Below are 57671 nucleotides of genomic sequence, written 5' to 3'. Positions count from 1 at the left end.
TGGTTTAACAACGAGTTTAACTAGAATTGATAGAAAATGGATGATTGTAGAATCAAACGAAGATGTAAATGGAGATGTGGAAACAGTTTATGTATCTATTCCATCAGCAGCGTTTAGTGGTTTTTCGAAAACAGCGACTGAAGAATATGCATTGATTGTTGCTGATAATCCTAATTTTGCAGATGGAGATATCATTGATGTAATTCCGCTAAGATCTGAGGATGGAGGTGTAAATCTTCAAACATGGTACGATTTTGATGGGACCAAATATTTTACTTTCGGAAAAACTTCAAAATTAACAGATGACCATTCAATCAATATAGCTTCAGGTGATTACCTTGTTGGTGAGTCTAGTTTAAACCTTAATACCGATAATTTTACAATTTCGGCTTGGGTTAAGTGTCCAACTTTAGCTGCCAATAGAACAGTTATGGCCAAAGGTGAAAAACTACAGATAAGATTAAATACTTCTGGAAATATTGAAGTTTTTATTGATGATAGTGTTACACCAAAATATACTTCAAATATGGATATTGATGATGGTAAATGGCATCATACCGCATTTGTATTTGATAGTGGTACTATTTTAATGTATATCGACGGGGTTTTAGATAAATCTGTGCTAGATATAGTTCATCCTACACCAAATTTCAATAACTATGCTATTGGTGCATTGTATATTGATAAAAATAATGTAATAAATCCGCTTTTAGGAGAAATAGACGAAGTTTATGTATGGGATTTAGAGCTAACACAAGAGCAAATAAGATTCTTGATGAATCAAGAAATTGAACGATTTGATGTTAGTGGAACCGATTATACTACTGGAAAAATAATACCGCAAGCGTCGGCTAGTAATGTGGTTGCTTCTATACCATGGAGTAGTTTAAGAGTATATTACGATTTTAACTCAATTTATGGCTCAACCATTGAAGGGTTAACCGACGATCGTTTCTTCTTAAGACTAAAGTATTTAGATAAAGATAAATCGCTACTTGATGACCAAACTGCACCTGTGCCTTATATTTCGGCAAATAATGGCGATTGGGATACTGCAGCAACTTGGACCAATAATGCAGATCAAGTCATTCCAAATACACTAAGTTTAGATGGAAGTACTATGGTAGATTGGAATATTGTACAAATAGGTCATGATATTGATTCAGGTGATAGAGATATATCAGTTTTAGGTTTAATTCAAACCGATGGAACTCTAAAAATCGCAGACCCAATAGATCCGCAAAACGAAACAAACTCGGGTCAGGGTTTAACTATCTCACACTATTTAGAGTTAGACGGTATAATCGATTTAGTTGGAGAATCGCAATTAGTTCAATCTGAAGGTAGTGTTATAGATATTGACAGTGGAGGGTTTATTGAAAGAGATCAACAAGGAACTGCAAATGGTTTTAATTACAACTACTGGTCTTCTTCTGTGGGCCCAATTGCAGGAAATACAGCAACAAGAGGAACAGGTATTTCAACCACAAATGCAAACCATACAATTGCTAGTGTTTTAAAAGATGGAACAATATCTGGTTTATATCAAGATATGTTATTTAATAGTTCACCAGATGGTAGTACATCCATACCTCCTCCAGGTTTCGCAAGAACTATAAGTACTTACTGGCTTTATAAATTTTATGGTGCTGCAGATGACTATAACGCATGGGAGAAAATTAATGAGTCTACCTCATTAATGGCAGGCGAAGGATTTACAATGAAAGGAACTGCTGGAACTGCTTCTGTTCCAATATCAACAACACAAAATTATGTTTTTAAAGGATTGCCTAATAATGGTGATATTTCGTTAGCTTTAGATAATTCATCAGGTGAAGTAGACCGTTTAGTTGGAAATCCATACCCATCTGCGATTGATGCAACCGATTTTATTTTGGATAATTTGAGTATAGCTGATGGTGGTAACAATACCAACGGAACAGTAATTAATGGCGCACTTTATTTTTGGGATCATTTTGGTCAGGCAGACTCTCATGTTTTAAAAGATTATGTAGGTGGTTATGCTACACGAAATTTAACAGGTGGTGCAGCAGCAATTTCAAATGATGTTAGGGTTAATGATAATATGGCAACAGGAACAAAAGTTCCAGGGCCTTATATTCCTGTAAACCAAGGATTTTTTGTATCGACATTAATAGACGGATTTAATAATGATAATGGAACTCCAATAGCAACAGTTGATGGCGGTACTATAGTATTTAAAAACAGCCAACGTGTATTTGTTACCGAACTAGAAGAATCTTCACCAGGGGTGTTAGAATCTGTTTTTATGAAAACTTCTAAAAAGAAAAATTCAAATACTTTAGGTGAAAAAACAACTTATAATGATAATCCTATTATTCGATTAACCTATGATTCGCCATTAGGATATCATAGACAAATTGTTTTAGGAACGAATAGTAAAGCTTCTGAAGGATTTGATTTAGGATTTGATGCCTTTATGGTTGATGTTAACAAGGAGGACATGTATTGGAATTTAAATAATAATAAATTCGTAATTCAAGGTGTTGGAGGATTCAATTCTACTCAAGAATTTGACTTAGGATTAGTTGTGAATATCGCAGGCACTGCTAGAATTAATCTAACGTCTTTAGAAAATATGTCTGCTTCAATAGATGTATACATAAAAGATTTAGTGACTGAAGAAGTATTCAAAATTAACGAAACACCATTTGAAATTTATTTAGATGCTGGAACATATGATGATCGATTTAAATTGGTATTTCAATCGGATGAAGATTCTGTAATAACTGATGATGCGACTGAGGAAGTTGATAGTGTTACAAGAGGTATTTTTATCTCAGATACTTCTATATTTAAAATAATAAATACTGAAGAAATAGATCTTTTGGACCTTTCGGTTTACAATCTTTATGGTCAGAAAATCGAATTTGTAGAATTGAATACAAACACAGATACATCGGTACCATTATCTCTCTTAGAAGGTATTTATATTGTAAAATTAAAAACGGCTAAAGGCATAGTAACAAGAAAAATTATCAAGCAAATAAATTGAGAACGAGTGTTGAATAAAAAAAACCCATCAATTTTGATGGGTTTTTTTTATGTGTTTTTTTAAATTGTTTATTCTCCTAAAAACGGATATCTATAATCTGTAGGTGTTACAAAAGTTTCTTTAATCATTCTTGGTGATACCCAACGTAACAAGTTTTGTGCACTTCCGGCTTTATCGTTAGTTCCAGAAGCTCTTGCACCGCCAAATGGTTGTTGTCCTACAACAGCGCCAGTTGGCTTATCATTAATATAAAAGTTTCCGGCTGCGTTTTGTAAAGCTTCTGTGGCTTGTGTAATGGCGAATCTATCGGTTGATAAAATCGCACCTGTTAATGCGTACTCACTGGTGCCATCAACAAGTTTTAAAGTTTCAGCGTAAGCGTCATCTTCATAAACATAAATGGTAATGACTGGTCCAAAAAGTTCGGTACACATGGTTGTGTATTTTGGATCTGTAGTAACAATTACAGTAGGTTCAATAAAATACCCTTTGCTCTTATCATGACCACCACCAACTATAATATCAGCATTTGTATCCGCTTTAGCTTGGTCAATGTATTTGGCTAATTTATCAAAAGAGCCTTCATGAATAACCGCAGTAATAAAATTGCTCATATCTTCTGGAGAGCCCATTTTAAATGAGTTTACATCTTCAATAACAAATTTCTTAACGTCACTCCACAAACTTTTTGGAATGTATGCTCTAGAAGCTGCGCTACATTTTTGCCCTTGAAACTCAAAAGCACCACGTACAATAGCTGTTGCTACTTGTTTGGCGTTAGCTGTTTTATGAGCAACAATAAAATCTTTACCGCCAGTTTCTCCAACTATTCTCGGGTATGTTTTGTAATTATGAATGTTGTTCCCTATTTGTTTCCATAGTTCTTTAAAAATATAAGTAGAACCTGTGAAATGTAATCCTGAGAAATCAGGACTCGCCATAACGGTGTTGGTAATCATTACAGGGTCTCCAAAAACAACGTTTATAACTCCCGCAGGAACACCGGCTTCTTTAAACACATCCATAATTACTTTAGCAGAATAAATTTGGCTATCACTTGGTTTCCAAACTACAACATTCCCCATTAATGCCATACAAGCAGGCAAGTTTCCGGCAATGGCTGTAAAGTTAAATGGTGTAACCGCATAAGTAAAGCCTTCTAAGGGTCTATACTCAACTCTATTCCATGCATCACTTGTGCTTTCTGGTTGCTCCATGTAAATGTCGGTCATAAACTGAACGTTGAAACGCAAGAAATCTATCAACTCACAAGCAGCATCAATTTCTGCTTGATGGATGGTCTTAGACTGCGCAATCATGGTTGCAGCATTAATTTTTGCTCTATATGGTCCAGCAATTAATTCAGCAGCTTTTAAAAAGATACCGGCGCGTTGTTCCCAAGGCATTAAACTCCAAGTTTTACGCGCTTCTAAAGCTGTTGCAATAGCTTCTTCAACATGACTTTGTTCTGCAAGGTGATACGTGCCCACAACATGTTTATGGTCGTGTGGCGGGGACATTGTTCTGGTATTACCCGTTGTTACATCTTTGCCATTTATGTATAAAGGAATGTCAATTTTACTATTAAACATGTTTTTGTAAGTCTTTAGGACTGCATCACGTTCTGGTGATCCAGGTGCATAAGATTTTACAGGTTCGTTAACAGCAATTGGTACATTAAAAAAGCCTTTTCCCATGATTTTCTATTTTTTGTTATTGAATTTTCAGTAAATCTGGCACAAATTTACGAATATTTAAATGATTTAATTGAAAGTTGACTTCTTAAAACCACGTTAATTTTTATTTATTTTTTGTAAGTTGCTATCCTGTTTTAAGACTACAGATTTTATGTGCACCGTAACCATTTATCCAAAAAATAATTATGATTTTGTATTAACGACAAATCGTGATGAAGCACCTGATAGGGAGTCTTTAGAACCTGATTTTTACACTATAGATAACACTAAATTGTTGTTTCCGAAGGATGTAAAAGGGGGGACATGGATTGGTGTTAGTGAAAAAAATCGTGTAGTTTGCGTGCTTAATGGTGGTTTTAAACATCATGAGCGTTTACCAGAGTATAGAAAGAGTAGAGGTGTTGTTGCCAACGATTTTATGCTTGCTGATGATATTGTTACATGCATAGAGGCTTATAATCTTGTTGGTATTGAACCCTTCACTATGGTTATTCCAGATTGGAACCAAACACTTAAAATCTTCGAATTGGTGTGGGATGGTAATTTCAAACACTTGGTTGAATTGCCTCCTGAACCTAGAGTATGGTCTTCTTCGACTTTATATACCGATGGTATGCAAAAAGAGCGCCAGCTATGGTTTGAAAATTTTATTGCTTTTAATGTTTTGAGTGGAGAAACATTACTTGAGTTTCATAAAACTGAAGATGTAGATAATTTAGATTATGGCCTTATTATGGACCGTGGTTTTGTAAAAACAACAAGTATTACCCAAGTTGAAAAAACAGGTGGCCAATTGCAAATGCGCTATGAAAACTTAGAGCAAAATATAGTGACTACTAAAACTTTTAATGTTCCTCAAATTGTTAATGGATAATACGGGTATTATTTTAACATTAGCGTATCCTGATACCATTGTAATGGTTTCTGAAGAGTGGTTTTCACCATATTTAAGATATTTAGGTGTTGGTAAAAAGAATTATTTACGCGCAGGACATGCCGCATTGGTTTTAATTGAAAAATCAACGGGTGTTTTAGAATATCATGATTTTGGAAGGTATATCACGCCAGAACCCACAGGACGAGTTCGAGGTAGAGATACCGATAATGAATTACATTTCCCGCTAAAAGCTGAAATAGAACATAACGAGATTAAAAACTTAGATGTTATTTTAGAGTATTTAGGAACGCACCCCAAAATTACGCATGGTGATGGTAAATTAGTAGCTTCGGTTTGTAATGCGGTAAACTATAAAAAAGCGAGAGCCCATATAACCAGCATGCAAGAAAAGCATTTTATAAGGTATGCTGCTTTTGTAAAAGATGCTTGTAATTGCGCGCGTTTTGTAACCGATACTTTGATTGCTTCGGTAACTGATGCTAAGATTAAAAAAAGACTGAAAAACTCAAAATGGTTTACACCGAGTACCGTTGGAAATGTGTTACTTGCTGATACTGAAAATCACCCTTATGAGGTTTCAGAAATGGGCGAAATAACAAAATTTACAGGGTCGCAACGAAGTGAAAACATACGTTGTTTTTTAGATAAGTTGAAAGATCATGAAGTGAATTTGGTTGGAACTCAACATCCAAAACCGGTTAATGACTTACATGAAAAGGCACAGTGGCTCTCTGGAATAGCTGCTGGTGCTTGGTTTGAATTACACAAAAAAGGGCATGATGTAGAATATCATTTTAGACGGGTTTCGCCATACGGAAATATTGATATTCATGATGTATTTACTGTTGAAGATAACTCGTTTGATTACGATTTAGAGTTTGAATTTATTCATTATTCTAATTGTAAATTTTTCCATGTCAAACAAAATGAACGTATTTATAGGTTTGAAAGAAAATCTTAATCTTAATAAATACTTGAAGTTGATTTGCGTTAGGGATTGCAATGAAAATCCTTTTTGTGAGGCACGATCAAAAAGATTGTAATGAAAAGCCCGACCCGATAGGGTAACGCCCAATTTATCTTCTAATTTATTGCAAAGGGTGCACTTAATTTAAATGTTGGGATGGTAACCTGAAATTTTTTGGTGGTTGTGAAGTTAACCATACTGTAATGACCTTGCATAGCACCAAAAGGAGAGGTGAGTAAACAACCCGATGTATAGGTGTGCGAATCGCCCGGTTTTAGTACTGGTTTTTTGCCAATAACACCTTCGCCAGAGACTGTTTCAATGTTATTTAGCGCGTCTAATATTTCCCAATGGCGCGCATTTAATTGCACAGAATCTTTACTCTGGTTTTCGATTGTAATAGTATATCCAAAGGCGTATTGTATTTTATAATTTTTATAAAACGAGCCCTCGAAGGTGGTTTCTACCGAAATTTTTATGCCTTTTGTTACTTGTTGAACCATTGTTGTGCAAAGTATTAGCGCGTGCTAAAATAATAAATATTAAGTGGTTAACGTAATTTTTAACGTCTTTGATGGAAAAATTAGATGAAATGCATTTTTAGCCTGCAATAATTGTTAAAATTCTATTTTAACTAAGTGTTAATGCGGTATTTATTATGTATTAGTCGGCTTAGTTAGTGATGTTTGTAGACGATACTTGGTTAAAACCTATGATTCGGTCGTATCGAGCACCTAAATTTCTGTAATATACCAATACTTTATAATTGTTTTCGGTTTGCCAAAAATTGCCACTTATAGCGCCTTCATCTAAGATACCATTTTTATCTACTACCACATATTTGTAGTTATAAAACCCTTGCTTGAGCTTTAATTTTGTTTTGTAAACTCTGCCTTCGGGGTAAAAGTCCATTCGGTTCTCGTCATTAAGAGCAAAGTTATTATAATTGCCATATACATATATGTTTTTACCATCGAGTAATTCTGGATATTGTAAAGAGAAATGTACTTGAACATAATCTGCTTCTACACTTACATCGTCTCTGTCTATAGCCACAATTTTAAATTGCCCGTTAATATCTGGATTATACGTATATGGTACGTTTTTTCGCGATCCATCCATAAATAAATAGGCTTGATAAATGTCTTCAAGTGCAATAGCTTGTACCCGCATCGTTGCAGCCCTTACATCTTTAGTCTCGAAAAATAAATATTCGTTTCCACCTGGGAACGCGGTTTCTTTTATATATCTATAAATAAGTTTATTGCCCACAGTATATTGTGGTTTTAGGTTGCCAATGGCGGTGTTTAAATTATTATTTTGAATGATTAATGTCTTTACGGTTTGCTGCGGGTTGTTAACCGATCTGCCTGCTGCAATTTCGATATCTACGGTTTGTGTGGTTTCAATATTGCTAACATCTCTTGAGCGTTTTATGGCGATACCAGGGGTAACGATGTCTTCATAAATCATAAATTTTCTTGAAAACACTAAGTCTCGAGAGTTGTTGTAAATGGAAATAATATAATTACCTGAAACTTTTAACTGTTTGGTTTGTGAATTAGGGAGTGATAATTTATAATGCGAATACAGTTGAAACGTATTAAAGGAGTTTTGATAGTCCTGAATACGAAAATTATCGATTCCTAAAAGGTATTCTGATTTTACGAGAACAGATGGTTTCCAGTTATAATCACAATGCTGAATTTTATAATAAAAATCCGGTTCGTTACTCACTAAAGCATCAAATTCTAAGTAAAAAGGTTCACCTAGTTTCATAATAGGAAGTTCTCCTAAATTGCTACTTGAGCTTTTAAAAGTAATTGATTTGATGTATTCAGGTGGGTTAACTTCTTGTTCTTGGCTGTTAAGCACAAAACTGGTAGTGATTAAAAGAGATAACCATATAAGTTTAAACGACATTCTAGACTTTTTTTTGTAAATATAAGCAAATTCTGTGCCTAAGCTAAATCGTATTATTTAGAATAAATATAAATAACAAGTAGAGATTAAATTGAGTATCAAATTAGCTATTTATTCGTATTTTTGCAGCGATTTTTAGACAACTAATTTCAATAAAATAAATATGTCAAACGACATTCGTATTAAAAAAGGTCTGGACATTAAACTTATAGGTGAAGCTGAAAAAGCCGTAGAACGTGCGATTATTAGCAACTACTGCACTATAAGACCAGAAGATTTTCATAGCGTTATACCAAAACTTGTTGCAAAAGAAGGCACTACAGTAAAAGCTGGAGGTGTATTGTTTTTCGACAAATCCAAAGAAGTAGTGAAATTTGTATCTCCTGTTTCTGGGAAAGTAGTTGAGGTGGTTAGAGGACCAAAAAGACGCATTGATGCTATAAAAATTGAAGCAGATAAAACACAAGTTTTTGAAGATTACGGTAAATGTGATATTGAGGGGTTAAGCCCTGAAGAAATTAAGGCACATTTATTAGCTTCAGGTTGCTGGCCGTTTGTAAAACAACGTCCGTATGATGTGATTGCAAATCCAGAAAAATCACCTAAAGCGATTTTTATTTCTGGTTATGCAAGCGCGCCATTAGCAGCCGATTTAGATTTTACACTTCAAGGAAAAGAAGCAGAGTTACAAGCTGCAATTACGGCTTTAGGTAAGTTAACCGAAGGTAAAGTGCATGTTTCTGTAGGGAAAGATGCTAATTCACCTTTATCGAATTTAAAAGGGATAACGTTACATAAAGTTTCAGGACCACATCCTTCTGGAAATGTGGGGACTCAAATAAATAGAATTGATCCTGTAAATAAAGGTGAAGTTGTATGGACGGTTGCACCTCAAGATTTAGTTATTATAGGTGAATTACTTTTAACAGGTAAGTTTAATGCTGAGCGTATTGTTGCTTTAGTAGGTTCTGCCGTTGAAAAACCTAGATACTTTAAAACACTTGCTGGAAGTGAAGTTTCTACTATTATTTATGATAAAGGTTTAAGCAAAAAATCAAATGCTCGTATTATTTCTGGAAATGTGCTATCAGGAAAAGAAATTAGGCCAGATGGAGTATTAGATTATTACAGTAATGTCATCTCTATAATCCCAGAAGGTGATGATTATGAGTTGTTTGGATGGAATAAGCCTGTGTTTAATAAAATTTCAACATCTCGAGCATTAACATTTTCGTGGTTAACGCCCAATAAGAAATATGATTTAAATACAAATACTAATGGTGAGCATCGCGCATTTGTTACTACAGGAACTTACGAAGAGGTGTTTCCATTAGATATTTATCCAATGCAAATTTTAAAAGCTTGTATGTATAAAGATTTAGATGAAATGGAAGCTTTAGGGATGTACGAAGTTGCTCCTGAAGATTTTGCATTAACAGAATTTGTATGTGTATCTAAACAACCACATCAAAAAATTATAAGAGAAGGTTTAGACTTAATGCTTAAAGAAATTGGTTAATTATTCATTTTAAACAGTAAAATGAAAAATGTTTAAGATTATTCATTGAGGAACGAAATGAAAAATATTGCAAGATGGATTTAAAAAAGAGATTACATATTTTAAAGAGAAAGTATAAGTACAAAAAAATGGCTCCTGCCTTTAATGCACTTCATACGTTTTTATACTTACCAGATGAAACTACTCATAATGGTACCCATATAAAAGCAGCAGACGATTTAAAGCGTACCATGAATATTGTAATTATGGCTATGGTGCCATGTTTATTGTTTGGTATGTTTAATGCTGGTTACCAGCATTATATTGCTTTAGGAGAAATTGAAGCCGTTTCAGGTGGGTTTTTTAGTTCTGAATTCTGGACACTAGATAATTTTCTGGTTGGTTTAGTGAAAATTTTACCGCTTGTAATTGTATCATACGGTGTTGGTTTAGCAATCGAATTTTTATTCGCAGTAATTAAAAAGCACGAAGTAGAAGAAGGTTATTTAGTAACTGGTATGCTAGTGCCATTAATTGTACCTGTTGATATTCCGTTATGGATGTTAGCTGTTGCAGTCGCTTTTGGTGTTGTTATAGGAAAAGAAGTTTTTGGTGGTACAGGGATGAATATCTTAAATCCAGCATTAACTATTAGAGCGTTTTTATTCTTCGCATATCCAACTTGGATGTCTGGAGATAAAGTTTGGGTTCATGGCGCGGTTGAAAGAGATCAAGCTATTGCAGCAGGACAAAACTTAGATGCTATTTCTGGAGAAACGATTTTAGGGAGTTTAGCACAAGGCAAAGAAGCAGGTTATGAAGTCATGGATATGTTCTTAGGATTTATTCCGGGTTCTGTTGGAGAAACTTCTACGTTATTAATAATTTTAGGTGGATTGTTTTTAATATTCACAAAAATAGGAAGCTGGAGAATTATGCTATCGTCAGTTGTTGGTGCCATTATTATGGGATTAATTTTTAATCAAGTTACGGCATCAGGATTGATTACAGAAAGTAGTAAATTTTACGGACTAATGAATGCTCCTTTTTGGGAACATTTAATAATAGGAGGATTTGCTTTTGGTACGGTGTTTATGGCTACCGATCCGGTAACTGCTTCGCAAACCAATAAAGGGAAATGGATTTATGGTTTCTTAGTTGGTTTTATATCAATAATGATTCGTGTGTTTAATCCAGCTTACCCTGAAGGTGTTATGTTAGCAATCTTGTTAATGAATGTGTTCGCACCAACTATTGATCATTATGTGGTTCAAGGTAATGTGAAGAAAAGAATGAAACGTTTAAAAGTAAAAACGGCTTAATCATGAGTAATAAAACAGATTCAAATATATATACAATACTATTCGCTATAGGAATGGTTGTGGTAGTTGGTGCTTTATTAGCTTTTACAGCAGCATCACTAAAGCCAAATATTACAGAAAATAAGCGTATTGAAAAGCAACAGAATATCTTATACGCCATGGGTGTTAATGAGAACGACGAAACAAGTGCTGTTTTCATTTCTGCAACAGAAGCACCTGAAGCTTTCCAATCGTTTATAAAAAAACAATTAGTTATTATTGACGGTGTTGCAAAAGAAGATGACCAAGCATATTTAATTGATATCAAAAAAGAAAAATCGGCTGCTAAAGATCCTGATTACTCTAGAAAATTACCATTATTTGTTGGTGAAAGAGAAGGTAAAACATATTACGTAGCTCCGATATATGGTAAAGGTTTATGGGATGCTATCTGGGGATATGTTGCTTTAGATGAAAATATGGTAGTACAGGGTGCTTATTTTGATCATAAAGGTGAAACACCTGGATTAGGAGCAAACATTAAGCAACGATTCTTTATGGATGATTTTTATGGAGAGCATCTATTAACTGAAAATGGTGCCTTTAAAGGTATTACCGTTGCAAAAGGTAATGCAGATCCTAAAAATCTAGATAAAACTGATAACGAAGTTGATGCCATTGCTGGTGCAACAATTACAGGAGATGGTGTTACAGCCATGATAAAAAGCGATTTAAAGTTATACAAGCCTTATTTCGATAGTTTAAAAACTCAAAAAACAAATTAATCTATGGGACTTTTATCAAAAAAAGACACAAAGTTAATCACAGACCCATTAGCGGATAATAACCCTATTACGATTCAAGTATTAGGTATTTGTTCAGCTTTAGCGATTACTGCAGAATTGAAAGCTTCAATTGTAATGGCTGTTTCGGTATTGTTTGTTTTAGGAATAGGAAACGTGGTTATTTCTTTGATGAGAAATATAATTCCATCTAAAATTAGAATTATAGTTCAGCTTGTAGTTGTAGCAGCTCTTGTAATTATAGTAGATCAAGTTTTAAAAGCTTTTGCTTACGAGTTAAGTAAAACCTTATCAGTATTCGTAGGTCTTATTATTACAAACTGTATTATTATGGGACGTTTTGAAGCTTTTGCTTTAGGTAACGGACCATGGCGTTCATTTCTTGACGGTATAGGAAATGCAGCAGGTTACGGTGTTATTCTTATTATAGTTGGATTTTTTAGAGAGCTTTTAGGTTCTGGTACTTTACTTGGATTTAAGGTTTTAGGAGATCCTATCGAGAAAACAGGATTGTATGCTTTAGGCTATGAAAATAACGGTTTTATGTTATTATCGCCAATGGCATTAATTGTAGTTGGTATTATAATATGGGTACAACGTAGTAGAAATAAAGCATTAATAGAAGATCATTAAATAAGTAAGCAGTTTGCAGAAACAGTAAACAGTAAATAACTGTAAACTGGGACCGTGACTGAAAACTCAAAATATATGGAACATATAGAATTATTTTTCAAATCAATATTTATAGATAACATGGTATTTGCCACGTTCTTAGGGATGTGTTCTTACCTAGCTGTATCTAAAAAAGTAAGTACAGCCGTTGGTCTAGGTGCTGCAGTAATTTTCGTATTGGCTATTACAGTACCATTAAACTGGTTATTGGATCAATATTTATTACAACCGGGAGCATTATCTTGGTTAGGTGCTGAATATGCAGATTATGATTTAAGTTTCTTGTCATTCATCATGTTTATTGCAACCATTGCAACCATGGTACAATTGGTAGAAATTGTAGTGGAAAAATTTTCACCTTCATTGTATAATTCATTAGGGATATTTTTACCGCTTATTGCAGTAAACTGTGCGATTTTGGGAGGGTCATTATTTATGCAATCTCGTGAAATACCAACGTTAGGTTTAGCATTAAACTACGGTATAGGTTCTGGAATCGGATGGTTTTTAGCAATTTTAGCCATTGCAGCTATTCGTGAGAAAATTAGATATTCAAATGTGCCACCAGCTTTAAGAGGGTTAGGAATAACTTTCATTATTACAGGTTTAATGGCTATAGGATTTATGAGTTTTGGAGGTATGTTAACGGGTGGTGACGATGAAGCTCCAAAAGCAGACGAAGCTACCCAAGTAGAAGCTTCAAAAGAAGATTTAAATAAAGAAAAAGTGTTAGCTAACAACATAAAAGTAAATGAGTAATATGATATTAGCCGCAGGAACATTAGGAACCGTAATAGCAACTGTAACAGCGTTTTTAGTAATTACTTTGTTGTTGGTCGCATTGTTATTATTTGTAAAACAAAAACTTTCGCCATCAGGTCCAGTTAAAATCACCATTAATGGTGAAAAAGAAATTGAGGTAGCCTCTGGAGGAAGTTTACTTTCTACATTAGGAGCTCAAAAAATATTCTTACCATCGGCATGTGGTGGTGGTGGAACTTGTATTCAATGTGAATGTCACGTTTTAGAAGGTGGAGGTGAAGCGCTTCCTACTGAAACGCCTCATTTTACAAGAAAAGAATTGCAGCATGGTGCGCGATTAGCGTGTCAAGTTAAAGTAAAGCAAGACATGGATATTACCATACCAGAAGAAGTTTTTGGTATTAAAAAATGGGAAGCAACTGTTGTACGTAATTATAATGTAGCCTCTTTTATTAAGGAATTTGTTGTTGAAATTCCAGAGGATATGGGTTATAAAGCTGGTGGATACATTCAAATTGAAATTCCTCCTTGTCAGATAAAATATGCTGATATTGATATTACAGCACACCCAGAAGAACATGAAACTCCAGATAAGTTTCAAGCTGAGTGGGATAAGTTTGGTCTTTGGCCACTAGTAATGAAGAATGATGAAACTGTTGAAAGAGCTTATTCTATGGCTTCTTACCCAGCAGAAGGTCGAGAAATTATGTTAAATGTTCGTATTGCTACACCGCCTTGGGATCGTGCAAAAAACGGCTGGATGGATGTTAACCCTGGTGTTGCTTCATCTTACATTTTTGCTCAAAAACCAGGTGATAAAGTAACTATTTCAGGTCCTTACGGTGAGTTTTTCATTAATGAATCTGAAAGTGAAATGCTATACGTTGGTGGTGGAGCAGGAATGGCACCAATGCGTTCGCATTTATATCACCTTTTCAAAACATTAAAGACTGGAAGAAAAGTAACTTATTGGTATGGTGGACGATCTAAAAGAGAGTTATTCTATTTAGATCACTTTTATCAGTTAGAAAAAGATTTCCCTAACTTTAATTTCTATTTAGCATTATCTGAACCATTACCAGAAGATAACTGGAAGGTTAAAGAAACTATAGATTCACCAGGTGATGGATTCGTTGGATTTATCCACAATTGTGTAATTGATAATTATTTAAGTTTACATGAATCACCAGAAGATATTGAATTATATTTCTGTGGACCTCCATTAATGAACAAAGCAGTTCAAAAAATGGGTGAAGATTTTGGTATCCCTGATGAGCATATCAGATTTGATGATTTTGGTGGATAAGACTATCACACATTTATAAATAAAAAAACCGCCTTTTCTGGCGGTTTTTTTATGCCCAGTTTTTAAGTAAGATGTTATCCTAACAGAGCCTATAAATGCAAAACTATGTATTTTATCGATAAAAATTTGCATTTCATCGAATAAAAGTTATATTTGTCTTGTTGAACCCCAAAATTACTAAAATGAAAAAGTAACCTATTTATTGATTTTAGTCTACGTTTGTTCTTTTATGGTTGGTGTAAAATTAACTAATAGAATAGCAAAATTACAAGCACATTATTTTTCCCTAAAATGTTCAAACTCATTAATTACTATGAGCGCAAAATGCTTTTAATTGTTTCATTAATTAATGATTTAAATAAGTAAGATACTTTTTCTGTAAAATTTAAACCAGCAAAAATGTTGGTAGTTAATGTTTAATTAAATTTTATGTTATGAGTAAACCACTTACAGAACAGGAATTACACAATCTTGCAATGAATCATGTTGGCAAAGATCTAGAAGACCAAGGCTTTCAATTTATTACGATAAATAATAAATTAGAAAAGCATCCTCAATTTATATGTGTTGACAAAAACAATCAATGTTATTATGTAATTGTAAGAGCAGTAAAATTACCATTTAACCCTTATAAATATAATGTGGTTTGGATGGAATCTTTTAAATACCATGCCTATAGAAAAAATGCTAAAGTACTTTACGCAGGAATTGGTTTAGGTAATGCAGAGGATGAAAATCTTCCGTTATATATTGATCAAGATTATTTGTTTGAATATACAGGAATACAAACATTACAAACAATACTAAATTAAATAAAAGGTAAACATCCATTCTATTTAATAAAATTAAACCAATATTTATACTATGTCGTAAAAAGCCTTTTGATTTTTAACTTCAAACAATTTTGTATAATCCATAACATTGTCAATGCCATCCATTTCGCATAAAATTCGAATAACGTCACTTAATCCTTTAAATAAAATAATTTTGTCCGTTGGATTTTTTGGTTTGGCATTTTTATAATGTAGAGGTAATTGATAACCACATGCTTTTAAAAAAGTTGCTTCAATTTCAAGTAATTCTAGTGGCGAATAGCCATTAAACTTTCGCCCGATTCTTTGATGAACGGTCCCAATATAATTAAGTTTTATAGAACCATGATGGTCTGAGAGATGTTTCCAACTATCAGTATTATCTAAAATATTCCCCACAGCACATTGTTTATTACATTCAGGGTTTAATTTATTGCTATGAAACGCGGTATAGAGCTTTTTCAATGCAGCTTCTAGTCTAGGAGAGGTTTTCATATTCATTTGTTTTGACCTTAAATTAATAAAAAATACACGCTTCTTTATTAAGTTTATCTTAAAATTAAAAAAAAATCAAACTTTTTATTTTATGTAATCAGGATGCTACACGTTGTATGATTAATATATCATATCATCGAAACATTTATAAAATGGCATTATCTCTACAGCATTTGTGCTATTTTTGATATATGAGTAAGCCACTTACAGAACAGGAATTACATAATCTTGCCATGAATCATGTTGGTAAAGATCTAGAAGAACGTGGTTTTGAGTTTATTGCAGTAAATAGTAAGCTTAAAAAGCATCCTCAATTTGTCTGTATTGATAAAAACAAGCAATATTATTTTGTAATTGTTAGAGCAGTGATTTTACCAGAAAATCCAAATAATTACGATGTGTTGTGGATGGAGACTTTTAAAAAGCACGCTAGAGAAAAAGATGCAAAGGTGTTGTATGCAGGTGTTGGAATTGGAAGTATAGAAGGAGAAAAGCAACCTATTTATTTAAACGAAGATTATTTATTAGAGTATAACGGTATTCAGGTTTTAGAAACTAATTTGAATTAGAGAAATTTTATGAAGCAAGTATTAGGCGTATTATTGGTTAGTTTTTTGATATCTTGTAATGGAGAACAAAAAAACACCAAACTTACTGGAGCCGTTTTTGGGACTAGTTATTCTATAATTTATGATTCCGATATTAATTATGAAAAACAATTTGATAGTTTGTTTTATGTGATTAATAAATCGATGTCTACATATCAAATCAATTCCGATATTTCAAAATTAAATAGAAACGAAACTGTTGAAATTGATAATCATTTTATTAATGTTTATGATGCGTCAAAAGAAATTTTTGGATTAACTGAAGGCGCTTTCGACCCAACAATTGGTAACGTGGTTAATGCGTGGCAATTCGGAGCTGAGAACACTATAGAAGTTGTTGATAGTTTAAAAATAGATAGTTTAATGCAATATGTAGGCTATGATAAAACATACAGGTTAAAGCGTTCTATTATTAAATCGAATCCTAATGTGTATTTAGAGTTTAACGCTATTGCAAAAGGTTATGGCGTTGATGTGATTGGAGAGTTTCTTGAATCTCAAAATGTGAAGAATTATTTAGTTGAAATTGGTGGTGAGTTAAGAGCGAAAGGTAGAAATACTGAAAAACATAGTAAATGGAAAGTGGGTGTTGAAGAACCAAACTTTGAAGGCGGACAGTCTATATTAAAAGCTATTTCTTTAAAAAATGAAGCTATGGCAACCTCTGGTACTTATAGAAAATTTAAGGTTGATGAGAACGGCAATCGATATGCCCATATAATTAATACCGAAACAGGTTACCCGAGTAAAACCAATTTACTAAGTGTTTCTGTAATTGCAGAAAATTGTATGACTGCTGACGCTTATGCTACAGCTTTTAAAGTCATGGGAATAGAAAAGGTGAAAACATTTTTAAAGCGACACCCAGAATTGAAAGTCTTTTTAATTTTTGTGAATGATAATCAAGAGCTTGAAACTCTTACATTAAATGGGTTTCCTGAGGAATAATTATTTGTAAACTACTGGAATTATTTCGCCTTTAGCTAAACAATATTCGGTAATTTTTTCAGGGGAAATTGTTTGAGTATAATCTACGGCTTCAACTTTAAAACCAATGGAGCGAAGTTTATCAAAATAATCTCGACCATATACGCGAACATGATCGTATTGTCCAAATATTTTTGCGCGTTCTTTTTTATCTGTGATGGTATTATCTTCAAAAGTAATGGACCTATTTAAATCTTGCGGAATTTGAAAAATACCTATACCACCAGCTTTAAGCACGCGATACAATTCCTGCATGGCTTTGGTGTCATCAGGGATATGCTCTAAAACATGATTGCATAATATCACATCAAATTCATTATCGTTGAAGGGAAGGTTACAAATATCGGCCTTAACATCTGCCAATGGCGAGTTTAAATCTGTGGTGACATAGTTTAGATTTTTCATATTTCTAAAACGCTTATAAAACGCTTGTTCTGGAGCAAAGTGAAGTACTTTTTTTTCAGCAGTAAAAAAGTCGGTTTCATTTTTAAGATACAACCAAAGTAATCGATGTCTTTCTAAACTTAAAGTTGAAGGTGATAATACGTTGTTTCGTTGGCTGCCATAACCATAAGGTAAAAAGGTTTTAAATGATTTACCATCAATGGGGTCGGTATAAGTTTTTCCTTTTAAAAAGAAAGCTAAAATTGGTCTTATAGCATAACTTAGCCTAATGAGCAAGGGCCTAGGAACGGTATTAAGTATAAGTTTGAAAATTTGTTTCAAAAGTGATTATTTATAATCTTCACGTACAGGATAAAAAGTATCAATTACAACGCAATCTGTTAAAGCAAGAGCACCGTGCTCTGTGTTAGAAGGAATGATAGTAATCGAATTGGAATCAAGTATTTGGGTTTTACCATCAATAGTCATTTGTAATTTACCAGAAATTACTTGGGTAATTTGCTCATGAACATGAGAATGAACAGGTAATACTGCGCCTTTTACAATGTTTACCAATCCAACGGTATTGTTGTTGGTATGTATATATTTACCTTTAATGCCATCTATTAAAATCTTATCTGTAATATCTGAGAATTTATGGGTCATAGTTACAAAACTAATGCCTTTTGTCTAAATTCATTTTCCTCATCGCTTACAATTCCTAAAGCATCATAAATATATGCGAATGTTGAAAGTAATTCTGGTTTACCATCAATAAGTGCTACATCATGTTCAAAATGTGCCGAAGGTTTACCATCTTGTGTCGTAATGGTCCAACCGTCTCTATGTTGTTTTATGCGGTGTGTTCCCATATTAATCATAGGTTCTATAGCCACAACCATGCCTTCAACAAATTTTTTGCCTTTACCACGTTTGCCGTAATTCGGCATTTCTGGGTCTTCGTGCATTTTGCTTCCTAAACCATGACCTACTAATTCTCTAACTACACCGTAACCATGATCTTCACAATACTTTTGAATCGCATAACCCACATCGCCAACACGATTATTAGCTTTAAATTCTCTAATACCAACGTATAAGGATTCTTTGGTTACTTGAAGTAATTTTTCTGTTTCTGGATCAATTTCACCAACTGCAAAAGTATAGGCGTGGTCTCCATAAAACCCATTTTTTAATGCGCCACAATCAATAGAAATAATATCGCCTTCAACCAAAGGTGTAGCGTTGGGAATACCATGTACTACTTGTGAATTAGGACTCATGCAAAGGGTATTTGGGAAATCATATAACCCTAAAAACCCTGGAATAGCACCTTGGTCTCTTATACATTCTTCAGCAATTTTATCTAATTGAAGCGTTGTAACTCCTGGTTTAATTTCTTTTGCTAATTCACCTAATGTTTTAGATACAATTAAAGCACTTTCGCGCATTAATTCTATTTCTTCTCTTGTTTTAACAATAATCATAAAAATAATAATAGGAGTGCAAAGATACTTAAAAACTCAAGTTATTTAAATAGCCCAAAAAAGCCTTTCTTTTTTTCGGGAATAGGAGGTGCCGTGTTTGTGAGCAGTTGATAAACTTCGCCCCAACCTGGAAAACCTCCAATATTTCTGTCGTCTATAAATAAATCAGCATTAATCTTTCTGCTTATGTCGTTTACGAATTCTTCTTCAGGAAAACTTTTATTTACAGCGTAAAAACGAATACCATTTTCTTCGCAAAAGTTAACAGCTTCTTGAAGTCTGTCACCGCATCTGTATGTCCATAAAATAAGGCGGTGACCATCTTCTTGCAATTTTTTTAAAGTTTCAAATGCAAATAATATAGGTTTGCCGATTTTGGGATAAGCATCTTCAACGATAGTCCCGTCAAAATCAATAGCAATGATAAGTGTATCGTTAAAATTCATTTTTTTTCAATTACATAGATTAGGGCAAAGTTACGCTAATTAATTTTTTTTATTAAACTAAGGGATGTTGAGTCATTGCAGCGGGTTGTTCAACATTCATCAATTTTAAAATAGTTGGTGCGATATCTCCTAAAATACCATCTTTAATTGTTTTTAATTCATTGTCAATTAAAATTACAGGTACTGGGTTAGTTGTGTGTGCGGTGTTAGGTGAGCCATCAGGGTTTATCATGGTTTCACAATTACCGTGATCTGCAATGAGTAATGTGGTGTAGCCATTGTTTAATGCTGTAGTTACCACATCTTTAACACATTCGTCTACGGCTTCACATGCTTTTATTGCAGCTTCCATAACACCGGTATGACCAACCATATCACCATTGGCAAAGTTTAAACATACAAAATCAACATCGCCTTTTTCAAGTTCAGGAACCAGTGCATCACGCAATTCATAAGCGCTCATTTCTGGTTTTAAATCGTAAGTTGCCACTTTTGGTGAGTTTCTTAAAATACGCTTTTCGCCTTTAAATTCTTGCTCTCTTCCACCAGAAAAGAAAAAGGTAACATGCGGATATTTTTCAGTTTCAGCTATCCTAATTTGTGTTTTGTTATTTTTCTCTAACACTTCACCCAAGGTTTCAGTTAAGTTTTCTTTGTTGAAAATAACTTTAATATTTTTATAAGTATCGTTGTAATTGGTTAGAGTTACATAATGCAAATCTAATTTGTGCATATTGTATTCTGGAAAATCAACTTGAGAAAGTACTTCTGTTAATTCTCTACCACGGTCTGTTCTAAAATTAAAAAAGATTATAACGTCACCATTTTTAATTTTAGTGAGCGGTTGGTTGTTATCATCAACAGCAATTATGGGCTTGATAAACTCATCGGTAACATCGTTAGCGTAATTGGCTTCTATACTTTGAGTTATATTGTTTGAGTTTTCACCAACATTATTTACTAAGGCATCGTATACGAGTTTAACACGTTCCCAACGTTTATCTCTATCCATGGCATAATAACGACCCGAGATGGTTGCAATTTTAGCATTTGTATTTTCTATATGGTTTTCTAACTGCTTAACAAATCCGGCACCCGATTTTGGGTCTACGTCACGTCCGTCTGTAAATCCATGAACATAAGAATTTTGAACTCCAAATTCGTTAGCAGCGTCAATTAATCCTAATAAATGATTAATGTGCGAGTGTACACCTCCATCACTTAAAAGTCCTAAAAAATGAATATCTTTATTGTTTGATTTAGCGTAATCAAACGCATCTACCAATACTTTTTCGTTATTTAAGGTTTTGTTTTTTACAGCTAAATTTACCTTAACTAAATCTTGATAGACTATTCTACCAGCACCTAAATTCATGTGTCCAACTTCACTGTTTCCCATTTGCCCTTCTGGTAATCCAACATGCAAACCATCGGTACGAAGTGTGGCATAGGGATATTTTTTATATAAAGAATCTATAAATAGCGTGTTAGCTTGATCGACAGCCGAAACTTTTGGGTCAGGTGAATTTCCCCAACCATCAAGAATCATTAAAATAACTTTTTTGTTCATTTTTTGTTAAAATTTAAAACCGAACAAAGATACATAAGTTTCTTATAAATGGAGTTAAAAAAACCTTGTAAAAGCCTGATTTTTTAAGGAATGTTCTCATGTTTTTTTATGCAAACGTTTTCGTTAACAATGTGTGAATCAAACGTTAAAAATGTGTTATAAATGTTTTTTTATGTAACAGATTAAAATTATTGTCGTCTCTTTAGTATATCAAAAAACGTAAATCAATTAATCAAATTAAAATCTTTCATCATGAAAAAAACAATGATTATTACCGCAATGGCATTATGCTTTTCATTAGTATCAGCAAATGCAGCTCCAGAAAATCAAAGTGTTAATTACGAATTAGAAGCTTTTTTTAAAGTGAATTCGTTTTGTGTATCTATTGCCAAAGGCGATTTAGAAACTGTTCAAAAACTTATAAGTAGAGGGGCAGATGTTAATGAAAAATCTAATGGTATGACTCCTGCGATGTACGCTGCAAAATACAATAGAACAGAGATTTTAAAGCTTTTAATTATTCATGGCGCTAATTTAAAAGCAAAGTCTGATAAAAAAATGACAGCTTTAGAATATGCCCAGTTACATGGAGCAAGCGATACCGAAGCAATAATCATTGAGGCTTTGGCTGAAGCAAAAGCGAGCAAAAGAAAAATTATTTAAAATTTAGTAATTATTTGAGTTAGTCACTCGATTAAAAAAGCCTCATTTAATGAGGCTTTTTTGTATTATAAATTTCTGTATTTTTCGATGGCTTCTTGAATTTTTTCTATCCTATTGTCAGGATCTGGGTGTGTACTTTGAAATTCTGGTACGCGGTTTGGACCTGCTGCATCTTTTAATATTTTCATCACGCCAATCATTTCTTCTGGATTATAACCAGCTTTAATCATAAATTTCACACCAAGGTCGTCGCTTTCTAATTCATCGCCTCTTCCGTTGGTTAATAAGGTATTTTGCCCAATACCACTAACCAGTCCTCCCATATCGGCACCTACAGACCCTGCGGTTGATAGTCCTTGCCAATATTCGCTTTCGGCAATTCTTTCTGCACTGTGCCTTCCTAAAACATGTCCAATTTCATGCCCTAATACACCAGCTAATTGGTCTTCGTTTTCTAATTTTGAAAAAAGCGCATGCGTGATAAATATTTGTCCGCCAGGTAATGCAAATGCATTAATGGTATTTGGATCTGCTAATAAATGAAATTCGTATCTATAAGGCGTTTCGCGTGCAATACTATTATTTACTAGTTTATTCCCCACATTATCAACTAAGGCTTGATATTGGGTGTTTGGATGCAAACCACCATGTTGTTGTGCCATTTGTGGCGCGCTTTGTAAACCTATGGCTATTTCCTTATCAGGAGTCATGGAAATGGTTTGGGTTCTACCTGTATAAGGATTTACTTCTTGTTGGCTACACCTTTTGAAAACAAAAAATAACGCGATTGCTGCCCCTATTAATAGTCGGAATTTTAGATTTTTTCCTCTCATTTTAATAAAATTGGTTACTAAAATTACAAAATTTTAGGTTATAAAGGTTTGACACCGCAGATTTAAATAAGTCACTTCAATAAAATTCCTATTAAAGTTTTTTAATCATGACGTAATGGAGGCCTATATCTTTAATATTAAACGGTTTGCCAATTGTTTTGTATCCTTTTTTTTTATAGAAATTAGCAGCAACTTCCCGTGCATTACACCAAACTAAATTGATGTTTTTTGCTTTCAAGACGCGTTCTCCGTGTTTTAAAATAATACTACCTAATCCTTTATTTTGATAGGGTTTTAGTACCGCCATTCCTCTTAGTTGATATTGGGCTTTTTCTGAAGCATAAGGCGTCGTGTTTTTTAGAAAAGTACATATGCCTGCTAAAGTTTCATTATCGAAAATCCCGAAATGAAAAGTTGTATCCAGGTTATCCTCTTCAAAAGCGCAAGTTTCAATAGGTTTTCCTGCTCTTAAAACTGGATGCCTTACTGTAAATGCTTCCTCGGCAGTAATTTGTTTTATTTTATAATCAGTTGCGTTAATATGTTTATTGATTTTAGTAATTTTCAAACTTAAAAAATAATTATGTCAATACAGTTTAAGATTTTAGAAAAGGATCAAATTTTTGCGGCTGTTCCGCTAGTTTATAAGTTGAACGATTTTAAGGTGACAGAAGATAGTTTGAGTCAGCGATTTTCTGAAATGATAAATCAAAATTATGAATGCGCTGGTATTTATGATAATGAAAAATTAATTGGAGTTTGTGGTTTATGGTATTGCACAAGACATTATTCTGGCAAGAGTGCTGAAGCAGATCATGTTTATATTGATGATGGCTATCGCGGACAAGGTTTAGGTAAAAAATTCTTTGATTGGATTTATAATTATTTGATTAATAAAGGTTTTGAAACTATAGAGTTGAATACGTATGTAAGTAACAATCAGTCGCATAAATTTTACTTTAATGAAGGCTTTAAAATACTGGGATATCATTTTTTAAAAAAGCTATAAATTTTCTTGCGCAGAAAGAAACAGTTTATATATTTGCAGCGCAATAATGCGGGAGTAGCTCAGTTGGTAGAGCGTCAGCCTTCCAAGCTGAATGTCGCCAGTTCGAACCTGGTCTCCCGCTCTAAAAGCCTCTTCAAATTGATGAGGCTTTTTTTATACTAAAAAGTTCGATTTTTGGTTTAAAAACTAATGTTTGCTAAAACGCCCGCGTGAGGGATAGCAGTGGAAAGCCCACAGTGAGGTACGAACGAGGACTTGTAACGTATAGCCCGACCCTTTTTTTGGGGCACGCCCAAATTATTTTAATTGATTGAGTTGGGTTTCAGTTTCTACTTCGTAGGGAACTTTGTTGTACTCGAAAACTCGAGCCGTTAGTGGTCCTTTTAAAATGATGGAATTCTGGGTGACGTGTAACCAGCTTCCTTCGCGCAATCCTATTACAGGTGGCGTGTTGAAATGATGAAATTCTTTAATCCTGGTTTCTCTAGTTTCGCCCATATGCTTACTGTTGGCCAATGGGTCTAGATAATGCGGGTTGATGTTAAATGGAACCAAACCTAAGGCATTGAAACTTGGTGGGAGAACAATGGGCATATCGTTGGTGGTTTTAATGGTTAAACCACAAATGTTGCTCCCTGCGCTTGTACCCAAATAGGGTGTGCCATTTTTTACGGTTTGCTTTAAGATGTCTATAAGATTGTGTTTATACAGCTGGTTGGTAAGTACAAAAGTGTTGCCGCCACCCACAAATATGCCTTGTGCATTTTTAATGGCTTGGGCTGGATTGTTAAATTCATGAATGCCTTTTACCTTTATATTTATTTTTGCGAATGCCTTGTTGGCTAGTCGGGTATAATCTTCATGTGATATGCCACCAGGTCGTGCATAAGGAATGAAAAGTATGGTATCTGCGTTTTTAAAAAACGCCTTTAAATCTTGTATAATATACTCTAAATAGCCGCTGCCATGAACAGTGGAAGTGCTCGCAATTATAATATTTTGCATGAAATTATTGTTTATTTTGTAAAGCTAATGAAAAATTATATTTGCTAAAGATTTTAAGAATTTTACTTCATAATTTGAATTAAAAGTGGTATTTTCAAAATAAAAAACATGAAAAAATTTATGCTCTTTTTAACTCTGATTACAACCTTAAATAGTGTTGCGCAAACAATAACTAGGGTTGAGGTGTCTGGTAAAATTATTGTTGAAGGTAGCGATGTTGCAGGTATTACAATTTTTAATACATCGACTAATACAGGAACGATAACAGATGAAAATGGGGAATTTAGTTTGAAAGTTGCTTTAAATGATAACATAGAAGTTAGCGCGTTGCAATATCAAAACATTGGTTTTAAGGTTAATAAAGCTATTTTAGATTCTAGAAGAATGAAGCTTTTTTTAATTGAAGAGATTAACAGGTTAGATGAAGTTATTGTTTCTACAAAAGGGTTAACAGGTAATTTAAATACCGATATGGAAGATGCTAAACCGTTTAAGCCCAAATTGGATGCTTTATATTTTGGGGTAAAACGTAGCAAAGAATATGATTTTGAAACCGATTATAAATCTGAGGTTAGTAATATATCTGTGGATAGACAACACCAACCTATGGTAAATGGTCTTAACATTATAAACGTTGTAGACCAATTGTTATTACCGCTATTTAGATCTGGAGTTAAGGATAAAAAAACGGCCGGGGTACCTGAAGTTCCGATAGAATCAATTAAATATTATTTTGGATCGGAGTTTTTGGTTGATAATTTTAATATTCCAGAACATCGGGTTGAAGAATTTATAAGATATGTTGAAGCCGATGATTTTGATTATGCACTTCTTAATTACGGTAAAGAAATGGAGTTTCTTGAACTACTTAATAACAAAAGTGCAGAATTTCTGGGAAGAAAAAACTAAAACGTCTTGCTTTTAGGCCTTTTAACAAAACATTAAAAGCCATTTACATTTTCTTTAAGATTTGAAATACGTTCTTTACAGCCTAATGTAACCAATTTGAGGCGCGTATTTTTTATTTTAGGACTTATTTTTTGGTCTGTTTCTGCATTTAGTCAGTCTACAAATTTAATTGACATCTTGGGTAGAGTTGATAGTACTTCTGAAATTGAGAATATTCATGTTTTAAATAAAACAGGACAGAAATTCACAATTACAGATCGTAATGGTCATTTTAAGATTGCTGCAAAATTGAATGACACTTTAACTTTTTCATCAATTCAACATTTTAATAAAGAGGTTCTTGTAACGAAAGAAATTTTGGCTAACAGAGTCGTTTATGTGAAATTAGATGAAAAAATTAATGAGTTAGATGAAGTGGTAATTGGTAAAGTGTTAACTGGTAATTTAATGTCTGATATAGGAAATATAGAAGGAGAAGCTCCTATAAATTTTTATGATGTTGGAATACCTGGGTATACAGGAAAACCTGCAACACAAAGTGAAAGACGATTAAAGGAAGCAGGCGATTTCAAACCAAAAATGCTTTTAGGAGTTTTGACTGGTGGCTTGCCATTAAATCCAATACTTAATGGATTAAGTGGAAGAACCAAAAGACTTAAAAATAGGGTTAAACTTGAAGAGAAAGAAGCCTTAATACAAAGTATAAAAGCAAGATTATCGAAAGATTTTTTTGCTTCTAATCATTTAGAGGAAGATTTAAAAATGGATTTCTTTTATTTCTGTGCTGATGATGCGAATTTTTTACAACATTGCAAGAACAACATAGATTTTAAAATTTTAATTTTTTTAAGAATGAAATATAGGCAGTACTTAAATAATTTAGATTCTAGTAAAAATTAATAAGCTTTGGAATGCTTTTTGAATTTCAAAGAGTATTTTAGTCATCTTAAATTATTGTATGAAATTATTAAAAATTTTAATAGCAGCATTTATCTTGCCGCTTGTTGCGTTCACTTCTGTGCATAAATATTATATCAGTGTTACGCAGATTAATTATGTGCAAGAAAAAGAATCGGTTCAAATTATTTCTCGAATCTTTATCGACGATTTAGAAAACGCTTTACAAACTAACTATGATGAGTTTTTAGTACTTTCAGATAAAGACGAGGCACCTATAATTAGTTCTTACCTAAACCGATATTTACAAGAACATCTTAAGCTAAAAATAAATGATAAGGATGTAAAACTTAATTTTATTGGTAAAGAATATGAAGGCGATATTGTACGTTGTTATTTAGAGGTAGAAGGCGTAACGCACATAGATACCTTCTCTGTTACAAATAGTATATTATTTGATTTGTTCGATGATCAAAAAAATATTATTAAAACAAAAATAAATTCTAAAAATAAAAGCGTCATACTAAGTTCAGATAATCCTAATGCTTTGTTAAAATTTAATTAAATTCTAGTATTTAGAATACATAATTTAGTATTTTCGGCCACATTTAATAACAATCTTCTAACGATTATTGTAAAAAACATATTTTTTTCTAACAAAACAAAATAGCAATGAAAAAACACGTTTATCTTTTCTTATCATTTGTATTCCTTGTTTCAGGAGTATTTGCACAAGAAAAAGTTACCCAAAAGCCGCAAGGTCATACCGATCAAAACAAGTTCAGACAAATGAAAGATGTTTTGGCTACCCCAAATGAGAGTAGAACTGCTTCTGGAGCTCCAGGGCACCTCTACACACAGCAACAAGTAGATTACGTGATGAATATTCGTCTGGACGAAAACAAGAGCCAGATTTTTGGTGACGAAAAAATAACGTACCATAATAATTCAAGAGATCATTTAGAATATTTATGGGTACAGTTAGATCAAAATATGCGTGCTAAAGATTCTAAAACGCCAGATATCACTACTGAAAGTTTTGACGCGGCATTTAATGGGCCACAATCATTTACAAAAGCGAATTTAAAAGATCGTTTTGATGGTGGGTTTAATATAGAATATGTAAAAAACGAAGATGGTTCGGATTTATCTTATTTAATAAATCAAACTATGATGAGAATAAATTTGGCAAAACCATTAGCACCAGGTGAAATTTTTAAGTTTCAGATAAAATGGTGGTATAATGTGAATAACCATATTTTAGAAGGTGGAAGATCGGGCTATGAAGCATTTCCAGATGGTAATAACACATATGTTATTGCTCAGTTTTATCCTAGACTTTGTGTTTATGATAATGTTGAAGGTTGGCAAAATATGCAGTTTTGGGGAAGAAGTGAGTTTGCACTTGAGTTTGGAGACTTTGATGTGAAAATTACAGTTCCTGCAGACCATATGTTGGAGGCTACTGGAGAGTTACAAAATAGAAAGGATTGTTTTACTAAAGAGCAGTTAAAACGTTACGAAAAAGCTACAAAAACTTTTGACAACCCTGTTTTTGTTATAACTCAAGAAGAAGCAGAACAAGCAGAAAAACAAAGAAGTACGAAAGAGAAAACATGGCATTTTAAAGCTAAAAACGTTAGAGATTATGCTTTTGCAACCTCAAGAAAATTTATCTATGATGCAATGGCGGTTGATATTAATGGAAGATCTGTAATGGCTATTTCATTATATTCTAAAGAAGGTAACCCACTTTGGGAAGAGCACTCTACGCGAGTTGTTGCTAATACTTTAGAAGAGTATTCAAAACTAACTTTTGATTATCCTTACAGTAAAGCGATTTCAGTTCATGCGCAAATGGGAATGGAATATCCAATGATATGTTTTAATTACGGACGTCCAGATCCAGATGGAAGCTATTCTGAGCGATTAAAAAGAGGAATGATTGGTGTAATTACGCATGAAGTAGGGCATAACTTCTTCCCAATGATTGTAAATAGTGATGAGCGCCAATGGACATGGATGGACGAAGGTTTAAATTCATTTGTTGAAACTTTAGCTGAGTTAGATTACGATCCTAACTTCATTACTGGAAACCTTCCAAAAGATATAGTGCCTTACATGGGTGGCGATCAAAATTTTATTTCACCAATTATGTCACAAGGTGATTACGTACACAAGTTTGGTCCGAATGCATATACAAAACCTGCAGCAGGATTATATATGTTAAGACAAACTATTATGGGTCCAGAATTGTTTGATTATGCTTTTAGAACCTATTCACAACGTTGGATGTTTAAACACCCTACGCCTGCAGATTTCTTCAGAACAATGGAAGATGCTTCTGCAATGGATTTAGATTGGTTTTGGAGAGGATGGTTCTACACAACTGATTATACCGATATTGGTGTAAAAGGTGTAAAACAATACTATTTAACAGATAAGCCTACGGAAGCGGCTGTTGAAACAGCTAAAATGTATAACATGAATCTTGATGATTATAAGGATAGATTAGTTTTTTATGCTGAAGCGAAAGAAGGAGAAAAGCCAACAGAAGCAAAAAATGCTTCCGACTTTAAATTCATTACTGATTATATTGAAAGTTTACCAGAAGCTGAAAAAGCAAGATTAAAAGATGCACCAAAGTATTTTTACGAAGTTACTTTTGAAAAACCAGGTGGATTAGTAATGCCAATTATATTGGAAATTACTTATGAAGATGGTACGAAAGAAAGAAAAACATTCCCAGCTCAAATTTGGAGATATAATGAATGGGAAGTAAAAAAGGTGTTTAGAACAGACAAAGCCATAACAAGCTTAGTTGTTGACCCAGATTTAGAAACTGCCGATGTTGATACGTCGAATAATTCATGGCCTAAGCAAGCAGAAGATAGCGAATTCGATAAGTTTAAAGAAAAGGTAAGAGGTTAATTAAAACCACATATTTTATAAAAAGGCCGATTTTAACAATCGGCTTTTTTTATTCTAACAAAACAACTCACTATATTTGTACTGTGATACTACAAGCAACATTTTTATTTATTAGTGGCGCGGAAATAGCGTTTATACTATTTATTGTCATTATGGTTTTTGGCGCTGATAAGTTGCCAGAAATAGCTCGTGGATTAGGTAAAGGTATGCGCACACTTAAAGACGCTACCAACGATATTAAACACGAAATCACAAAAACCGCCGAAAAAAACGGAATAGATACTAGCATCACTAAAGATGTAAAGAAAGAACTTGATAAAGTAAAGGACGACTTAGACGACTTTACAGGTTCAGTTAAACGTAAATTTTAGCGTTTAAACTATTTATCCGATTATAACTCAACTTTTTATCAAGAAGTTAAATCGTTTTAACGATTTTTTAATTTTTGTTTTGGATTAAAAAATACCTTTGGATTCCCTCCCAAACAATATTGGCGTCCCTCCCCAAATCAAATTTAATAGCCATGAGAATTAACCTATTCATCTGTTTTTTATTCTTTTCAATCTTATCTTTCGGAAAAGAAGACCGAGAAATTATCAAACAAATTGATCATATTAACTCGTCAGCCTTACAGTTTTATAATGATGATGAAATAGTAAAATCTTTCAAAGAATTTATTAGCGCTAAAGAATTGTCTGATTCTATCCAAGATCATTATGGTAGTGCAACTGCAAACTATAATTTAGGAAATATTTATTTCTTAATGGAGAATTACGAATCTGCCATACAATATTACAATTCAACAATTAATGTTTTAAAACCTATTGATGATAGCTATTTAATATCTAGCTCTTATCTAAATCTAGCTAAAATTTATAGAGAACAAAATATTGATACAAAAAGTATCCAATATTTTGAAAAAGCACTAAAATCTTCTGTGGTTAGTAAGTATATCAATGAACTTGAAAAAGAACAAATACAAAAAGTTTTTGTTGAAGCAAGAATTAATTTGTGTGAAATATATATTGAAAAGAAAAATTTTGATGAAGCGTTATTAAATCTTTTAAAACTAGAAGATTATTTAAAAACGAATGAAATCAGTTCAAACTTAAAGGGTTATTACAAGTACATTTATGGTGTTTATTCTGCGCATAATGAACTTTATAATAGCGCTAATATTAAGTTTAGAGAAGCTATTGTATTATTAAAAGAAGGCGACCAAGAAATTGATTTAGAATTGTTGAGTAATGTTTATATGCAATTGTCAATTTCATTAGCAAAAGCAGGTAAAAGTACCGAGGCTTATATTACATTATTAGAACATAATAGTTTTAAAGATAAACTTCTTAATGAAGAAAAAAGTAGACAAGATTTAATAATTAAATCGAAGTTTCTTATTGAGGATTATAAAAATGAAGCTCAAATAGCCAATGCAGCAAGAATTCAGCAAGTTGAAATTGCTAACAAGTTTAAAAGAATTAACACGGTAATATTTATAACCTTATTCTTATTAATTGGTTCAATAATTATAATCTATAGAAGTTATAGCCAAAAAATGAAGCTAAGTAAAACTTTAAAGGTAAAAAATAGCGAACTAGAATTAGCTAAAGACGAGGCTTTAAAATCATCAGAATTAAAAAGTAAATTTATATCTAATGTCTCTCATGAATTAAGAACTCCGCTTTATGGTGTAGTAGGTATTACTTCGTTGTTACTTGAAAATAATAGTCTAAACACCAAAGACAAGAAACATTTAAAATCATTAAAATACTCTGGAGATTATTTATTGAATTTAATAAATGATATCCTTCAAGTTGGTAAAATGGAAGCGAACAAGGTTGAACTTAAAAACGTATCTGTTAATTTAAAAGATATGTTAGCTGATATTGTTAATTCTTTTGATTATCGATTAGAAGAAACTAATAATCAAATTGAAATTTCAATTGATAATTATGTACCAGAATATATTAAATGTGATAAAGTAAGATTGTCTCAAATATTAATTAATTTAATAGGGAATAGTGTTAAGTTCACCGCAAACGGTATAATCAATTTAAGAGTAAAATTAGTTTCATTAGACAATAAAAATGTTGGTTTAAATTTTGAAATTGAAGATAACGGCATTGGTATTTCTAAAGATAAATTCGAAATGATATTTGATAACTTCTGTCAATTAGAAGATAGTAATTTAAATTATCAAGGTACAGGATTAGGTTTATCCATTACTAAAAATTTAATAGAGCTTTTTGAAAGTGAAATTAAATTAGAAAGTGAATTAGGTGTAGGTACAAAAATTAACTTTGAAATTAATTTTGAATTAGATCAAAACAAAACGAAAGTCATTTCAGATTTCGATTCTAAAGCTGAAAAGATTGAAAATCCTGAAGCAAATTATAATATTTTAGTTGCAGAGGATAACAAAATAAACCAAGTTGTAACCAAAAATTTATTGAAAAAACACGGGTACTTATGTACAATTGTTGAAAATGGTAAAGAGGCTTTAAAAGAAGTTAAAAATAATAAATACGATCTTATTTTAATGGATATTAATATGCCAGTAATGAACGGGAACGAAGCAACCGCTTTAATTAGACAGTTTAATAACTCCATTCCTATAGTTGCCTTAACAGCAGCAGATATTGAGGATGTAGAACAAAACTGTAAAGGTATTGGGTATAGCGATATCATCATTAAGCCTTTTGATAACTATGAGTTTTTCCAAGTAATTAACGAAAACATTCAAAACGCTCAGAATAATAATGGCGATGTGCAGTTAGTTTTAGCTTCTTAATTGAAGTTTCTAAGTGCTAAAGTTTTCTGGTAATTGTAAGTCCGTCTCGTATAGGTAAAACTACCGTTTCAACGCGATTATCAGCTTTCAAGAGTTTATTATATTCAATTAATGCGGGTGTAGAAGTATCATCTTTTTTAAAAGAGGTATCCAATACTTTGCCACTCCATAAAACATTGTCTGATAAAATAATACCTCCTGGGTTTAGCTTATCAATAATCACGTGAAAATAGTTTGAGTAATTTTCTTTATCGGCATCGATAAAAACCAAATCAAAGTTAATATTGAGGTTAGGTATAATATCAATAGCATTTCCTAAATGCTGATGAATTTGCTGACCATAACCAGATTTATCAAAATATTTTCGCTGAAAATCAACTAATTCTTCATTGATATCTATGGTGTGTAATTCTCCCTCGGATTGCATGCCTTCAGCTAAACACAACGCAGAATACCCAGTGTAAGTTCCAATTTCTAATATGTTTTTTGGGTTAACCATTTTTGAAATGATACTTAAAACACGCCCTTGATAATGCCCACTTAGCATTCTAGGTTGCAATATCTTTTGGTAGGTTTCTCGGTTTAGTTGTTGCAATAATGTGGGCTCATCTTCGGAATGTGCTACTACATAATTATCTAATTCTTCTGGTATAAAATGCATTAACTTAAAATCCTATTAATTAATTTCTGTTTGGCGTTTTCGTCGTCTCCACAAAGCCATTGTATCACGTTATGTTCCCAAATATCGTTGTATTCTTTTTCATTTATAATTTTTCTTTCCATAGCAAGGTCAAGTATTTTTCCTGGATAAGACGATTGTTTATCGCTTTCCATTTCTCCTAACGGATAAGGATCGTCAAGACCCATGATAACCTGTTTAGAACCGTGATTTCTAATCAAAAGCTCCAATCCTCCTGTATCGTGCACTAAGGTGTCAAAAAAGATGTTTTTATGCCCTACTGCTTTTCTTGGGTGGTGTTTGCCTTCAAATAGGTCGGGTCTGCCATCAAAACCTTGAATGCGTCGCCCTAAATTTATTTGTGCTAACTGTCCTCCGTGTGCAAAACACGTACGCATATTAGGAAATTTTTCTTGATACCCGTTTAAAGTTAAAAAATGATAAGCATCGCCACATTGCGCCAACATCCAAATTAAGTGAAAGCGCCATGATGTATTTTCTAATTTTATAAATTTTTCACCATCATAAGGATGAATTTCTACGGCTAGATTATACTGACTCGCCAATTCAAAAATAGGCTCGTTTTCTTCATCAAAAATGCAACGCCAAGTACCAATAGTATCCATATAATGTGTTGGTAAGCAAAGTAATTGCATGCCGTGATTCTCAACACAGCGTTCTATTTCCCAACAAGCACTTCTTATAAAAGCAGGGTGTACAACAAAACCACAGGTAAATTTACTGGGGTTATCATGTTGTACTTTAGCATTAAAATCGTTTTGAAAACGTAAGGCTTTTTTCATTTCTTCAACGCGTAAACCATTGCCATAAAGTTGCGATAAGTTTAAAACTACAGCATGGTCTAACTTGTTGCGTTCCATCCATTCCAGCTTTTCATCTAAGAAAAAGCTAGAGTCTGTTACTGGTCGTTTCCAGTCCTTTTGAAGCATGAATTTTCGGTCCTTATCCACCCAAAAAATACCTTTCTCTTGCATAAATTCTGGAATCTCTTCAGGGTAAGGCAATAAGTGTGAATGACCGTTAATTCTAAGTTTACGTTTCATTTTATAGTCCTGAGGGGTCAGGAATCTTTAAGTTAAAATTAATCTATTTGTACTTTCTTAGGAGGTTGCATTACTTCACCGCAATTCGGACAGCTACGTTTGTCCTTATCGCCATAATACTTATCAAATATTTTTGGCATATCAGTTTCAATATTGTCTAAAGTAAAATCCTCTTCATACAGTTTTGTTACACAATTTTCACAAAACCAAAGCAACGCATCGCGCACACCTTCAGGTCTTTTATATTCAATAACTAACCCAACGGTATTGGCACCTCGCTGCGGTGAATGTGGCACTTTAGGAGGCAATAAATAAATATCACCCTCTTTAATATGCACATCTTTTGGTGTGCCTTTATCAATAATTTTTAAAACAATATCACCTTCAACCTGATAGAAAAACTCAGGCGTTTCATTATAATGATAATCTTTTCTACTGTTAGGCCCGCCAACAACCATCACAATAAAATCGCCGTCTTTCCAAACCACTTTATTACCCACTGGCGGTTTTAAAAGATGCCTGTTTTCTTCAATCCAAGCTTTAAAATTTATAGGAGAAGTTAAATGACTCATAGTTTTATATTTTTGGCGTTACCACAAGGGTCAGGCTATCCGCTATATCTTTTTTGCTAGTTCTCTATTTTGTTCATGCTTCACAAAATACTCAAACTAACAAAAAAGGATGCCGCTTCTATCCTTAACGCGAATTTGTTATAAAGATACAAATACCAGAAATTTTATAGTGTTTTAGTTTCGTTAAATAATTACAAAGACTTGGTTCTTCCGCCATCAACAGGAACGTTAATACCGGTAATATAACTAGCTGCTTCACTGGCTAAAAAAGTTATGGCATTTGCCGTTTCTTCTGGTTTTGCAAAACGTTTCACGGGTGCATAATTTTTCATGATTTCGGTCATGTCTTCAATAGTTCGCCCTTCAATATTCGCTTTAATTTTTATAATTTCAGTTAATCGTTCGGTGTCTGTAAATCCAGGAAGCACATTGTTAACTGTAATGCCAAATTCGGCAACTTCTACCGAAAGGGTTTTACTCCAATTACCTACGGCACCTCTAATGGTATTACTTACACCAAGTCCCGGAATAGGTTCTTTTACCGATGTAGAAATTACATTAATAATCCTTCCAAAACCCTCAGCTTTCATAAAAGGAATAGTGGCCTGTGCCAAAAGATGGTTGCATTTTAAATGCATAGTAAATGCGTTATCAAAAGCTTCTAAACTTGCAGTTAATAAGCTTCCGCTTCTCGGTCCTCCAGTATTATTTATAACAATATGAAAACCATGTTCTTTTTCAATAAATTTTATAACCTGCTCCTGAAGTTCCCTAGGGTTCGAAAAATCGGCCACGATATAACTATGGTTTCTATGCTGTGGTAATTCTTCTAAAACTTCTTTTAGTTTTTCACGGTTTCTTGCTACAAGAGTTACATTAACACCTTCGGCAGCTAATGCTATAGCTGTGGCTTTCCCAATGCCTTGTGTGCTTCCGCAAACAAGTGCGTTTTTGTTATTTAGTTTTAAATCCATAATTCTTACTGTTTGGTCGAGCGCAGTCGAGACCTAGTTCTTTAATTATTATTTTTTAAATGAGATGCCGAAACAAGTTCAGCATGACATCAGAGTGTCAATATTTTATACAAACATTCTTAGCTTCTGTAAAAAAGCGTAATGCTTCAAAGCCACCTTCGCGTCCAACGCCAGAAGCTTTTATACCACCAAAAGGAGTGCGTAAATCGCGTAACATCCAAGTGTTTACCCAAACAATGCCAGCTTCTAATTGATTACTTAAACGCATCGAACGCTTTAAATTGTTAGTCCATAAAGTAGCCGATAAGCCATACTTAACTTTATTGGCCATTTCTAAAACTTCATCTTCAGTATTAAACGGCATTATGGTAACTACTGGCCCGAAAATTTCTTCTTGATTCACACGGCATTCGTCGGTTGCAACTTCAATCACTGTTGGTTCCAAATAATAGCCATTTTCTAAGCCTTTTACCAAAACTTTTTTACCTCCACAAAGGATTTTGCCTTTTTCGGTTTTGGCAAGGTCTATATAGCGTAAAACTTTTTCTAAATGCTGTTTAGAAACTAAAGCACCAAGATCTGTTGTTGCCATTGCCGGATTTCCTACTTTTAGTTGTTTTACTCGTGAAACAAAATCGGTTTTAAATTTTTTATAAATCGATGCTTCTACAAAAATGCGACTTCCACATAAACAAATTTGACCTTGATTGGCGAATGATGAGCGCACTGTGGTTTTTAACATATCATCATAATCACAATCTGCAAAAATGATGTTTGGGTTTTTGCCTCCTAGCTCTAAAGATAGCTTTTTAAAAAGAGGCGCTGCAATTTTAGCAATATGAGCACCTGTTTCTGTGCCTCCAGTAAACGAAATGGCCTTTATTTCTGGGTGTTCAACAATGGCTTGTCCTGTTGTGTTTCCTAAACCGTGTACAATATTTAAAACACCATGAGGTAAACCAGCTTCAGCACAAATTTGCCCTAATAAATAGGCGGTCATAGGTGTTACCTCACTTGGTTTCGCAACAACGCAATTGCCAGCAGCTATTGCAGGTGCAATTTTCCATGTGAATAAATAAAGTGGAAGGTTCCATGGGGATATACAACCAACAACGCCAATAGGTTGTCGCAAGGTGTAATTAATTGCATCTTGTCCTACACTTTCATGACTTTCACTAGCGAACTGCGTTATCGCATTGCCAAAGAACCTAAAATTACTGGCAGCTCGCGGTATGTCAATAGATTTAGCTAAACTTATAGGTTTGCCATTGTCTTTACTTTCAGCTTCAGCAAGCCGCTCCAAGTTGGCTTCAAGTAGTTCTGAAATTTTTATTAAAATTCTACTGCGCTTTTCCAAAGTGGTTTGAGACCAATGTTTAAATGCCTTTTGGGCGCTTTTATACGCAGTTTCTACATCTTCTTTTGACGAGTTGGGTATTTGTCCATAAACTTCACCATTGGCTGGACAATAATTATCTATCCAGTCGTTTGAGATTGGATTTACGAATTTGCCGTTTATGAAGTTTTGGATTTTCATTTTGTTTTATATGTATGCCTAATGTAAATTACTTTATGCTTGTCCGGTCGAGCGCAGTCGAGACCTATTTAGATTCTGGTTTATACTTTGAATGCGTTGCATTTCTGCATTCAGCTAAAATCTCTAATAAATCAAAATTTTCATTTGCTAGAGCCAACTTTTTCTTCCCACTCCATTTTTTGATTTTCTTTTCAAAATATATAGCTTGATTTACATCATTAAATTCTTGATGAAAAATTAATTCTAAAGGCCTTCGTTTAAATGTAAAACAATTTTTATTTAGTCCATTTTGATATTCTTCAAATCTTCTAGAAATGTTAATTGTTATTCCTGTATATGTCAAACCGTCTGAACATTTCAGTTTGTATACAAAATACGTTCTCATTACAATCCTCTCGACTGCGCTCGAGGAGACATTTAGTTTAAATTATATCTTTTTATAAGCCATAACCTTGATCTCCACCACCAAATCAGGATGTGGTAATTGATGCACTGCAACTGTAGTTCGTGTTGGTCCTGTTGCCGCATCAAAAAACTCTGCATAGGCTTTGTTATAGCCGGCAAAATCGTTCATATTCACTAAAAATGATGTCACATCCACAACATCCTTTAACGAAGCACCTGTTTTGGCTAAGCTCTTTTCAATATTTTTTAAAACTTCTCGGGTTTGTACCTCAATATTCAAATGTTTTGTCCCCATGTTGTCAATAATATTAACGCCTGCAATAGTGTTATCCGGTCTTCGGGAACTTGTTCCAGATACGAATATAAAATCGCCAACACGTTTGGTATGTGGGTATGCGCCTCTTGGTGTTACATTGTCGTCCATAATTATTGATTTAATCCAGCTATTCTATCATCTTCAAGAATGGCTTCGGTTTCTTGTTTTACTTGTTCTAAAATTGTCTTTAAATCGCCGTTGATATCAATTTTTTTATCAGCTAGTAAATTCAGTATGGCCTTATCTTGAGCTCGACCTCGCAACATGGCTTCTCTATAGCCAATATCTTCATTAAAAGTCACTAAGGCATATTTTGATGCATAGTCTTCAGGAAATTGTTTTTCTAAAGCCATCTCCAATTTACGCTTTTCTTGAAAAATAGCTTGATTAACATGCCCTTTCATTTCGTGAAAATTGTCTATAGCCAAATCTGCAATAGCATCGGTATCTTTTTTGCGTCTTTTTTCATAGGTTTTAAAAGTGGCTTCCCAACTACTTAAATTTTCATCTAAAACAGCATCAAACTCCACGACATCTTCAAACGAAGCATTCATACCTTGACCGTAAAAAGGAACAATAGCATGTGCTGCATCTCCCATTAAAAGTGTATTACCTTTATAATGCCATGGTGAACATTTAATGGTGCCTAAAGGCGCTGTGGGGTTCGTGAAAAAATCATCTAATAAATTGGGCATTACAGCCAAAGCATCTGGAAATTCTTTACTAAAAAACTCGAGCACACGCTCATCGTTAGTTAAATTATTAAAATTGTAAGCACCTTCGTCATAACTTAAAAATAGCGTTACTGTAAAACTGCCATCTAAATTGGGTAGTGCTATTAGCATGAAACTACCACGTGGCCAAATGTGAAGGGCATTTTTATATATTTTGAAATCGCCATTATCTTTAGGTAATATACTTAATTCTTTATAGCCATGCGTTAAATAGGCTTGTGAAAAGCTAAATAAGAATTTTTTTCCTAAATAGTAACTCTTACGTAATGCTGAACCCGCACCATCGGTGGCTATAATAACGTCGGCATCTTCTAAAAATTCGTCTTTGGTATTGTAATCTTTAAATAATGCCGTGGTATTTTCAAAATCAATAGATTTACATTTTTTATTGAAATGAATGTTGACATTCTCATGCTTTTCTGCTTCATCCAATAGTAATGCATTGAGTTCGCCACGAGAAATAGAGTTGATGAATTCATGCGTTCGACCGCTGTAATTGGATTGAAATGTGTTGCCATGTGCATCGTGAATCATTCGACCGTGCATAGGTATGCAAAGCGCTTTCACTTGGTCTTCTAAACCAACGAGTTTCATGGCTTTATTCCCTCGGACTGAAAAGGCCAAATTTATAGATCGACCTGCGGATATATCTACTTTTCGTAAATCAGGACGCATTTCGTAAACCGAAACATTGTATCCTCTTTGGCCTAAACGTAAAGCTAAAAGCGAACCACAAAGACCAGCGCCTATAATTAATATGTTTTGTTGCTTAGGCATTCAAAATACTTTTTAATTTTTCTACTAACCGATAAACATCTTCAAAAGAATTGTATAACGGTACAGGAGCACACCTTATCACATCAGGCTCTCTCCAATCACTAATGATGCCTACTTCAGTCAATTTATTGTGTAATGATTTATCCGCATTTTTCACCTGAATGGAGAGCTGGCAACCGCGCTCTTCAGGTTTTTTTGGTGTTATGATTCTAATGGTGTCTTCACCTAATTGTTTCAACAAATATTCAAAGTAGCCTGTTAGTTTTTTAGACTTGTTAATCAACTTATCCATTCCAACTTCATTAAATAAATCTAACGAAGCTTTTATAGCTGCCATTGATAGGATAGGAGGATTGCTTAATTGCCAACCTTCAGCTCCTGGTAATTGATCAAACTCCCCACGCATGTTAAACCGCGTTTGTTTATTGTGGCTCCACCAACCTGTAAAACGGTTTAAATCTTTTCTATAAGCATGTCTTTCATGTACAAAACAACCTGCTAAACTTCCAGGTCCAGAATTTAAATATTTGTAGGTGCACCAAACCGCAAAATCTGCACCAGAATCGTGGAGGTTTAGCGCTACATTTCCAGCGCCATGTGCACAATCAAAACCAACGTTGCAACCCTGTTTGTGTCCCAACTGTGTTATGCGTTTTAAATCGAAATATTGACCAGTATAGTAATTAACGCCACCAATCATTATTAAAGCAATTTCTTCACCTTGAGTTTCTAATATAGTTTCTAAATCATCATAATTTAATAATTCTTCTCCTGGTCTTGGTTTCCAAAGCACAACACCTTCATTATCATCAAATCCATGATGACGCACTTGCGATTCAACAGCATATTTATCAGATGGAAAAGCATCACTTTCAATTAAGATTTTATAACGGGTTTTAGTTGGTTTGTAAAACGACACCATCATGAAATGTAAGTTGGCAGTAAGCGTGTTCATAACCACAACTTCAATAGGTTTGGCGCCTACAACTTTTGCCATACTTTCGGTTAAAAATTCATGATAGGCCAACCACGGGTTTTTGGCTTCAAAATGTCCTTCTACGCCTAAATTAGCCCAATCATTAAGTTCTTGATTTACGTATGCCTTGGTTTGTTTAGGTTGCAATCCCAACGAATTGCCAGTCATATAAATCCAAGCATCACCTTGTTTATCTTTTGGGATGTGAAACTGATTTCTGTAAGATTTAAGTTCGTCTTTACGGTCTTGATCTAAAGCATAATCTAGACCTAATTTATAGTCGGACAATGTGCGTATGTTTTCGGTTTCTAACAAAAATAAGAATTATAAAGTTAGTAACGAATGGCATAAACAAGATTAAAGTGACGTGATATTTTTTTGTATATTTAGTTAAAACTTGAAGCCATGTCTAAAACTAGAGAATATACCAATGGTGCAGTTACTGTTGTATGGAAACCAGAATTATGTATACATTCTGGAATTTGCGCAAAAGGCTTGCCAGATGTTTTTAGACCTAGAGTACGTCCTTGGGTTAGGATTGAAAAGGGTACGACCGAAGATTTAATCAATCAAGTTAAACGGTGTCCCTCTGGAGCATTGAGTTATTATCTAAACGGAGCGAAAGAAAATAAACCGGAAGCCTCTGAAACTAAGGTAGAAGTTTTAGAAAACGGACCCTTATTGGTTTACGGTGCATTAAAAGTCATTGATAAAGATGGTAGCGAAGAAGTTAAAAATAAAACAACCGCTTTTTGTAGATGTGGTGCTTCAAAAAATAAACCGTATTGCGATGGTACCCATTCAAAAAATAAGTTTATAGGATAATTAAATTAATCATATACAACTGAAAAGCGCATCAATAGTTTTGAACTATTGATGCGCTTTGATATATATAGACGCATAACGCGGAAAATAAATTGTATACTTTATATACGCAATAAGTTACGCTTTTGGATCTCTTTATTTGTAAAAAGTGAGAGTTATTCTAAAACAACCCGAATATTTTCAAGCTTTAAATTCCAATCATCATCACCTTTTTTATGGTCTTCAGCGAGTTTTAGGCCATTAAAATCTTGATACTTCTCAAAGGTATTGGCTAATGAAGGTTCTGCCTGATTACCTTTTCTGAATACCCATTCTTTGATTACATAGTTGTCATCAAAATAAATATCATAAGCATCGCCAGGTGTGTATCCACCTTCGTTTGGATAGGTAAGCGTGATTTTTTGCATCAATGTTTTGTGCACTGGCGACTCTGCTTTTACAGGTTCTGAAATTTGAGCGCTTGTATCCCAAACCAACTGAAACGGAATAAGCAACCAGAATTTGTCGTTTATAAAGGCTTTATCAACATTCATAGCAATACTATCCATTGCTTTTCTGTTATAACTAATGGTGTCCTTAGCAGTGATTAGAGTAACCTCGTTTGTTTTTGGTTGCCATATCCAACTTCGTTTTTCGGCAAAAGTAAATGCGATTTCATATACATGTTGCCAATGTTCAAAACCATGGGCGTTAGCGATTTTTTGCGCTGTAGTTGGTTCTTTATAGATAGGATTTAGGTCTTTTTTAGTTGATTGATTCTGTTTGCAACTGAAAGAAACTACTAGTATTAAGATGAGGTAAATATTCTTTTTCATGTGTTTATTGAAATGTTTAAAGCAGTATTATGCCGATATTTCCTAATTTAGGTTTTTGTAAAGATATAATTTGATAATGGAATCTCACGATAAATACTTTGAAACCAACAAACAGACGTGGAACAATAAAGTAAAAGTACATGCCAAAAGCAATATGTACAATTTGGAAGCTTTTAAACAAGGGCAATCGTCTTTAATGCCTTATGAATTAGAGTCTTTGGGAGATGTGAAAAATAAATCATTATTGCATTTACAGTGCCATTTCGGTCAAGATACATTAAGTTGGAGCAGGATGGGAGCGAAGTGCACAGGCGTGGATTTAAGCGATGAAGGCATAAAATTAGCGCAAACCTTAAATGCAGAACTTAACCTAGACGCAAATTTTGTGTGCTGTAATGTATTAGATACTTCAAAATATATTAATGATACGTTTGACATAGTTTTTACTAGCTACGGTGTTATTGGCTGGTTGCCTGATTTAAAACCTTGGGGTAAAATGATTGCAGATCGATTGAAGCAGGGTGGTACTTTTTTTATAGCAGAATTTCACCCGATAGTTTGGATGTTTGATTATTTAGGAGATAATCCTGTTATGAAATATGGTTACATGCAAGACGAGGTGATATATGAAGAATATGAAGGGACTTATGCTAATCAAGAAGCTAAAATGGTGAGTAAAGAGTACGGTTGGAATCATGGGTTAAGTGAAGTTATAAACGCCTTAACTGAAGCTGGATTGCACATTGAATATTTAAAAGAACATGATGAAAGTCCTTATGATGTTTTGCCAAATTTGATTAAAACGGATTCAGGAATGTTTGTAACTGAAGATAAGTTGTATCCTTTAATATTTACTTTGAAAGCTACTAAATTTTAGATTTTAGTAGTTCGTTTAACGGTTTGAGTATGGTTAGTGGTGGATTTCGAAGCACTTAACTTTCGATTTAACACTTGTTTTGTTAAGAGTTTAAACATTGATTATCAGCATAAAAACGCCATTAACTATACACCTCGTTGTCTTCAGTGTTTTTTTTGATTTTAGCTTATAAATCATATGGTTTAAGGAATAAATTGATAGATAGAAAAACTCGGAATTCCAGTTTGGCAATGATTTCCACAAATATTAACATTTAATCCCAACCCTAAAAATGCCTTTCCATTTACAACAAAATTAGTTTTTGATTTCAGCCTATTGTTTCCTACGGATGGAAATCGTTCAATCAACCCCGTCCATTCATTGCTTGTTGGATTGTATTTCCATAAAGAGTTAACATCTAGGCAAATATAACCTTCACCATTAAAACTAAAACCTGTGGCATAAAGAGTAGCATAATAATCTGTACCAGTTGCATCATAATAAGTAGGTATTTTTGCACTTTGTTTTTCATACCAAGAATTTGTTTCAGGGGAATATTCCCAAAAATCGGTACTTGGTAGATAATCTTCTGAATTGTAACCGAACCCCACATAACCCTTACTTTCTATACTAAAACCAACGACGCCCCAATTACTTTCACCAGGGTAGTCCGCTAGTTGATTCCATGAGTTATCGGAAGGCGAGAATTCCCAAAAATCTCTTTTACCATAACCACCACAACCAACATAACCTTTGTTGTTTATAACAAAACCGATAGATTTAGCTCTTCCTTCTCCAGGAAAATCGGGTAATTGCGTCCAAGTATCATTATCAGGGTTGTATTCCCAAAAATCTTGCTTGAATCCAGTTTCAGAGTTCCATCCATCAGCGTCGGGCTCAACAGCTAAGTATTTACCTAATCCAACATATCCCTTCCCATTAATGCTAAAACTAACAGCCTCCGTTCTTTTCTCACCTGGAAAATCATTTAATCTTCTCCAAGTATCGGTCTCAGCATTGTATTCCCAAAAATCATCTTTAAAACCACCCTGGGATGTGGGAGGGTTACCTCCAAATGAATCATAGTCATATTGATAATCACTACCTAGACCAACATAGGCTTTGCCCTCAATAGAAAATGATACAGCACCATGTCTACCCATTCCGTTTCCAAAATCAGCTTTTATATCCCAAGAACCTGAAGTAGTAACAGTTATTTTACAAATAGCGGATTTATTGTTATTTGTGCTTGCAGTTATTTCCGCAGAGCCAATATTTATTGGTTTAACGACTCCCTTATTGTTAACAGATACTATAGTGGTATCAGAACTTTCCCATGTTACTTCTTTATCAATAGTATTTGAAGGACTTATTGTTGCTATTAATTGTAATGTGTTACTTCCTTTTAAATCAATTGATGTATGATTCAATGTTATTTTCTCAGCTTCAATTGATACGAATTCATCATTATTACAAGAGATAAAAAAGGGTAGTATAAGAAATAATAGATATGCTTTCATTTTCATTTTTTTTATATTAGAAATTTGTCAACATTGAAGACAACTAAGGCGGATATCAAACGTTTAAATGTTTTATATCCGACGTTAAACGAAGTTAGTCTATTTTTCTGACAAAGTCAAGCCTTTAACCAAGAGTTCTTAGTGACTCTCTTTTAGGAATTCTTTTGGAAAATTAGCCTTAAAACGATTTAACCTTGGAATAGAAACATTCTGGATATAGGGATGATTTGGATTTCGTTTTTCGTAATCTTGATGATAATCTTCGGCAACCCAGAATTTTTGAAACGGATAGACTTCGGCAGCAATTGTAGCATTAATTTTTTTAGCCAAAGCAGCTTTTTTTTCTAAAATGATTTGTTTTTGAGCCTCGTTTTGGTAAAATAGTATAGAACGGTATTGCGATCCGCGGTCGTTACCTTGTCCGTTTACTTGAGTGACGTTTTGTGATGCAAAATACACATCTACCAGCGTTTCAAAACTCACAACATTAGGGTCGTAAATAATTTCTACGGCTTCGGCGTGTCCCGTTCTGCCTGTGTTACTGGCTTCGTAAGTTGGGTTTTTGGTATATCCGCCAGAATACCCTGAAATAGATTCTTCAACACCTTTTACACTTTCGTAAATGGCTTCTACACACCAAAAGCATCCGCTTGCGAAATAGGCTTTGGCTTTTCCGTTTTCAATGGGAACTTCAATAGGATTTGCGTTTATAACGGCTTCTTGTTCTTTTTTTGATTGTGCGGTATTTTGGCAACTAAACAAAAGGGCAAGTGCTAATACAGGTAGAATTCGATTCATAGCTTTTAATTTTCTTTTGTTAGACGTATAAAAGTACGAAACCTTAAATGGTTTGTGTTAATGTTGTTTTATAATTGTTTTGTGTTGGTGTATGCAAGCCGTAGTCTAAGGCACGTTGCAGGCAAGCAAGTCCGATTCTTGTGGTAACCTGCCTGCTTTCAGGCAGGCGCCCAAAATATAAGGCATAAAAAAAGCCTCCAGTTTTCTGAAGGCTTTGTTATTCCATTTAAAAATGGATTATAGTTTTGCAAACAATTTTTGCATTTTTTCTTTTTGCTCTTCGGCTAAAGCCGCATCAACTAAAATACGTCCGCTATGCTCGTCGGTAATTACTTTTTTGCGTGACGCAATTTCTACTTGAACTTGTGGTGGAATAGTAAAGAAAGAACCCCCAGAAGCACCTCTTTCTATTGGTACGACTGCTAATCCATTTTTTACATTGGTTCTAATTCTGGTGTAAGCTGCTACTAAACGCTCGTCGATTTGTTTTTTGTACTCTTCAGACTTGCTTATTAATGCTTGTTCTTCTTTTTCAGTTTCAGCTAAAATAGCATCCAACTCACCTTTTTTATGTTTTAAGTGATTTTCGCGCTCTTTTAAACGCTCTTTAGTTTCAGCAATCACTTCTTTTTTCTGCTCTATTTGAACTTTAAATTCTTTTATGTGCTTTTCGGCTAACTCAATTTCTAATTCTTGAAATTCAATTTCTTTAGTTAACGAGTTATATTCTCTGTTATTTCTAACATTTTTTTGTTGCTCGCTGTACTTTTTCATTAAAGCTTTAGACTCTTCAATTAAATTTTTCTTTCCAGCAATATCGTTATCAATAACCTCTAAATTAGATACAAGTTTTTCCAATCTGATGTTTAATCCAGCAACTTCATCTTCTAAATCACGAACTTCTAATGGAAGTTCTCCACGAACATTTCTAATTTCATCTATACGAGAATCGATGAGTTGTAAATCGTATAAAGCTCTTAAACGCTCTTCAACAGTAACTTCTTTCTTTTTAGCCATACTTTAAAAATACTTAACGGGATTTGTATTTGTCTTTGATAAAATGATTGCAAAATTAGTAATTTTTTTTGTAAGATATGCTACTAAAAGATTTTTTGTGAATTGTTCACTTTCATAATGCCCAATATCGGCTAAAAGGATGTTGTTTTCGGCAGTAAAAAAGTCGTGATATTTTAAATCGGCTGTCACAAAAGCATCAGCACCATTAGCTTTAGCGGCATTTATGGCAAAACTTCCTGAACCGCCCAAAACGGCAACTTTTTTTATTTTTTTATTTAAAAATATGGTGTGCCTAATGCAACCGGTGTTCATTTTTGTTTTTAAGTGGTTTAGAAAACTGGCTTCGTCCATAGATTTTTCAAATTCTCCAATCATGCCCATACCAATATTTTGATTTTTGTTTTCAATCGTGGTGACCTCATAAGCTACTTCTTCGTAAGAATGGGTTTTAAAAAGCGTTGACAGAATTTGTGTTTCTAAATGTTTGGCATAAGTAACGGTTATTTTAGTTTCGTTTTCAGAATGTGTTTCACCTTTAGTTCCAAGGGTTGGATTGGAATTTTCATTGCCTTTATAAGTGCCATAGCCTTCAACATTAAAACTACAATCTGAATAGTTGCCAATATGACCTGCTCCTGCTTGAAATAAAGCTGTTCTTAGTTGTTCTGCTTCTTTTTTTGGAACATAAGTGGTTAGCTTTTTTATAGTTTCGCTTTGTGGAATTAAAATGCGTTTGTTAATTAATCCTAATTGATTACAAATCATATCGTTTACACCTTGCAGCGCATTATCAAGTGCTGTATGGATGCTGAAAATAGCAATATCATGTTTTATAGCTTTCATAACAACACGCTCTACATAATTTTTACCGGTAAGCTTTTTCAAACCTTTAAAAATAATAGGGTGGAAGCTCACAATAAGATTACAGTTTTCTTGAATGGCTTCGTCTACAACCGTTTCAAGCGTATCAAGGGTAACTAAAATTCCTGTGATTTCTTGTGTTTTATCGCCTACTAAAAGGCCTACATTATCAAAATCTTCTGCATAAGCTAAAGGCGCAAGGTCTTCTAAATGATTAATAACGTCTTGTACAATCATATTTATTTGTGTTTAAATTCAAAGATAAAATAATTACATTCGCTTAAATGAAGTTAATAAGAAAAATATTATTCCCAATAGTTCCAATTTATTATTTGGTGACTTGGTTAAGAAATAAGTTGTACGATTTAGGTATAAAGAAATCGACAACTTATGATTTACCAGTGATTTGTGTTGGTAATTTAAGCGTTGGTGGTACAGGCAAAACACCTATGATTGAATATTTAATTAACTTATTAAAAGCCGATTATAAAGTAGCAACGCTGAGTAGGGGTTATAAACGAAAAACGAAAGGTTTCCAGTTGGCTAATGAAAATTCAACTGCTGAAACTATTGGAGATGAACCGTTTCAATTTTACACAAAATTTAAAAAAGAAGTATCTGTAGCTGTTGATTCTAATAGGCGAAACGGAATTGAGAATTTAAAAAAAGTCAATCCTGATGTTATTTTATTAGACGACGCGTTTCAACATAGAAAAGTAAAAGCGGGATTTAATATTTTATTAACCACTTTTGATAATCCATATTTTGAAGATATTTTGTTGCCTACAGGCGATTTAAGAGAACCCAGAAGTGGCGCAAAACGAGCCGATATTATAGTGGTAACTAAATGTCCTGAAGCTATTAATGAAAAAGAAAAAGCGAATTTTATAAAGCGAATAAACCCTAAAAGGCATCAACATGTTCTTTTTAGTACGGTTGTGTATGCTGATACTTTGATTTCTGCTGAAAAAACGATGTTGCTTAAAGAAATAGCACCTTTTACATTGGTAACTGGAATAGCAAACTCAAAACCATTAGTTGAATTTTTAAACGCGAAACATTTAGGTTTTGAACATGTAAATTTTAAAGATCATCATGATTTTTCTGCTGAAGATATTGCAGCTTTAGAAAAAAAGGAGCTCATTATTACAACTGAAAAGGATTTTGTGAGATTGAATCCATACCACGTATTAAAAGATAAACTTTATTATCTACCAATTTCGGTTAATATAGACAGTGCAACTGCACTCAATAAACTTGTTAAAGATTTTGTTAAGCGCTAGATGAGGTATTATTTTTACTAGCCAGAGCGTTATAAAGTTTTTTCTCGAATTCTTCTTGCTTAAACGGTTTTGGAATGATATCTGTAAAACCAGCTTCTTCAAACTCGTGCATTTTATCTTCAATAGTTACCGCAGTAAGGGCAAAAATGGTAAGTTCTTTATCAAACGATCTAACAATTTTAGTGGCTTCAATACCGCTAATTCCTGGCATATGAATATCCATTAAAATAATGTTATAATCGTTATTTTTTATTCTATCAACCGCATCCTCACCATTATCTACAATATCGCACTTGAGATCCATTTTAGTTAGAATCTTTTTGGTAATCATTTGGTTAATTTTATTGTCTTCAACAACTAAAATTTTAACTTTACTTAAGTCAATATTGCTTTTATTACCATCAAAATAGGTGACTTTATTTTCTTCGGCCTCTTTAATATTAGTGTGTTCAAGTGGAATTTCAAAATAGAAAGTAGTTCCTACTTCCAATTCACTCTTCACATAAATCTTACCTTTTAAAATATCAATTAATCCTTTAACAATAGAAAGACCTAAACCTGTTCCGCCATACTTACGGTTAATTTGAATAGACCCTTGAGAGAAACTTTCAAACATATGGTCTTGCTTCTCTTGGCTAATACCAATACCATTATCTTCTACTTCAAATCGAAGGGTATACAATTTACCTTTTTCTTCAATTTTATAAACACGTATCCAGATGTCGCCATCTTTGGTGAATTTAATGGAGTTTCCAATTAAATTAATTAGGATTTGTGAAATTTTTAATTGGTCGGCAATGTAATTTTCGGGTAAATCTTTGTCGTATTCAAAATGAATTTTAACGTTATTATCTTGCGCAGAATTGTTAAGTGCTAAAATAATGTTGTTTATTTTCTTTTTTAGATTGAACGATTCTGGTTCTATATCAACTTTATTGGCTTCAATTTTATTTATTTGAAGAATATCGTTTATGAATGTTAATAAATAGTCTCCAGAAAATTTAAGCGATTTTAAATGTTGTATTTGTTCTGGTTTTGGGTTTTCGTCTAAAAGCATATTGCTTAAACCAGTAACAGCATAGAGTGGTGTTCGCAATTCGTGAGTTACAGTTGATAAGAAGTTGGCTTTAGTTTTCGAGGCTAATTCTGCCTTCTCTTTTGCAATAATAAGTTCTCCATTTTTTTTATGAAGCATATTATTGGTTTTCAGTCTAATATTATTGTTCTTGTAAAGCGATAACGTTAAAAGCGATAAAATTGTAATTAGCGCCACACTTAAAATAGAAATTAGCGTACCTAGGTTTTTATCATCTTCAGCCTTCTCTAATTTTTGCACTACTTCTTTGTTTTTTTCTATTTCTTCGTTTAATCGAAATTGAGTTTCTTGATTTCTAGACGAATTTATTCGCGTTAAACTTCTAATAGAGTCTGATAAATTGAGGTGAGCACTTAAAAAATTTCTAGAAAGTTTATGGTTATCTAACTCGTAATATAAATCACTTACTACAACATAACCTTCATTAAGAATATTGGTATAATTGTTAGTTTTAGCAATTTGTAATCCTTCTAGTGCAACCTCTAATGCTTTAGTTTTATTGCCAAGTTTATTATAAATTTTTGCGTGATTAATTAGTGTTTCACTCTGGATTTTTAAATAATCATATTTTTTGGCAATTGCTAAAGATTGCTCAATAACATCTCTTGCTTTTTTGTAATTTTTTAAATCGCTATAAGTTTTACCTTCACACAATAAGGTTTCTGCTAATTCTTCATTTAAATCTTCTTCTTCAAATTTAGATTTTGCAGCCGTATATGAGTCTAAAGCAGAATAGTAGTCTTTTTTAGCAAAATAAATATCACCAAATGTTTTGTACGAGCTACCAAGGTTAACGTTGTCATTTATTATACGTTGTATTTCTATAGCTTTATTTAAGGATTTTATTGCCTTTTCTTCTTCTTCAAGAATAAGTTCTAACCTGCCTTTTATAGCGTAAATAACACCAATACTTTTTTTAATATCTGCTTTTTCTGCTAATTCTAAGGCTTCGTCAAGATTTTTTTTAGCCTTATAATAATTGTAGTTTTCTAACTCTGTTTGCGATTGAGCAATACGGTAGTTAATATTATTTTGTACTAATTCAGGGTCTTCATCAATTGCTTTTTGGGCAAAAGCACTGATGTTGATTAGCATAAAAATTAGTAATATGTAGGATTTTATTTGGGGCATATTAATAAATGTTGCGGACAAATATAATTATTTTATCGATAAAAGACACTTTTTTTCCGATAAATTACACAATAAGTCGATAATTCTCTGTGAATAGCCTGTTTCATTATCATACCATCCTATTATTTTTACCATATTTCCAATTACGGATGTCATTTGCGAATCGAATATGCACGAATGTGGGTTACCAACAATATCAATAGAAACGATAGGATCTTCAGTATATTCTAAAATGCCCTTATAATTTGTTTCAGCGGCATTTTTAAAAGCATTATTAATGTCTTTGATAGTAACCGTTTTTTTTACATTAAATGTAATATCGGTTAACGATCCGTTTATTACTGGCACTCTTATGCCACAGCCACCAATGACATCAGATAAATCTGGGAATATTTTAGTAAGCGCTTTTGCCGCTCCTGTTGTTGTAGGCACTATTGACTGACTTGCAGCTCTTGAGCGTCGTAAATCACGATGTGGTTGATCGTGTAAGCTTTGGTCGGTAGTGTAGGAGTGCACCGTTGTAATGTAAGCTTGATTAATGCCACACAGTTCATTAATAATTTGAATCATTGGTGCAGCATTATTGGTAGTACACGATGCATTCGAAATTATAGTTTCGGTACCATCAATACTATCATCATTAACACCTATTACAATGGTTTTTATATCTTCTTCAAGTGGCGGAACACTTAAAACAACTTGTTTGGCACCATTATTAATGTGATGTTTTAAATCTGATGATAGTTTAAATTTACCCGTACACTCAATTACAAAATCAATTTCATAAGGTTCCCAATTAATATCTTTCGGATTATTTTTATTTAGAAGCGGGATGGCATGTTGGTTAACAACAATCTCGTTTTGGGTATGAGTTATATCACCATTAAAAATACCATGAACACTATCATATTTAAGTAAATGCGATAATGTTTTAGCATCTGCTAAATCGTTAATAGCAACAACTTTAATGTCATTATGGTTCTGCAGCAATCTAAAAACGCGTCTGCCAATTCTGCCAAAACCGTTAATAGCAACATGAATCATAATTAGTTTATGTGTTTTTGCGCCTTGTAAGACGATCTTACTAAAGCACTACTTTCAACATGGCGAAATCCTAAATCCAATCCAATTTCTTCATATTCTTTGAATTGGTCTGGATTAATAAATTGCTGTACTGGTAAGTGTTTTTTGCTTGGTTGCAGATATTGCCCAATCGTAACCACGTCCACATCGTTAGCCTTCAAGTCGTGAAGCGTTTCTATGACTTCTTCTCTGGTTTCACCTAAGCCTAACATAATTCCAGACTTTGTGCGTCGTTGCCCTTGTTGTTTCAAGTATTTTAAAACGCCCATGCTTCGGTCGTATTGCGCCTGTATTCTAACTTCGCGAGTTAAGCGTCTTACAGTTTCAATATTATGAGATACTACTTCAGGTGCCACATCAATAATTCTGTCTATATGTTTTTCAATACCTTGAAAATCAGGAATCAGAGTTTCTAGTGTCGTTTCAGGATTCATTCTTCTAACAGCCTTAACGGTTTCTGCCCACATAATGCTTCCCATATCTTTTAAATCATCTCTATCTACACTAGTTAAAACCGCATGTTTAATACTCATAATTTTTATAGAACGTGCCACTTTCTCGGGTTCATCCCAATCTACGGTTTCTGGTCGCCCAGTTTTTACACCACAAAACCCACAAGAACGCGTACAAATATTACCAAGAATCATAAAAGTTGCGGTACCTTCACCCCAGCATTCCCCCATATTTGGGCAACTTCCAGAGGTGCAAATCGTGTTTAACTTATATTTATCTACAAGTCCTCTTAATTCGGTATACTTTTTTCCGGTTGGAAGTTTAACACGAAGCCATTTGGGTTTAGCTTGTCTTTCAGGTAATATATTTGAAGCCGTTTCGTTGTTCATATCTTGAAAATATAGGCAGCAAAGATACGAAGTATTCTTTTAAAAGCTGCTAATTTAAGTTGTTCAGTGCATCACAGAAAACATTAAAATAGCAAAGATTAATTGACTTAAATTTAATTTTTTGGGCGTTCCTTAAAGGTCGGGCTTTCCGCTGCAAGTCCTCGTTCGTGCCTCCCTGTGGGCTTTTATTCAAACTTTTTTATTTTATATTAATGAATTCATGAACATAAATGTCGCTGCAATCCCTAACGCGGTATGTCATTTCAATTAAAGTTTACTACTTTTCTTGAATAATTTCGGCCAATAGTTTTTTAGCACGTAGCAACTTTACTTTTACATTATTAATAGGCTCATCAAGTTCTTCAGAGATTTCTTTATAACTCAGTTCTTGAAAATAGCGTAGATTTATAACTTCTTGATAATGAGGCTTTAATTTTTTAATATCTCGAAGTAATTTAGCTAAATGTTGCTCGGTAATAAGCTTGTCTTCGGGAGAAGGCGATTCATCTAAAACCTGAAACATATTTCTATCATCCTTCGAAATAACCTGAGTAATAGAATTCTTTTCTTTTCTTAATAAATCAATATGAATGTTTTTGGAAATGGTAATCAACCATGTTTTAAACGTGTATTTTTCATTAAAAGTTTCAATTCTATCGAAAGCTTTCGAAAATGTTTGAATCGTGATGTCTTCAGCGTCATTTTCGTTTTGTGTGCGTTTTAATTGAAAACCATACACATCATCCCAAAACTTATCTAATAAATAATTAAATGCCTTTTGGTTATTTTTTTTAGCACGAGCAATGGCTTCCTCTATTTCCAATGGTTGGGTTTTGAAACAAGATTATTTATAAAGATAGTTAATTGCATAACAATTAGAAAAATTTCCAGAAATGGAATAAAGAAAATTAAATCTAATTCTTTTAACTTTTTTGACGACAAACCCATTACAGTGTACTGTAAAATAATTCTAGTTAAAAACAAAGCGAGTACAATTTTCCAATTATATAAGGTTGTTATAAGTAGTATACTCAATATCCAGAATAATAAATTCGACACATATAATAGGGCTAACAGCACTTTGTGTTTTAGCTTATAATGTTTTGCCGTGGATACGTGTCTTCTCTTTTGTTTAAACCAAGCATCAAATGTTTTTTTAGGAGTCGATTTAGTAAAGCTTCCGCTAGTATAACATAAGGCTGTGTTTCGAACTGTCGCCATTTGATTTACAAATAAATCGTCATCGCCCGATCTTATTTTTATGTGATTGATAAACCCATTAGCATTAAAAAACTCTTTTCTGGTATAGGCCAAATTTCTACCAACACCCATATAAGGCATACCTAACTTAGCGAAAGAAAAGTAATTAATAGCGGTAACAAGGGTTTCAAATCGAATTAATTTATTTAAAAACGACTTATTTATTTTGCCATATGCACCATAACCAAGTACAATAGATTTTTTATTACTAAAATGAGAACTCATTTTTTTTATCCATTGTTTTGATACGGGTTTACAATCAGCATCGGTAAATAAAAGATAATCGTTTTTTGCTGCTTTAATACCTAATGTTAATGCATATTTTTTATTGCCCCAAAAGGCTTCAATACTTTTTACATTAACAATTTTTATGTTGCTATGTGCTTTTGAAAAGTGTTCCATCACTTCTAAGGTATCATCTTTGGAAGCATCGTTAATTAGCACAATTTCAAAGTCGGGATAGTCTTGTGCAATTACTGAAGGCAGAAACGCTTTTAAGTTTTCGGCTTCATTTTTGGCACATATAATAACAGAAACAGGAATGTTTTTTTGAGAGACTTTTTGCTTTTTTGCAAAGGCAAATTTACTAAAGAAAAAAACGTAAAATATAACTTGAATGATAACTACAGCAACAAATCCGTAGAATACAATATCAAGAAAACCCATATAATATTAAGAGTGTTGTGGTTCGTTGCAATCGCTAAATTGATCTGGAGTTTTACCGCAAAAACCACAAGCCTCACCATCTTGATTTAGCATCGGGTTTTGACTCGCGCAAGTTCCGGCGAATTTGCCGTCTTTTTTTGCCCAAATTTTAATGGCTATTCCTGCAACACCTAACCCTAAAATGGCTATGGTAATTAATATAAGTTTCATTGCGAAGTTGTAATAATTTATGCAAAGATATGATTTTAGTTAGTAAAATTTATAAGAAATAATACTGAAACTTTTGAAACTAATAAAAGTTATATTTTGTAATTATTTGTCGAGATAAATTAATAAAAAAAGCCTCATTTAATTAAACGAGGCTTTTAACTTACTTGTAAATTGTTTTAATGCAAACTAATTTGTGCTACTGAGTTTTTTACCGAGGCAATATTATTACCGCCTTTAGGCTCTATGGTAATACTTAAAGCTAAAGCATCTTCCATATATGGTATGCTTCTAAGTTTTCGGTCTGCCTTATCCAAAATTCCTAGGTTTACCATTTTACCTTGTAACTCTGCCCAAATTTGATAACATTGCTCTTCTGGTAATTCTGGTAAAGAAACTACATCAATCATAGATGTTTTTTCTTTAGGATTAATGTATGCTACCGTTTTTAAATCTTTGGCACGCTCGTTACCCTTAATAATGTATTTTTCAGTTTCAGGATTATTAAGTTTTAATAACTGCCTCATAACGTTATCCAGCATCTTGTTGTTTTGCTCTATATCACTACGTAAATCAAATAATTCTTCAACAACAACCTGATTCTCTTCTGAAAGTTTTTGATTGTGGGTATAGAATAAATAAGATGTTCCGGCAAAAATTAATGCAGCAATACTAGCCGCTACACTAAATTGATACCATTTTCTGTATCTAGTTCTTGATTTTAATTGAACAACTGGTGTGTCGTCAAGTTCATCTAAAATATTATATAAGATGTGTTCTGGTGCCTCAACAGCATTAGCTTTCGCAACTACTTCTAGGTTGTGTTGCATAGTGTTGTAGGCGTTCTCTATTTCTGGGTATCTTGCAATATAAGACTCCACCTTTTCTGCTTCTGCAGAAGTGGTTTCACCTAAAAGATATTTGTCTAATAGGCCAGAATTTAAAAAAGTATTTATTTTCGCATTCATGACTCGTTTTATTTAGGGTCGTAAATTTTCTTTAATTCACGTAATCCAATTTTTAATCTTGATTTAATTGTTCCTAACGGAATATTCAGTTCGTCGCTAGCTTCTTGCTGCGTCATGCCCTCAAAAAAGAGCGCATTAATCACTATTTGATATTTTTCATCTAAACTATTTAAATGTTTTTTTATATCTAAAACATCCTGATTTAGTTCGTTGGATGTTACTTTATATACGTTTGAAGTTTCCATTTGGACTTCTTTACCTTGTTTATTTTTCTGCGAACGTACTTTGTCAATAGCCGTGTTATAGGCGATTCTGTACAACCATGTAAATAATTTTGCTTTGCTAGCATCGTATTTATTTGCATAACGCCAAATTTTCACAAAACTCTCTTGTAGTACATCTTGTGCAGTATCATCGTCCTCAATAACCTTTTTAATAACACCAAACAGGGCATCTGCATAATATTCATATAGCAAACCAATAGCTTTTTTATCGCTATTTTGTAATAAGGTCACTATTTGCTTTTCAATAGGTGAAATCAAGACGTGTTGGTTTTGGTTATAAGTGTTTAGTTGGTAATTGATATTACCAAAGTTAGAAATTTCTTTTTAGATTATAAGATATTTACTTCAGCTTCAATTGAAATGTCAAAAAGGCGTTTCACGGTTTTTTGGATTAATCTTGAAAGATTTAGTATATCCGTTCCATTAGCATTCCCATAATTAACAAGAACTAAGGCTTGTTTTTTATGCACACCATAATCACCAAAGCGTTTTCCTTTAAATCCAGCTTTCTCTATAAGCCAACCTGCAGGAACTTTTACTAGATCATCTGAAACACGATAACATGGTAGCTCTTCAAAATTTTTAATTAAGGTATTGTAATGTGTTTTAGAAATAACCGGGTTTTTAAAAAAACTTCCGCTATTACCAATTTCTTTAGGGTTTGGTAATTTACTTTGCCTAATATTTATAACGGCTTCAGATATAGTATTAATGGTTGGATGAGAAATTTGCATCGCTTCCAATTCTGAAGAAATGGCACCGTAATTAATATTTAATTTGTGGTTTTTTTTAGTTAATTTGAAATTGACGCTGGTAATGATGTATTTATTTTTAGCTTCTTGCTTAAAAATAGAGTTGCGATAACCAAAATTGCAATCTGCTTTAGCAAATGATTGTAAAGAAAGTGATTCTATAGATATGGCTTCGCAAGAAACAAAAGTGTCTTTCAGCTCAACACCATAAGCACCTATATTCTGTATTGGGGCGGTACCTACATTTCCTGGAATTAATGACAAATTTTCAACACCGCCATACCCTTTATTGATGCAGTATAGCACAAACTCGTGCCAGTTTTCTCCTGCATTGGCTTTAATTATAACGGAATCTTCATCTTCACTAACAATATTTATACCTTTAATATTGATGTGAACTACAAGTCCTTTAAAATCTTGAGTTAACAGAATGTTGCTACCCCCGCCAATAATCAGCTTTTCTGGATATTCAGATAAGTTTAAAATATCCTTTAAATCTTGAATGTTATTTATCGAAACAAAATGTTTCGCTTTTACATCAATACCAAAGGTGTTGTATGGTTTTAGGGATATGTTATCTCTTATTTGCACTAATCTTTATAAACTTTTAGGGCTTCTTTTAAAATGTGTACAGCTTTTATTAAACTCTCTTTATCAAGTACGTAAGCAATTCTTATTTGGT

The 57671-nt window shown here is 33.3% G+C and carries 59 protein-coding genes and 1 tRNA gene (2 of these 60 only partly in view); 24 read left to right on the top strand and 36 right to left on the bottom strand.

The genetic code is table 11. From position 1 onward, the window contains the following. A protein-coding gene (locus tag O5O44_RS13375) for a DUF8202 domain-containing protein (RefSeq protein ID WP_289194760.1) crosses the window boundary here: on the top strand, positions 1-3037 show its 3' portion. The gene continues 1907 nt to the left of window position 1, outside the view; only the last 3037 of its 4944 coding nucleotides appear in the window; the start codon falls outside the window, past its left edge; it ends in the stop codon at positions 3035-3037. 68 nt (positions 3038-3105) lie between these two features. Here O5O44_RS13375 and pruA read toward each other — a convergent pair whose 3' ends face one another. Beyond that, positions 3106-4734, bottom strand: coding sequence for an L-glutamate gamma-semialdehyde dehydrogenase (pruA, locus tag O5O44_RS13370; RefSeq protein ID WP_289194759.1), 1629 nt, complete (start codon positions 4732-4734; stop codon positions 3106-3108). A 151-nt stretch (positions 4735-4885) separates the two neighbouring features. On the opposite strand from pruA, the gene O5O44_RS13365 reads away from it, so the two are divergent. Continuing rightward, positions 4886-5608: an NRDE family protein gene (locus tag O5O44_RS13365; RefSeq protein WP_289194758.1), complete on the top strand. Its 723-nt coding sequence runs from the start codon at positions 4886-4888 to the stop codon at positions 5606-5608. Next, positions 5601-6593 (top strand): DUF6695 family protein, encoded by a 993-nt coding sequence (locus O5O44_RS13360; RefSeq protein WP_289194757.1) that lies wholly within the window; start codon positions 5601-5603, stop codon positions 6591-6593. The genes O5O44_RS13365 and O5O44_RS13360 overlap by 8 nt, the downstream gene beginning before the upstream one ends. A gap of 122 nt (positions 6594-6715) precedes the next feature. Here O5O44_RS13360 and apaG read toward each other — a convergent pair whose 3' ends face one another. Together apaG and O5O44_RS13350 are read right to left on the bottom strand one after the other, a co-directional pair. Beyond that, positions 6716-7102: a Co2+/Mg2+ efflux protein ApaG gene (gene apaG / locus O5O44_RS13355; RefSeq protein WP_019387885.1), complete on the bottom strand. Its 387-nt coding sequence runs from the start codon at positions 7100-7102 to the stop codon at positions 6716-6718. Positions 7103-7271: 169 nt separating this feature from the next. Then, positions 7272-8522 carry a type IX secretion system plug protein gene (locus tag O5O44_RS13350; RefSeq protein ID WP_019387884.1) on the bottom strand — a complete coding sequence of 417 codons (1251 nt, stop codon included), beginning with the start codon at positions 8520-8522 and terminating at the stop codon, positions 7272-7274. A 163-nt stretch (positions 8523-8685) separates the two neighbouring features. On the opposite strand from O5O44_RS13350, the gene O5O44_RS13345 reads away from it, so the two are divergent. From O5O44_RS13345 to O5O44_RS13315, 7 genes are all read left to right on the top strand, one after another. Then, on the top strand, positions 8686-10041 hold the full coding sequence (locus tag O5O44_RS13345) for a Na(+)-translocating NADH-quinone reductase subunit A (protein WP_289194756.1): 1356 nt from the start codon (positions 8686-8688) through the stop codon (positions 10039-10041). Between the two features lie 74 nt (positions 10042-10115). Next, the gene (locus O5O44_RS13340; protein ID WP_289194755.1) at positions 10116-11342 is read left to right on the top strand and encodes an NADH:ubiquinone reductase (Na(+)-transporting) subunit B; all 1227 of its coding nucleotides are present in this window, start codon (positions 10116-10118) and stop codon (positions 11340-11342) included. Between the two features lie 2 nt (positions 11343-11344). Next, positions 11345-12106, top strand: coding sequence for a Na(+)-translocating NADH-quinone reductase subunit C (locus O5O44_RS13335; protein WP_019387881.1), 762 nt, complete (start codon positions 11345-11347; stop codon positions 12104-12106). Between the two features lie 3 nt (positions 12107-12109). Then, positions 12110-12757: an NADH:ubiquinone reductase (Na(+)-transporting) subunit D gene (locus O5O44_RS13330; RefSeq protein ID WP_019387880.1), complete on the top strand. Its 648-nt coding sequence runs from the start codon at positions 12110-12112 to the stop codon at positions 12755-12757. Positions 12758-12832: 75 nt separating this feature from the next. Beyond that, on the top strand, positions 12833-13555 hold the full coding sequence (gene nqrE / locus O5O44_RS13325; RefSeq protein WP_289194754.1) for an NADH:ubiquinone reductase (Na(+)-transporting) subunit E: 723 nt from the start codon (positions 12833-12835) through the stop codon (positions 13553-13555). 1 nt (position 13556) lies between these two features. Further along, a complete protein-coding gene (nqrF, locus tag O5O44_RS13320) occupies positions 13557-14864 on the top strand; it encodes an NADH:ubiquinone reductase (Na(+)-transporting) subunit F (RefSeq protein ID WP_026010062.1) in 1308 nt (435 codons plus the stop codon). Between the two features lie 434 nt (positions 14865-15298). Further along, positions 15299-15676, top strand: coding sequence for a DUF8840 domain-containing protein (locus tag O5O44_RS13315; protein WP_019387877.1), 378 nt, complete (start codon positions 15299-15301; stop codon positions 15674-15676). A gap of 45 nt (positions 15677-15721) precedes the next feature. Here O5O44_RS13315 and O5O44_RS13310 read toward each other — a convergent pair whose 3' ends face one another. Next, entirely contained in the window at positions 15722-16171 is a 450-nt protein-coding gene (locus O5O44_RS13310; RefSeq protein WP_289194753.1) for a Na(+)-translocating NADH-quinone reductase subunit F, read from the bottom strand. Between the two features lie 191 nt (positions 16172-16362). Here O5O44_RS13310 and O5O44_RS13305 point away from each other — a divergent pair, with 191 nt between their 5' ends. Then, entirely contained in the window at positions 16363-16740 is a 378-nt protein-coding gene (locus O5O44_RS13305) for a DUF8840 domain-containing protein (RefSeq protein WP_019387875.1), read from the top strand. A gap of 9 nt (positions 16741-16749) precedes the next feature. After that, positions 16750-17727, top strand: a complete 978-nt coding sequence (locus O5O44_RS13300; protein ID WP_289194752.1) for an FAD:protein FMN transferase — start codon at positions 16750-16752, stop codon at positions 17725-17727. Here the strand turns inward: O5O44_RS13300 and O5O44_RS13295 are convergent, their stop codons facing one another. From O5O44_RS13295 to gpmI, 5 genes are read right to left on the bottom strand one after another with little or no spacing between them, the layout of a single operon-like run. Continuing rightward, positions 17728-18492, bottom strand: coding sequence for a class I SAM-dependent methyltransferase (locus O5O44_RS13295; RefSeq protein ID WP_289194751.1), 765 nt, complete (start codon positions 18490-18492; stop codon positions 17728-17730). A gap of 6 nt (positions 18493-18498) precedes the next feature. Beyond that, the gene (locus tag O5O44_RS13290; protein WP_289194750.1) at positions 18499-18816 is read right to left on the bottom strand and encodes a cupin domain-containing protein; all 318 of its coding nucleotides are present in this window, start codon (positions 18814-18816) and stop codon (positions 18499-18501) included. A 2-nt stretch (positions 18817-18818) separates the two neighbouring features. Continuing rightward, on the bottom strand, positions 18819-19637 hold the full coding sequence (map, locus tag O5O44_RS13285; protein WP_289194749.1) for a type I methionyl aminopeptidase: 819 nt from the start codon (positions 19635-19637) through the stop codon (positions 18819-18821). A gap of 41 nt (positions 19638-19678) precedes the next feature. After that, positions 19679-20083, bottom strand: coding sequence for a BT0820 family HAD-type phosphatase (locus tag O5O44_RS13280; RefSeq protein ID WP_019387870.1), 405 nt, complete (start codon positions 20081-20083; stop codon positions 19679-19681). 52 nt (positions 20084-20135) lie between these two features. Then, on the bottom strand, positions 20136-21653 hold the full coding sequence (gene gpmI / locus O5O44_RS13275) for a 2,3-bisphosphoglycerate-independent phosphoglycerate mutase (protein ID WP_289194748.1): 1518 nt from the start codon (positions 21651-21653) through the stop codon (positions 20136-20138). Positions 21654-21905: 252 nt separating this feature from the next. Between gpmI and O5O44_RS13270 the strand changes: the two genes are divergently transcribed. Then, complete coding sequence (locus O5O44_RS13270) at positions 21906-22316, top strand: ankyrin repeat domain-containing protein (RefSeq protein WP_289194747.1); 411 nt, start codon at positions 21906-21908, stop codon at positions 22314-22316. Positions 22317-22381: 65 nt separating this feature from the next. Here O5O44_RS13270 and O5O44_RS13265 read toward each other — a convergent pair whose 3' ends face one another. Then, complete coding sequence (locus O5O44_RS13265; protein ID WP_289194746.1) at positions 22382-23149, bottom strand: M48 family metalloprotease; 768 nt, start codon at positions 23147-23149, stop codon at positions 22382-22384. A 91-nt stretch (positions 23150-23240) separates the two neighbouring features. Further along, the gene (locus O5O44_RS13260) at positions 23241-23717 is read right to left on the bottom strand and encodes a GNAT family N-acetyltransferase (protein WP_289194745.1); all 477 of its coding nucleotides are present in this window, start codon (positions 23715-23717) and stop codon (positions 23241-23243) included. Positions 23718-23732: 15 nt separating this feature from the next. Between O5O44_RS13260 and O5O44_RS13255 the strand changes: the two genes are divergently transcribed. Together O5O44_RS13255 and O5O44_RS13250 are read left to right on the top strand one after the other, a co-directional pair. Further along, positions 23733-24158 (top strand): GNAT family N-acetyltransferase, encoded by a 426-nt coding sequence (locus tag O5O44_RS13255; RefSeq protein ID WP_289194744.1) that lies wholly within the window; start codon positions 23733-23735, stop codon positions 24156-24158. Between the two features lie 48 nt (positions 24159-24206). Continuing rightward, positions 24207-24279, top strand: a tRNA-Gly gene (locus O5O44_RS13250). A 176-nt stretch (positions 24280-24455) separates the two neighbouring features. On the opposite strand, the gene pepE is transcribed toward O5O44_RS13250, so the two are convergent. Continuing rightward, entirely contained in the window at positions 24456-25163 is a 708-nt protein-coding gene (gene pepE / locus O5O44_RS13245; protein ID WP_289194743.1) for a dipeptidase PepE, read from the bottom strand. Positions 25164-25271: 108 nt separating this feature from the next. On the opposite strand from pepE, the gene O5O44_RS13240 reads away from it, so the two are divergent. The 6 genes from O5O44_RS13240 (at position 25272) to O5O44_RS13215 (ending at position 32691) form a co-directional block, all read left to right on the top strand. Beyond that, positions 25272-26072, top strand: a complete 801-nt coding sequence (locus O5O44_RS13240) for a carboxypeptidase-like regulatory domain-containing protein (RefSeq protein WP_289194742.1) — start codon at positions 25272-25274, stop codon at positions 26070-26072. A 96-nt stretch (positions 26073-26168) separates the two neighbouring features. Next, positions 26169-26972, top strand: coding sequence for a carboxypeptidase-like regulatory domain-containing protein (locus tag O5O44_RS13235; RefSeq protein WP_289194741.1), 804 nt, complete (start codon positions 26169-26171; stop codon positions 26970-26972). Between the two features lie 58 nt (positions 26973-27030). Continuing rightward, positions 27031-27534 carry a DUF6702 family protein gene (locus tag O5O44_RS13230; RefSeq protein WP_289194740.1) on the top strand — a complete coding sequence of 168 codons (504 nt, stop codon included), beginning with the start codon at positions 27031-27033 and terminating at the stop codon, positions 27532-27534. A gap of 107 nt (positions 27535-27641) precedes the next feature. Further along, positions 27642-29900: a M1 family metallopeptidase gene (locus O5O44_RS13225; RefSeq protein WP_019387860.1), complete on the top strand. Its 2259-nt coding sequence runs from the start codon at positions 27642-27644 to the stop codon at positions 29898-29900. A gap of 83 nt (positions 29901-29983) precedes the next feature. After that, positions 29984-30271, top strand: coding sequence for a Sec-independent protein translocase subunit TatA/TatB (locus O5O44_RS13220; protein WP_019387859.1), 288 nt, complete (start codon positions 29984-29986; stop codon positions 30269-30271). Positions 30272-30423: 152 nt separating this feature from the next. After that, positions 30424-32691: a tetratricopeptide repeat-containing hybrid sensor histidine kinase/response regulator gene (locus O5O44_RS13215; RefSeq protein ID WP_289194739.1), complete on the top strand. Its 2268-nt coding sequence runs from the start codon at positions 30424-30426 to the stop codon at positions 32689-32691. A 16-nt stretch (positions 32692-32707) separates the two neighbouring features. Here O5O44_RS13215 and O5O44_RS13210 read toward each other — a convergent pair whose 3' ends face one another. From O5O44_RS13210 to kynU, 9 genes are all read right to left on the bottom strand, one after another. Further along, on the bottom strand, positions 32708-33352 hold the full coding sequence (locus tag O5O44_RS13210; RefSeq protein ID WP_289194738.1) for an O-methyltransferase: 645 nt from the start codon (positions 33350-33352) through the stop codon (positions 32708-32710). After that, on the bottom strand, positions 33352-34434 hold the full coding sequence (locus tag O5O44_RS13205) for an amidohydrolase family protein (RefSeq protein ID WP_289194737.1): 1083 nt from the start codon (positions 34432-34434) through the stop codon (positions 33352-33354). Before O5O44_RS13205 ends, O5O44_RS13210 begins: the two co-directional genes overlap by 1 nt. Before the next feature lie 38 nt (positions 34435-34472). Next, positions 34473-35006: a 3-hydroxyanthranilate 3,4-dioxygenase gene (locus tag O5O44_RS13200; protein WP_019387855.1), complete on the bottom strand. Its 534-nt coding sequence runs from the start codon at positions 35004-35006 to the stop codon at positions 34473-34475. Positions 35007-35197: 191 nt separating this feature from the next. Continuing rightward, on the bottom strand, positions 35198-35980 hold the full coding sequence (locus O5O44_RS13195; RefSeq protein WP_289194736.1) for an SDR family oxidoreductase: 783 nt from the start codon (positions 35978-35980) through the stop codon (positions 35198-35200). A 97-nt stretch (positions 35981-36077) separates the two neighbouring features. Then, positions 36078-37517, bottom strand: a complete 1440-nt coding sequence (locus tag O5O44_RS13190) for an aldehyde dehydrogenase (RefSeq protein ID WP_289194735.1) — start codon at positions 37515-37517, stop codon at positions 36078-36080. A 64-nt stretch (positions 37518-37581) separates the two neighbouring features. After that, entirely contained in the window at positions 37582-37902 is a 321-nt protein-coding gene (locus tag O5O44_RS13185) for a GIY-YIG nuclease family protein (RefSeq protein WP_289194734.1), read from the bottom strand. A gap of 42 nt (positions 37903-37944) precedes the next feature. Further along, positions 37945-38346 carry a RidA family protein gene (locus tag O5O44_RS13180; protein WP_289194733.1) on the bottom strand — a complete coding sequence of 134 codons (402 nt, stop codon included), beginning with the start codon at positions 38344-38346 and terminating at the stop codon, positions 37945-37947. Between the two features lie 2 nt (positions 38347-38348). Further along, entirely contained in the window at positions 38349-39749 is a 1401-nt protein-coding gene (locus O5O44_RS13175; protein WP_289194732.1) for an FAD-dependent oxidoreductase, read from the bottom strand. Next, a complete protein-coding gene (kynU, locus tag O5O44_RS13170) occupies positions 39742-41013 on the bottom strand; it encodes a kynureninase (protein WP_289194731.1) in 1272 nt (423 codons plus the stop codon). Before kynU ends, O5O44_RS13175 begins: the two co-directional genes overlap by 8 nt. A gap of 117 nt (positions 41014-41130) precedes the next feature. On the opposite strand from kynU, the gene O5O44_RS13165 reads away from it, so the two are divergent. Continuing rightward, positions 41131-41550: a (4Fe-4S)-binding protein gene (locus tag O5O44_RS13165; RefSeq protein WP_289194730.1), complete on the top strand. Its 420-nt coding sequence runs from the start codon at positions 41131-41133 to the stop codon at positions 41548-41550. A 155-nt stretch (positions 41551-41705) separates the two neighbouring features. Here the strand turns inward: O5O44_RS13165 and O5O44_RS13160 are convergent, their stop codons facing one another. Continuing rightward, positions 41706-42365, bottom strand: coding sequence for a hypothetical protein (locus O5O44_RS13160; RefSeq protein ID WP_289194729.1), 660 nt, complete (start codon positions 42363-42365; stop codon positions 41706-41708). A 76-nt stretch (positions 42366-42441) separates the two neighbouring features. Between O5O44_RS13160 and O5O44_RS13155 the strand changes: the two genes are divergently transcribed. Beyond that, positions 42442-43242 carry a class I SAM-dependent methyltransferase gene (locus O5O44_RS13155; protein ID WP_289194728.1) on the top strand — a complete coding sequence of 267 codons (801 nt, stop codon included), beginning with the start codon at positions 42442-42444 and terminating at the stop codon, positions 43240-43242. A gap of 182 nt (positions 43243-43424) precedes the next feature. Here O5O44_RS13155 and O5O44_RS13150 read toward each other — a convergent pair whose 3' ends face one another. The 4 genes from O5O44_RS13150 to O5O44_RS13135 form a co-directional block, all read right to left on the bottom strand. Continuing rightward, positions 43425-44741, bottom strand: coding sequence for an Ig-like domain-containing protein (locus O5O44_RS13150; protein ID WP_289194727.1), 1317 nt, complete (start codon positions 44739-44741; stop codon positions 43425-43427). A 138-nt stretch (positions 44742-44879) separates the two neighbouring features. Further along, positions 44880-45539, bottom strand: a complete 660-nt coding sequence (gene msrA, locus O5O44_RS13145; protein WP_289194726.1) for a peptide-methionine (S)-S-oxide reductase MsrA — start codon at positions 45537-45539, stop codon at positions 44880-44882. A 237-nt stretch (positions 45540-45776) separates the two neighbouring features. Further along, a complete protein-coding gene (locus O5O44_RS13140) occupies positions 45777-46556 on the bottom strand; it encodes a zinc ribbon domain-containing protein (protein ID WP_019387842.1) in 780 nt (259 codons plus the stop codon). Positions 46557-46559: 3 nt separating this feature from the next. Continuing rightward, positions 46560-47654 carry a Nif3-like dinuclear metal center hexameric protein gene (locus tag O5O44_RS13135; protein ID WP_289194725.1) on the bottom strand — a complete coding sequence of 365 codons (1095 nt, stop codon included), beginning with the start codon at positions 47652-47654 and terminating at the stop codon, positions 46560-46562. A gap of 47 nt (positions 47655-47701) precedes the next feature. Here O5O44_RS13135 and lpxK point away from each other — a divergent pair, with 47 nt between their 5' ends. Then, positions 47702-48700, top strand: a complete 999-nt coding sequence (gene lpxK, locus O5O44_RS13130) for a tetraacyldisaccharide 4'-kinase (RefSeq protein ID WP_289194724.1) — start codon at positions 47702-47704, stop codon at positions 48698-48700. Here lpxK and O5O44_RS13125 read toward each other — a convergent pair. The 10 genes from O5O44_RS13125 to O5O44_RS13080 form a co-directional block, all read right to left on the bottom strand. After that, positions 48690-50891, bottom strand: a complete 2202-nt coding sequence (locus O5O44_RS13125; protein ID WP_289194723.1) for an ATP-binding response regulator — start codon at positions 50889-50891, stop codon at positions 48690-48692. The genes lpxK and O5O44_RS13125 overlap by 11 nt on opposite strands. A 63-nt stretch (positions 50892-50954) precedes the next feature. Further along, positions 50955-51971, bottom strand: a complete 1017-nt coding sequence (gene gap / locus O5O44_RS13120; RefSeq protein WP_289194722.1) for a type I glyceraldehyde-3-phosphate dehydrogenase — start codon at positions 51969-51971, stop codon at positions 50955-50957. A 2-nt stretch (positions 51972-51973) separates the two neighbouring features. Then, on the bottom strand, positions 51974-52852 hold the full coding sequence (gene lipA / locus O5O44_RS13115) for a lipoyl synthase (protein WP_019387837.1): 879 nt from the start codon (positions 52850-52852) through the stop codon (positions 51974-51976). 277 nt (positions 52853-53129) lie between these two features. Then, positions 53130-53675 (bottom strand): RNA polymerase sigma factor, encoded by a 546-nt coding sequence (locus tag O5O44_RS13110; RefSeq protein ID WP_019387836.1) that lies wholly within the window; start codon positions 53673-53675, stop codon positions 53130-53132. Next, entirely contained in the window at positions 53666-54778 is a 1113-nt protein-coding gene (locus O5O44_RS13105; protein ID WP_289194721.1) for a glycosyltransferase, read from the bottom strand. Before O5O44_RS13105 ends, O5O44_RS13110 begins: the two co-directional genes overlap by 10 nt. A gap of 6 nt (positions 54779-54784) precedes the next feature. Further along, a complete protein-coding gene (locus O5O44_RS13100; RefSeq protein ID WP_019387834.1) occupies positions 54785-54988 on the bottom strand; it encodes a hypothetical protein in 204 nt (67 codons plus the stop codon). Between the two features lie 176 nt (positions 54989-55164). Further along, the gene (locus tag O5O44_RS13095; RefSeq protein WP_289194720.1) at positions 55165-55953 is read right to left on the bottom strand and encodes an anti-sigma factor; all 789 of its coding nucleotides are present in this window, start codon (positions 55951-55953) and stop codon (positions 55165-55167) included. An 8-nt stretch (positions 55954-55961) separates the two neighbouring features. Then, positions 55962-56495, bottom strand: a complete 534-nt coding sequence (locus O5O44_RS13090) for an RNA polymerase sigma factor (protein ID WP_019387832.1) — start codon at positions 56493-56495, stop codon at positions 55962-55964. Positions 56496-56566: 71 nt separating this feature from the next. Then, positions 56567-57580 carry a UDP-N-acetylmuramate dehydrogenase gene (gene murB / locus O5O44_RS13085; protein ID WP_289194719.1) on the bottom strand — a complete coding sequence of 338 codons (1014 nt, stop codon included), beginning with the start codon at positions 57578-57580 and terminating at the stop codon, positions 56567-56569. Then, a protein-coding gene (locus O5O44_RS13080) for a pyridoxal phosphate-dependent aminotransferase (RefSeq protein ID WP_289194718.1) crosses the window boundary here: on the bottom strand, positions 57580-57671 show its 3' portion. The gene runs 1099 nt beyond the window's last position; the window shows 92 of its 1191 coding nt (coding positions 1100-1191); its start codon lies off the right edge, out of view — the gene reads right to left on this strand; it ends in the stop codon at positions 57580-57582. The genes murB and O5O44_RS13080 overlap by 1 nt, the downstream gene beginning before the upstream one ends.

It is taken from the genome of Algibacter luteus, from assembly GCF_030344935.1.
In the GTDB taxonomy this organism is placed as follows: domain Bacteria; phylum Bacteroidota; class Bacteroidia; order Flavobacteriales; family Flavobacteriaceae; genus Arenitalea; species Arenitalea lutea.
Note: the sequence above shows the minus strand (reverse complement) of the source record. Positions and strands in the feature narration are given on the sequence as shown.

What these genes read in the sequence shown, in the direction of transcription:
- O5O44_RS13135 (WP_289194725.1), bottom strand. Translation starts at nt 47,654, where the DNA reads ATGATTGTACAAGACGTTATTAATCATTTAGAAGACCTTGCGCCTTTA.
- O5O44_RS13280 (WP_019387870.1), bottom strand. Translation starts at nt 20,083, where the DNA reads ATGAATTTTAACGATACACTTATCATTGCTATTGATTTTGACGGGACT.
- O5O44_RS13265 (WP_289194746.1), bottom strand. Translation starts at nt 23,149, where the DNA reads ATGAGAGGAAAAAATCTAAAATTCCGACTATTAATAGGGGCAGCAATC.
- apaG (WP_019387885.1), bottom strand. Translation starts at nt 7,102, where the DNA reads ATGGTTCAACAAGTAACAAAAGGCATAAAAATTTCGGTAGAAACCACC.
- O5O44_RS13195 (WP_289194736.1), bottom strand. Translation starts at nt 35,980, where the DNA reads ATGGATTTAAAACTAAATAACAAAAACGCACTTGTTTGCGGAAGCACA.
- O5O44_RS13200 (WP_019387855.1), bottom strand. Translation starts at nt 35,006, where the DNA reads ATGAGTCATTTAACTTCTCCTATAAATTTTAAAGCTTGGATTGAAGAA.
- O5O44_RS13205 (WP_289194737.1), bottom strand. Translation starts at nt 34,434, where the DNA reads ATGAAACGTAAACTTAGAATTAACGGTCATTCACACTTATTGCCTTAC.
- O5O44_RS13210 (WP_289194738.1), bottom strand. Translation starts at nt 33,352, where the DNA reads ATGCATTTTATACCAGAAGAATTAGATAATTATGTAGTAGCACATTCC.
- O5O44_RS13365 (WP_289194758.1), top strand. Translation starts at nt 4,886, where the DNA reads ATGTGCACCGTAACCATTTATCCAAAAAATAATTATGATTTTGTATTA.
- O5O44_RS13340 (WP_289194755.1), top strand. Translation starts at nt 10,116, where the DNA reads ATGGATTTAAAAAAGAGATTACATATTTTAAAGAGAAAGTATAAGTAC.
- O5O44_RS13270 (WP_289194747.1), top strand. Translation starts at nt 21,906, where the DNA reads ATGAAAAAAACAATGATTATTACCGCAATGGCATTATGCTTTTCATTA.
- O5O44_RS13150 (WP_289194727.1), bottom strand. Translation starts at nt 44,741, where the DNA reads ATGAAAGCATATCTATTATTTCTTATACTACCCTTTTTTATCTCTTGT.
- gap (WP_289194722.1), bottom strand. Translation starts at nt 51,971, where the DNA reads ATGATTCATGTTGCTATTAACGGTTTTGGCAGAATTGGCAGACGCGTT.
- map (WP_289194749.1), bottom strand. Translation starts at nt 19,637, where the DNA reads ATGATTATTGTTAAAACAAGAGAAGAAATAGAATTAATGCGCGAAAGT.
- O5O44_RS13095 (WP_289194720.1), bottom strand. Translation starts at nt 55,953, where the DNA reads ATGAATGCGAAAATAAATACTTTTTTAAATTCTGGCCTATTAGACAAA.
- O5O44_RS13290 (WP_289194750.1), bottom strand. Translation starts at nt 18,816, where the DNA reads ATGACCCATAAATTCTCAGATATTACAGATAAGATTTTAATAGATGGC.
- msrA (WP_289194726.1), bottom strand. Translation starts at nt 45,539, where the DNA reads ATGAATCGAATTCTACCTGTATTAGCACTTGCCCTTTTGTTTAGTTGC.
- nqrE (WP_289194754.1), top strand. Translation starts at nt 12,833, where the DNA reads ATGGAACATATAGAATTATTTTTCAAATCAATATTTATAGATAACATG.
- O5O44_RS13190 (WP_289194735.1), bottom strand. Translation starts at nt 37,517, where the DNA reads ATGAAAATCCAAAACTTCATAAACGGCAAATTCGTAAATCCAATCTCA.
- lpxK (WP_289194724.1), top strand. Translation starts at nt 47,702, where the DNA reads ATGAAGTTAATAAGAAAAATATTATTCCCAATAGTTCCAATTTATTAT.
- O5O44_RS13100 (WP_019387834.1), bottom strand. Translation starts at nt 54,988, where the DNA reads ATGAAACTTATATTAATTACCATAGCCATTTTAGGGTTAGGTGTTGCA.
- O5O44_RS13310 (WP_289194753.1), bottom strand. Translation starts at nt 16,171, where the DNA reads ATGAAAACCTCTCCTAGACTAGAAGCTGCATTGAAAAAGCTCTATACC.
- O5O44_RS13240 (WP_289194742.1), top strand. Translation starts at nt 25,272, where the DNA reads ATGAAAAAATTTATGCTCTTTTTAACTCTGATTACAACCTTAAATAGT.
- O5O44_RS13315 (WP_019387877.1), top strand. Translation starts at nt 15,299, where the DNA reads ATGAGTAAACCACTTACAGAACAGGAATTACACAATCTTGCAATGAAT.
- O5O44_RS13305 (WP_019387875.1), top strand. Translation starts at nt 16,363, where the DNA reads ATGAGTAAGCCACTTACAGAACAGGAATTACATAATCTTGCCATGAAT.
- O5O44_RS13300 (WP_289194752.1), top strand. Translation starts at nt 16,750, where the DNA reads ATGAAGCAAGTATTAGGCGTATTATTGGTTAGTTTTTTGATATCTTGT.
- gpmI (WP_289194748.1), bottom strand. Translation starts at nt 21,653, where the DNA reads ATGAACAAAAAAGTTATTTTAATGATTCTTGATGGTTGGGGAAATTCA.
- O5O44_RS13330 (WP_019387880.1), top strand. Translation starts at nt 12,110, where the DNA reads ATGGGACTTTTATCAAAAAAAGACACAAAGTTAATCACAGACCCATTA.
- O5O44_RS13175 (WP_289194732.1), bottom strand. Translation starts at nt 39,749, where the DNA reads ATGCCTAAGCAACAAAACATATTAATTATAGGCGCTGGTCTTTGTGGT.
- O5O44_RS13140 (WP_019387842.1), bottom strand. Translation starts at nt 46,556, where the DNA reads ATGGCTAAAAAGAAAGAAGTTACTGTTGAAGAGCGTTTAAGAGCTTTA.
- O5O44_RS13335 (WP_019387881.1), top strand. Translation starts at nt 11,345, where the DNA reads ATGAGTAATAAAACAGATTCAAATATATATACAATACTATTCGCTATA.
- O5O44_RS13360 (WP_289194757.1), top strand. Translation starts at nt 5,601, where the DNA reads ATGGATAATACGGGTATTATTTTAACATTAGCGTATCCTGATACCATT.
- O5O44_RS13185 (WP_289194734.1), bottom strand. Translation starts at nt 37,902, where the DNA reads ATGAGAACGTATTTTGTATACAAACTGAAATGTTCAGACGGTTTGACA.
- O5O44_RS13255 (WP_289194744.1), top strand. Translation starts at nt 23,733, where the DNA reads ATGTCAATACAGTTTAAGATTTTAGAAAAGGATCAAATTTTTGCGGCT.
- O5O44_RS13105 (WP_289194721.1), bottom strand. Translation starts at nt 54,778, where the DNA reads ATGGGTTTTCTTGATATTGTATTCTACGGATTTGTTGCTGTAGTTATC.
- O5O44_RS13345 (WP_289194756.1), top strand. Translation starts at nt 8,686, where the DNA reads ATGTCAAACGACATTCGTATTAAAAAAGGTCTGGACATTAAACTTATA.
- nqrF (WP_026010062.1), top strand. Translation starts at nt 13,557, where the DNA reads ATGATATTAGCCGCAGGAACATTAGGAACCGTAATAGCAACTGTAACA.
- O5O44_RS13350 (WP_019387884.1), bottom strand. Translation starts at nt 8,522, where the DNA reads ATGTCGTTTAAACTTATATGGTTATCTCTTTTAATCACTACCAGTTTT.
- O5O44_RS13165 (WP_289194730.1), top strand. Translation starts at nt 41,131, where the DNA reads ATGTCTAAAACTAGAGAATATACCAATGGTGCAGTTACTGTTGTATGG.
- O5O44_RS13155 (WP_289194728.1), top strand. Translation starts at nt 42,442, where the DNA reads ATGGAATCTCACGATAAATACTTTGAAACCAACAAACAGACGTGGAAC.
- pepE (WP_289194743.1), bottom strand. Translation starts at nt 25,163, where the DNA reads ATGCAAAATATTATAATTGCGAGCACTTCCACTGTTCATGGCAGCGGC.
- O5O44_RS13215 (WP_289194739.1), top strand. Translation starts at nt 30,424, where the DNA reads ATGAGAATTAACCTATTCATCTGTTTTTTATTCTTTTCAATCTTATCT.
- lipA (WP_019387837.1), bottom strand. Translation starts at nt 52,852, where the DNA reads ATGAACAACGAAACGGCTTCAAATATATTACCTGAAAGACAAGCTAAA.
- O5O44_RS13125 (WP_289194723.1), bottom strand. Translation starts at nt 50,891, where the DNA reads ATGCTAATCAACATCAGTGCTTTTGCCCAAAAAGCAATTGATGAAGAC.
- O5O44_RS13180 (WP_289194733.1), bottom strand. Translation starts at nt 38,346, where the DNA reads ATGGACGACAATGTAACACCAAGAGGCGCATACCCACATACCAAACGT.
- O5O44_RS13160 (WP_289194729.1), bottom strand. Translation starts at nt 42,365, where the DNA reads ATGAAAAAGAATATTTACCTCATCTTAATACTAGTAGTTTCTTTCAGT.
- pruA (WP_289194759.1), bottom strand. Translation starts at nt 4,734, where the DNA reads ATGGGAAAAGGCTTTTTTAATGTACCAATTGCTGTTAACGAACCTGTA.
- O5O44_RS13230 (WP_289194740.1), top strand. Translation starts at nt 27,031, where the DNA reads ATGAAATTATTAAAAATTTTAATAGCAGCATTTATCTTGCCGCTTGTT.
- O5O44_RS13225 (WP_019387860.1), top strand. Translation starts at nt 27,642, where the DNA reads ATGAAAAAACACGTTTATCTTTTCTTATCATTTGTATTCCTTGTTTCA.